Raw genomic sequence first — 57,671 nt, 5'->3', positions numbered from 1 at the left:
AAAAGAGGTTCATGTCGTCATCGCCGCGCCTCCGCTCGTCAACCCATGTTTTTACGGCGTAGATATTAGCACGGATTCTGAATTGATTGCGACAGGGCGTTCTGTAGATGAAGTACGGGAAATGATCGGCGCGGATTCATTGACATTCCTATCGGCGGAAGGGATGTTGAAAGCAATCGGGAGACCGTCTGATATGAAAAATTGCGGACAATGTCTCGCGTGCTTCACAGGTGAATATCCGACAGAAATCTATGCGGATACAGTATTGCCTCACGAAAAAGAAATTGGGCGATAAGGAGGACTTTCCATGTCAAAGGCGTATGAAAAAGCGGGAGTGAATATCGAGGCGGGCTATGAATCCGTCGAGCGAATGAAGTCTCATGTAGCTCGTACTGCACGTATTGGGGTTGCTGGCGCATTCGGAGGATTCGGAGGAATGTTCGATCTTTCAGAGCTTAATTATAAAGAGCCTGTGCTCATTTCGGGAACGGACGGCGTCGGCACGAAATTGAAATTGGCCTTTCTTGCAGATAAGCACGATACGATCGGCATTGACTGCGTCGCGATGTGTGTGAATGATATCGTTGCGCAAGGCGCAGAGCCTCTTTATTTCTTGGATTACATCGCACTCGGAAAAGCGGTCCCTGAAAAGGTTGAGGCGATCGTTAAAGGCATCGCGGATGGATGCGTTCAGTCGGGAGCAGCGTTGATCGGCGGAGAGACAGCTGAAATGCCTGGACTCTACGACGTTGAAGAATATGATTTGGCAGGGTTTGCGGTCGGTGCGTGCGAAAAGAGCAAAGTCATCACAGGGGAGAAAGTAGCTGAAGGGGATGTTCTCGTCGGCATCGCATCTAGCGGCATACACTCGAACGGTTTCTCACTCGTCCGTCAGATCGTTCTTGAAGAGCAAGGATATGGACTTGACGAGTATATTGCTGGATTCGAGGAACTCGGCAAGGTTGGATCGGCTTTGCTTGAGCCGACGAAGATCTACGCGAAGCCGGTCATGCAAATTCATGAGGAGCTCGATGTCCATTCCATGGGGCATATTACCGGCGGTGGATTTTATGAAAACCTTCCGAGGATGTTCGGAGAAGGATTCGGCGTCGAAATTGACCTTGGCTCATGGCCTGTACTGCCAGTATTCAAAATGCTGAAAGTGAAAGGCGAACTTCAAGATAAAGACATGTATAGCGTCTTTAATATGGGCATCGGCTTCGTTATTGCACTCCCTGCTGAGCAAGCGAAGCGAGCCATTCAAATTGCTGCTGAGCACGGCGAAGAAGCATATGAAATTGGTCGTGTTGTAAGTGGATCGGGAGTCGTTTTCAAAGGAAGCCATGATGGGAGCTTGGCAGAATGAAGGAAAAAGCAAAAATCGCGGTATTCGCTTCAGGCAGCGGCAGCAATTTTGCAGCACTTGAGACTGCGAGTCGCACAGGCGAGTTGGATGCGGAAATCGTCCTTGTGTTAACGGATAAACCCGCATCGTTCGTCGTGGAGCGCGCTAGGCAGACAGATATCCGAGTCGTTGGGTTGGAGCCGAAAGCTTTTTCTACTAAGCAAGCCTATGAGGAAGCGGTACTCGATATTTTACGCGAAGAAGGCGTTGAATGGATTGCGCTGGCAGGATATATGCGGCTAATTGGACCGACTTTATTAGCCGCCTATCCTTCACGCATCGTCAATATTCATCCATCCTTGCTACCTTCATTCCCTGGCAAGGATGCAATCGGACAGGCGATCGCTCACGGTGTGAAGCTGACGGGCGTCACTGTCCATCTTGTCGATGAAGGAATGGACACAGGGCCGATCCTCGCGCAAGTTGCGGTTCCTGTCGTTGAAGGTGACGAGAAATTGACAGCACAAGCGATTCATGCGGTGGAGCATGTCATTTATAAAGAAACATTGCAGAGATTGATTTTAACCAACGGAGGGGTTCATTCGTGAAAAAACGGGCATTGCTCAGTGTCTCAGACAAAAACGGGATTTTGGAATTTGCACAGGCGCTTGCAAAATTGGAATACGAAATTCTGTCAACAGGCGGGACAATGAAGCATTTGAAAGAAAACGGCGTCCCAGTGACGGCGGTTGACGAAGTGACGGGCTTCCCTGAAATTATGGAAGGACGGGTGAAAACGCTCAACCCGATGATTCATGGGGGACTTCTTGCAAAGCAGGATGATGCTGCACATCAAGCGCAAATGACAGAACATGGCATTCAGCCGATTCATATTGTCTGCGTGAATCTTTACCCATTCAAAGAGACAATTTTAAAACCAGACGTTTCTGTCGATGATGCCATTGAAAACATCGACATCGGCGGACCGGCAATGCTTCGCGCATCCGCGAAAAACCATGCCTATGTCACAGTTATCGTCGATGCAGCAGATTATCGTCAAGTGCTTGAAGAGTTGCAAACAGAAGGGCAAACGACTCTCGACACACGCAGACGTCTAGCAGCGAAGGTTTTCCGTCATACTGCAGCATACGATGCACTCATTTCCGGATATTTGACCGATCTAGCAGGTGAAGAATTCCCTGAGCAAGTAACGTTTACATACGAGTTGAAACAGCCGCTCCGCTACGGGGAAAACCCGCATCAGAAAGCGGCATTCTACAGCCGTCCACTCGGTTCGGACTTCTCTATCGCGAGCGCAGAGCAATTGCACGGCAAAGAGCTCTCTTATAATAATATCCAAGACGCGAACGCAGCGATCCAAATCGTCAAGGAATTCAACCAACCAGCTGCAGTGGCAGTAAAGCATATGAACCCTTGCGGTGTTGGTGTCGGTGAAACGGTCGCCGAGGCGTTCAATAAAGCTTATGAAGCTGACCCGGTTTCCATCTTTGGAGGCATCATTGCGCTGAACCGTGAAGTGGATGCGGAGACGGCGGAAAAGCTTTCAGGAATCTTCCTCGAAATCATCATCGCACCTTCATTCACGGTTGAAGCAATTGATTTATTGACAAAGAAGAAAAATATTCGTCTGTTGACGATTCCGTTCGAACAACATACAAAAGATGCTTGGAATACGGTATCGGTTGAAGGCGGACTTCTCATGCAACAGCCGGACACATTCGGATTCGCCGATGCAGACATTCGAATTGCAACGGACCGTGAGCCGACAGAGCCGGAATGGGAAGCACTCAAGCTCGGTTGGGCAGTCGTCAAGCATGTGAAATCGAATGCGATTGTCGTTTCGGATGCGCAAAGGACGCTAGGCATTGGAGCTGGCCAAATGAATCGGGTAGGTGCAGCGAATATCGCTTTGACACAAGCAGGGGACCGTGCGAACGGTGCAGCGCTTGCTTCTGACGCATTCTTCCCGATGGACGATACAGTGGGAGCAGCGGCGAAAGCGGGCATTACTGCCATCATCCAGCCTGGGGGATCTGTAAAAGATGAAGATTCCATTAAGAAGGCTAATGAATACGGCATTGCGATGGTGTTCACAGGCGTACGTCATTTCAAACATTGATCGAAGGAGAAGATACAGATGAAAGTACTCGTCATCGGCAGCGGCGGTCGGGAGCACGTGATTGCAAGGAAGTTCAACGATTCGCCGTCCGTTTCACAAGTATTTGTCGCACCTGGGAATGACGGCATGCGAAACGATGCAGAATGCATCGGAATCGATGCAACTGATTTCGAATCACTTGCTACATTCGCCATAGACCAAGGGGTGGACTTGACATTCGTAGGTCCAGAGCAGCCATTAGCCGAAGGGATTGTCGATTTCTTCTCCGATAAAGGATTGAGGATTTTCGGGCCGACGAAGGCTGCTGCTCAAATTGAAGGCAGCAAGTCTTTTGCGAAGGATTTGATGAAAAAGTACGGAATTCCTACAGCTGCATATGGGACGTTCACGGATGCAGAGGAAGCGAAGACGTTCATCCGTCAGCAAGGAGCGCCGATTGTCGTGAAAGCGGACGGTCTCGCGGCGGGGAAAGGCGTCGTTGTTGCAATGACATTGGAGGAAGCGCTTGAAGCGATTGACGATATGATTGGCAATCAACGGTTCGGAGAGTCCTCATCACGCGTCGTCATCGAAGAATTCCTGGATGGCGAAGAGTTCTCATACATGTCATTCGTCCATGACGGGCAGATCTACCCGATGGTCATCGCGCAAGATCATAAGCGTGCGTATGATGGCGATAGAGGGCCGAACACGGGCGGGATGGGCGCGTATTCCCCGGTTCCGCATATTCCGAAGCATGTCATTGAAGAAGCGTTCGAGAAAGTCGTCGTTCCGACAGTCCGCGCCATGACGGAAGAAGGGACGCCGTTCACAGGTATCCTATATGCGGGCCTCATTTTGACGGAAGAAGGACCGAAAGTCATCGAGTTCAATGCACGTTTCGGCGATCCGGAAACACAGGTAGTCTTGCCAAGAATGGCTTCCGATTTCGGGGAGTTCATGATGGCACTTATGAATAAAGAGCCGTTTGAATTGAAATGGCATGACGAAGCGATGTTCGGCGTCGTCATTGCGTCGGACGGCTATCCTGGCGATGTTGTAAAAGGTGCAAAACTGCCGGACTTCAACCAGCTTCACGGCGTCGAAATCTTCCATGCGGGAACGAAAGCCGAAGACGACCGTTTTGTCGGAAACGGCGGACGAGTTCTGCTAGCCGCTGCGAAGGCGAAAACATTGGAAGATGCACGTGACCAAGTTTACAATCAATTGAATCAAGTTGAATGGAATGGATTTTTCTACCGGACGGATATCGGCTGGCGTGCATTTCGAAGCAACTAAGAAAAGGGGTTGTCCAGAATAGTTTTCTGTGACACCCCTTTTTTACATATACCTCTAGTGATCTCCGCTTTAGGCGGTTCAACCGTGCTATCAGGCGGATTTTGTTTCTATTCAATCGCTCCAGTGCTCTTCAGTTCAATCTTCATATTGACAGTAAACTTGATTTCTGGATAGATGCGGTCCCATTCATCCATGATGTCTTTTCGTGATAGCCTTGTCGCCCGGTAGCGCAATCCGAACCCGATCGGATCAACATTATTTTCCTGGAGCTTTGTCAACAAACCCATCACTTCTTTTTTTAATTCCTCAGACGCGAACTTATTATACTTCTCTAATTGACTGACACTTAACCGATGACTGGATTCGCCGATGACGCCAACCTTCGTTACGTTCATCTCAATCCTCGGATCTCCATTGCCAACAAGCAGTTTATAGTTCATGTTCACTTTATCGAGATTCAGAACCATTGTCATATCATCATCTTGAATTTTATAGCTGAAACCTTGCGCCTTGTTTACAAGCGAGTTGAAATGTTTTGTTTCATTTGCGGATAGCTCCACCGGTTTTTCTCCCGGCTTCAACACAATCGATTTATTCACTTTAAATTCTTGATTGTCCTCATCTATATCGATAATCGGCATGATTGTATCAATTCCTTTGCCTAATACTTCCCGCCTGAACTCGAATAGGAAAGTTGTGACGACGAAAGGACTTTCCGTTCCGGTATTATCGAAATAGTTATATAAAGCAATTGATGTAGGTGTTTCAATTAACGGTTCAAAGGACACGACATCTTCGGCGGTTTTTTCAGCCACAGCTACATAGGAAATCATTTGTATATCGCCGCGCCTTGTGAAAAAATCCATGAATGTATCAATATCCCTCGCAATCAAATCTTTATGCATAACAATGATTTTACTATGGCCGAACTCCAATGTTTTATCAACACGGGTTTCTATTCCATGTATAGCTTCTGCCACGGATTCGGCATCATTCGATATATAGGCAAAAGAAGGGGATGGCGCAGCTTTAACGTCGCCTATTGGCTTTGCCAGTTTCAATGTCACCCTAAAGCCGTTCTTCACTTTATCGGAAGGATCGATGCCGATTGCGACAACGAATATTCTTTTATCGATATCTTTAAATGCACAGCCTGCCTGCAGCAGCAATGTGACCAAAATGGCAACAAGGCAAGCCTTCCTTACTTTTTGCTTTCCCGCCATTTGGAAGCAGCCCCTTTCCTCGCTAAAAGCAGACAGCTGACCAGCAAAAGCAGCATGAAGGGCAGGCCGAAGTTATCAAACGCTTCAACTGATTTAAAAAGCCCGTAAACTGTTACTGTTTTAGTCGATATGATTGCAATCCCCCAGAAGATGACGATGAAAAAAGGAAGAGTCAAATTGTACGATTTCCAATTAAACTTTTTGAAATAAACAACGCTTGATAGCAATTTGATTGAAACATGCCAATGGATAATCATACTGACGACGCCAAGTGCCAAAAAAGCACCAATGAAAATGAATACGACCCTTTCAATAATCCCAAATTTCATTCGCAATGAATCACTTGTCATAATCCATGGATATAGAGCGTTATCCAAGGAATCGAACCCTCCAATACCGATTGGAAGGAAATAAGTCGTCGCAAGGATGTATGCACAAATGAATGTCAGAAGGGCCATTCCTTTGCCACTCGGCTTTTTCAATTTCGTAAAAAAGCGATTGAATATTACCAAGTTTGCAGTCCCTATGACGATAAATAGAGAAGATGTAAAGGCGCTATAATCCGGAAGGTGATTTACTTCCATTAAAGCGACTCGAATATAATCCCAATTGAGCTCGGGAGTCATATATCCTTTTAGTTGAATAAAAAAAATGAGTGGAACGATAAGGATGAAAATGATTTCACCCATGTATAAGATATTTTTCGTGCCCATGCAGATGCCATAGGTGACGATAGCCACAAATGTCAATATAACTGTATACATTGACATCTCAGGTGTGAGAAAACGGTTAATGATAAATGTGTAAATGATGAGAGTGAACAATCCTGCGATATACCAAGCTACAGCAAAAAAAAGAAGAACGGGTGTTGCAAACCATTTAGGTGTGTATGCATTCAAAATTTCCGGCAAGCCTTGCCCAGGGAAACGACTGAAGAGAATGACAAGGATATATGTGAATATCATGCCTATTATGAGTGCGAGAACTAAGGAGAGGACAGTTCCCGTATTGCTTCCGACAATTAGAATCCGTGGTGTAATGGACACCATATTTGTAATCATATTGATCAAAATCAAATAGAAGAGGAAGCGGCTCATTTATTGTCCTGCCTCCAATTCTTCATTCTTGCTTTTCCAAGGGATCCGTAAATAAGGACAGCCTAAGCTTTCCTTGTTCACCATTAACATGATGATTCCCATGAAACCGAGCAGCAAGCCGACCATCCCGAACAAAGTGGTGTAAATAATTAAGAGAAATCTTACGACCCTCACAGCAAAACTCATTTCGTTTATCGGAATGACGAATGTGGAGATGGCGACTGCCGATACGATAATGACCATAATAGTCGAAGTGAGCGCAGCCTCCGTTGCCGCAGTCCCTAAAATCAGGCCGCCGACAGTTGTGGCGGTGCCGCTTACCGCTTTCGGCAATCGCATGCTTGCTTCCGTCAGCAGTTCCATGAAGACAAGCATGAAAATCACTTCAATGAACGAAGGATATGGCACGCCGATCCGACTGCCCGCAACTGTGAGGGCCAATTCAATTCTCAGGATATCCGGGTTGTAGGATGTCATCGCTATATATAAGCTTGGAAGCAAAATACAAGTGAACAAACCGAAATAGCGTAATAAAATCGTGAAACCCGATATGGCAGAAACGTGGTAATTGTCTTCCATGGAAGACATGAAGTCGAAAAAAATGACAGGGGCAACGATGACATTCGGGCTTCCGTCAATTGCGATGATGACTTTACCGGCGACCAAATTGTAGACGATTCTATCGGGGCGTTCCGTCACAAGCGTCGTCGGGAACAGTGTGAATTTACTTTTGTTCAGGAAGTGTTGGAGCTCTCCGCCGGATTGGAACAATGGCGTTTGGATTTCTTCAAGCCTCTCCCTTAGCTTCTTCAGCATTTGCGGATCGACACGATCACTGTCATACAATAGGGCGACAGCTGTATTGGACGTTTCCTTGACATGGATATCTTCAATTTTTAATGTGGCGCGATGATACCGTTGCCTAATGAGATTGATCGTCGTTTCAATATCTTCGCTTAAACCTTTTTGGGGCCCATGAATTGTCGGTTCCAATGTGGTGTCTTGTACTTCATTGTTCTTGATGAGGCGTAGTTCAAGTAGAAATAAGTTGTCGCCAACTGCAATGATCACACTTCCGGCACTGATCAATACGAGCAGCTTATCTATTTTTGGAAGATCGACTCGATTCGGCATCGATTGAATATACGATGCAAAGTCTTCCTCTGAAGCCATTTCAAAAAAAGGTTTGATGACCGTCTGTTGCAACTTATCGCCATCCACGACGGATTTTATATAGAAGAGAAACGCAGTTTGGCCTTTTATTTGTAAAGGCGTTTGAATGACATCGTCCGAAGGCTTGAATTTTTTAGCCAATTCAGTAAGTAAAGGAGGGGCTTGCTTTTCAGTCATTTCCAACACTCCTTTCATATGAGGCACATTAGATAGTTTGCCGTTAGCGTTCCCGAATGTCTGCAAATGATACATGTACTGGATGCGACTGAAATTTCATTCAAATGAACTAAAACATCTATATTTCAATTGGATGCTATGCTACGATAAAAATATAGAAAAATCTTCAAAAGGGGTTTATCCAAATGTGGGAGCAACATGAAATACAAAAGCAACTCGGAATTATCAATGGCAAAGAAGCGCCAGACCTAATTATTCAGCATGCAACATATCTTCATTCCATCTTTAAGAAATGGGTGACAGGGAATATTTGGATTCAAGGCGATCGGATCGTCTATGCGGGAGGCAGAATGCCGGCCATGACGGAAGGCGCGGAAATCATCGATGCAACCGGCAAAAAAATCGTTCCCGGCTATATCGAACCGCATGTCCACCCATTCCAGCTGTACAACCCGGAAACATTCGCGGACTATGCAGGAATACTCGGAACGACGACATTTTTGTCAGACAACTTGACGTTCTTCCTGCTGCTTGGAAATGAAAGGGCATTCAAGCTGATCTCCCAATTGAATGAGTTGCCATTTTCCTTTTATTGGTGGGCTAGGTTTGATTCCCAAACGGTTTTGCAAAATGAAAGGGAAGTGTTCAACCTGGAGGCGATCGCTGAATGGCTGAAGCGTGACGACGTGCTGATGGGCGGCGAGCTGACAGGATGGCCGCGTCTCATGAACGGCGATCCCGAAATGACGGCGTCTGTCAATGCCGCGAAAAAAGCGGGGAAAAAGATCGAAGGCCACTTCCCGGGTGCTTCCGAACGGACGCTTGCGAGAATGAAGCTGCTCGGGGCTGACGGCGATCATGAAGCGATGACAGCTGATGAAGTGGAGTCGCGCCTGTTGCAAGGATACGCGGCGACCTTGCGCCATTCATCGATCCGACCGGATTTGCCTGATTTATTGAAAGGAATCATCGACAAGGAGTTGGACGTCTTCGACCATCTCATGATGACGACGGACGGCTCGACGCCTTCCTTCCATATTGACGGCGTCATGGACAAGTGTATCCAAGTGGCGCTCGATGGAGGGGTGGAGCCGATTGATGCGTATTTAATGGCATCTTATAACGTAGCCCGCTATTACGGCGTCGATGATCTGCACGGCGTCATCGCGACGGGAAGATATGCGACACTCAACTTCCTCGAAGATGAGAGGAATCCAGTGCCGACAGACGTTTTGTCAAAAGGGAAATGGCTGAAGCGCGAAAACGCATCGACAGAACCGTTCAAACAAGTGGATTGGTCGCTCGTTTCGGAATTCGTCCCGGATTTCGATTTGGATGAAAAGGATTTTGACTTCAACGATGCAGTTGGCATTGAAATGGTGAATGACGTTATTACAAAGCCGTATGAAGTAAGCCTTGACTTGTCGGTGGAAGAGCTATCATCGGAACATGATGAAAGCTTCCTTATGCTCATTGATCGACATGGAAAGTGGCGGGTGAATACCGTCATTAAAGGCTTCGCCAATCACGTGCAAGGCCTTGCCTCCTCCTACTCCAACACTGGTGATATTATCCTGATTGGAAAGGACAAGAACGAAATGCTGCTTGCCTTCCGGGAAATGAAGCGGATGAAGGGCGGCATGGTGCTTGTGGAGGACGGCGAAATTGCTGCCTCAATACCGTTGCCAATCGGAGGAGGTCTATCAGCTGAGCGTATGGAAGTATTGATTGACCAGGAAGTTGCATTGAAACAGGCATTGGCGGATCGGGGATACAAGCATGGTGATGCGGTCTATACATTCCTGTTCCTGCAGTCGACCCACTTGCCGTACATACGGGCGACTCAAGTCGGACTCTATCACGTTATGAAAAATGAAGTAATCATTCCGGCAACGGAAAGATAGGAGGAACGGATGAAAGGGAAAAAGGGAGGATGGCTGCTAGCCTTAGCCATCATGTTGCTGTTGCTGTCTGCGTGTTCAAAAAAAGAGAAAGCCGGCGCGGAAGAGATTGTTCCGGAGCCGGAAGAGATAGAAGAAGTCGAAACTGAAGAAGAGCCGATCGAGGAGCCTGAGGAAGAGGGATCACTCCTTTACCAGGAGCCATTCACCGGCATGTTAAGCGAGGAAGAAAAATGGGCGAGACCAGTGCTTGCAACGATTAATAATCATCCCCATGCAAGACCGCAATCGGGCATAAGCCAGGCGGACATCATTTATGAGTTCATGGCGGAAGGGAATGTTACGAGGTTTTTAGCGTTGTTCCAAAGCGAATTGCCGGAAACGGTCGGTCCGATCCGAAGTGCGCGTGACTATTTCATTTATCTTGCAAAAGGGATGGATGCATTTTACGTTGCCCATGGCTATAGCCCCGATGCACAAAAGCTGCTAGCAAACAGGTATGTCGACAATGTAAATGGCATGCAATATGACGGAACTTTATTTAAAAGATCGAGTGAACGCAAAGCTCCTCATAACTCATATATAACCGGTGAAAACATAGTAGCTGCAATGGAAAAGGTCGGGGCATCAGATGAAATCGCAAAGACACCTCCATTTACTTTCCATGAATCGGTAGAGGATGCTAAAATAGGGGATAGTGCATCGATGATTGTTGTCCGCTTTAGCTCTAGTCAGGATTTCATCAATACGTTTTCATACGATCCGGGAACGGAAACGTACAACCGGACGGTGAATGGAATACTTACGTTGGATAAAGCGAACGGAGAACAAGTCGGACTTTCCAATATTATCGTCATGGAAGCGGACCACCGTACAATCGACAATGTCGGAAGACAATCTGTCGATATTGAAAGCGGCGGCAAAGCGCTCCTTTTTCAAGCTGGCAACGTGAAAGAGCTGGAATGGAGAAACGTCGAAGGCTTCCTTGTACCAATGGAAAATGGAGTTCCTGCAAAACTTGTTCCCGGCAAGACGTGGATCCATATTATCCCTACGTATACCGGAATTTCAAAATCTGTCACGTACACACCTTAAGCAGTGAAAGAGGGGGAAACTTATGCAAATTGATAAAATCCGGAGTGAACAAACGGATCAGTTATTCAAAGCCATCTTGGAATTGAAAGATCTTGAGGAATGTTACAAGTTCTTCGACGATCTTGCGACGATGAGCGAGCTGCAATCGTTGGCTCAGCGTTTGGAAGTTGCCCATGCTTTGAGGCAGAAAAAGACGTATGACCGGATTCAAAATGAAACGGGTGCAAGCACTGCGACGATCTCAAGGGTAAGGCGTTGCGTAGATTATGGATCCGGCGGCTATAACACAGTGTTGGACCGCCTCTATCCAGAGCTTGCGGAGAATGACGATAAGAAGTAGGCTGAAAATCCATGAATCAAAGTCAAAAACGACTTTGTCTATACTCGGGACGGGCGGAGAAATCCGTCCGTTTTTTTGGTATACTGTTGAATAGCAGACGCTCCATGAGAATGGGGTGCATCCAATATGCAATTGAAAAATTAGGTGGTAGACAAAATGGACTATAAAACATGGCGCCACGCCTTTAAAGTGGATCCCGCCAAACGATTGGCGGACGAAGAGCTTGAGCAGCTTGCGGAATCCGGAACGGATGGCATTATCATCGGCGGCACGGATGGCGTGACGCTCGAAAATGTCCTCGACTTGTTGGCACGCATCCGGCGCTTCTCAGTACCTGTCGCGCTTGAAGTGTCAACTGTCGATTCGGTGACGATGGGGTTCGATTATTATTTCATCCCGACAGTTCTGAACTCGACCGACACGAAGTGGGTAAACGGCATTCACCAAGAGGCCTTGAAAGAATATGGCCATATGATGAATTGGGATGAAGTCATTGCAGAAGGCTATGTAATTGTAAATACCGAATGCAAGGCAGCGAAACTTACAGGCGTTATAGAAGCTCCAGACGAAGAAGATGTCGTCGCCTATGCGCGGATGGCGGAGCATCTATTCAATCTACCTGTATTTTATGTGGAATATAGCGGAACGCTTGGAGATCCGGCAATTGTGAGAGCAGCCGCACGAGTCCTCGAAAAGACGCGGTTATTTTACGGCGGCGGAATCCGGAATGTGGAGGACGCGAAAATGATGGCTGAAATAGCTGATACGGTTATCGTCGGCAATATTATTTACGAAGACTTTAAGGCTGCCCTTTCGACTGTCGAAGCAGTAAAATCGGTATCCCATTGACATAATTTACGGTATAATAAGGAACAAATGTTCTTTGGAAGGCGGGATTACGTATGAAAGAAATCGCGGAAAATCTGCTTGTCGGCATGAACCCCGAACAAGCCCGCGCAGTAAAAAAGACGGAAGGACCGCTGCTCATCATGGCAGGCGCAGGCTCCGGGAAAACGAGGGTGCTGACACATCGGATTGCGTATTTGATCGTCGAAAAAGGCGTGTATCCTTCCAATGTTTTAGCGATCACATTTACGAACAAAGCAGCCCGAGAAATGCGGGAAAGGATCGATGGTTTGCTCGGCACCGGCTCTGGCGACAGGATGTGGGTGTCGACATTCCACTCGATGTGCGTCCGCATTTTACGGAGGGACATCGATCGTATAGGAATTTCGAAAAGCTTCACAATCCTCGACTCCTCCGACCAATTGACAGCCATTAAAAATGTATTGAAGGAGCGAAATATTGATCCGAAACAATACGATCCACGTGCAATGCTAGGTGCAATCAGCTCGGCGAAAAATGAATGCATCGATGCGGATACGTATAGCGGGCAAATCAATCCGCATAACCCTTATGAAAAGACGATTGCGACTGTTTACGAAGGCTATACGAAAAAGCTGAGACAAAACCAATCGCTCGATTTTGACGACCTCATTATGATGACTCTCAAGTTATTCGAACGCGTCCCTGAAGTCCTCGAATTTTATCAAAATAAATTCCAATATATCCATGTCGATGAATATCAGGATACGAACAATGCACAATACCGCCTAGTCAATATGCTAGCGGCGAAATTCCGGAATCTTTGCGTCGTCGGTGATTCCGATCAATCCATCTACAGATGGCGCGGTGCTGATATCGGCAATATCCTATCTTTCGAAAAGGATTATAAAGATGCAACGGTCATTTTACTTGAACAAAATTACCGTTCGACAAAAACGATCTTGCAGGCGGCGAACGATGTTATCCAGAACAACAGAAGCCGCTACGACAAAAAGCTGCGTACTGAGAATGCTGAGGGTGATTCGATCACGATCTATAAGGCATCTGATGAAAAAGACGAATCCCAGTTCATCGTTCAGCAGATTATCGAACTGAAAGAAAGCGAAAACTTAAGGCTTGATCAGTTCGCGATATTGTATAGAACGAACGCGCAATCACGTGTCATCGAGGAATATCTCGTGAAATCCAACTTGGATTACACAATCGTCGGCGGCACGAAGTTCTATGATCGAAAAGAGATTAAAGACTTACTCGCTTATTTGCGTTTGATTGCAAATAATGATGACGACTTGGCTTTGGCTCGTATTATCAACGAACCGAAAAGAAGCATCGGCGCGACTTCTTTTGAAAGAATGGCGCAATTTGCGATCGAAAACGATAGATCGGTATTTGACGCGTTGCAGGAAGTGCACTTCATGGGTCTGACAGCAAGAGCTGCGAACGAAGCTTCGAAGTTCAGAGATATGATAGCTGGATTTACGCAAATGCAGGAATACTTATCCGTATCAGAACTCGTGGAGCAAGTGTTGGAGAAAACGGGATATCGGGATATGCTCATTCGTGAGAAGACGATTGAATCAGAAAGTCGATTGGAAAATATCGAGGAATTTCTCTCTGTTACGGAAGCTTTCGAAAAGAGGGCAGAAGAAGAGGAAGGCGACCGCTCGCTCGTCGCATTCCTGACAGACCTTGCTTTAATTGCCGACATCGATTCTTTGGATAAAGAAGAGAACCAATCAACAGAAAAAATCGTCCTTATGACGATGCATGCAGCAAAAGGTCTCGAATTTCCGGTCGTCTTCGTCATCGGCATGGAAGAAAACATCTTCCCTCATGCAAGATCGATCGGTGACGACGAAGAAATGGAAGAAGAACGTCGGCTTGCCTACGTTGCAATCACCCGTGCGGAACGCCGGCTCTATTTAACTTGCGCTGCTTACCGGACATTGTTCGGCCGCTCGAGTTTCAATAATCCATCTCGTTTCCTGAACGAGATCTCAGATGAAATCATAGAAGTGACATCGAATAATAATCAAGGCTTTTCTTATGGCGGATATGCAAGACAGGAAGCACCGGTGCGACCTGCTGTAAAAAGGCCGATTTATAAATCAAGCGGCGGAGAAAAGATGGGCTGGAAAGCTGGCGACAAGGCGACCCATAAATCTTGGGGGACAGGCATGGTCGTCAGTGTAAAAGGGAAAGAAGACGATCTGGAGCTCGATATCGCATTCCCGGAACCGGTCGGCATCAAACGGCTCCTTGCCAAATTCGCACCGATAGAAAAAGCGTAAGGAGAGGAAAGAATGGATCTTAACATAGATCGAAAAGCTGCCGAGAAACGAGTACAGGAACTCAATGAACTGCTTAAAGAGTACGGACACGCCTATTACGTGCAAGACCGGCCGATTGTGCCGGACTCCGTCTACGATAGCCTTATGCAGGAATTGCTCTCCATTGAGGCGACGAATCCGGATCTGATCTTCCCTGATTCGCCTACACAGCGTGTTGGAGGGGAAGTTCTAGAAGGTTTCAGCAAAGTCGTCCATGAGTATCCGATGTTGAGCCTTTCGAATGTTTTTAACGAAGAGGATATCCGCGATTTTGATAGACGGGTACAAGCGGGGGCAGGTCAAGTCTCATATATTTGTGAATTGAAGATTGACGGCCTCGCCGTTTCATTGAAATATGAAAATGGCATGTTCGTTCAAGGTTCTACACGGGGAGATGGGACGGTTGGAGAGGACATAACTGCCAACTTGAAGACGATCCGGACTATTCCATTGAAGCTCACCGAACCGGTTACGATCGAAGTGCGCGGAGAAGCGTATATGCCGAAAAAATCATTTATGAAATTGAATGAGACACGGGATGAAAACGGAGAAGAGCCATTTGCGAATCCAAGGAATGCAGCGGCAGGCTCACTTCGCCAATTGGATCCGAAAATAGCCGCGAGCCGTAATCTTGCTGTATTCATATACGGTGTTGGCGGTGACGGTGCTGCTTACGGGCAGGATAGCCACTCCGATTCGCTCGATTATTTAGCGTCGATCGGATTCGAAACGAATAAGAAGAGCAAACGGTGCAAAACAATTGAAGACGTAATCGCATATATAGATTCTTGGCAGGATCAAAGGCAGGATCTTGATTATGAAATCGATGGCATCGTCATTAAAGTGGATAACTATGAAGACCAGGAACAATTGGGCTTTACGGCAAAAAGTCCACGTTGGGCGACCGCCTATAAATTCCCTGCGGAAGAAGTGCATACAAAGCTCCTTGATATCGAGTTAAGTGTCGGGAGGACGGGTGTTGTCACACCGACCGCCATTTTGGAGCCGGTCCGAGTAGCCGGAACGACTGTTGCTAGAGCATCCCTCCATAATGAAGATCTTATTCGTGAAAAGGATATACGTATCGGCGATGCGGTTGTCATCCGGAAAGCTGGGGATATTATTCCAGAAGTCGTCAGTGTATTGATCGAGCAGCGTTCAGGCCATGAAGAACCTTATCACATGCCCGACAATTGTCCTGTCTGCGATTCTGAACTTGTCAGGATAGAAGGGGAAGTGGCGCTCCGTTGCGTGAATCCACAATGTCCTGCGCAGATGAAGGAGGCGCTCATCCATTTCGTTTCACGCAATGCGATGAATATTGAAGGGATTGGCGAGCGGGTCGTCGATCAGTTGTATACGTCAGGTCTCGTTCATGACGTTGCAGACCTTTACGGTTTGACGAAAGAACAGCTGTTATCTCTTGAGCGGATGGGAGAGAAGTCAGCGACGAATTTATTGACAGCGATTGAAGCTTCGAAGTCCAACTCATTGGAGAAGCTGCTGTTCGGACTTGGAATTCGGCATGTCGGGGAAAAGGCGGCGCACATCTTATCTGAGGAATTCGGCACGATGGAGAAACTCGCGAAGGCGGATGCGGAACGGCTTACGTCAATCCATGAGATCGGCGACAAAGTAGCGGACGCGGTCATCCAATTTTTCAATAATGAAGATGTATTGGAAGTGCTTAGAAAGCTGGAATCGTATGGCGTGAATATGGACTATAAAGGCAGAACGCGCCAAGAGATTCCGACTGAAGGACCGTTCGCCGGAAAAACGGTAGTGTTGACGGGCAAGCTTTCGATACTGACGCGCAACGAAGCGAAAGAACGGATAGAAGCGCTCGGCGGGAAAGTAAGCGGGAGTGTCAGCAAAAAGACGGATCTCGTCATCGCGGGGGAAGAAGCCGGATCGAAGCTTGCGAAGGCGGAAGAACTCGGAATTACGGTGTGGAACGAAACAGAGTTGGTCGACGCGCTCGGCGAAAAGGAGTAATTTTGAATGAAAAGGCTATTTATACTACCCTCTATTGCTGCCGTCCTTTTGTTGGGCGGCTGTCTACCGTCAATCGGACCTAACAAAGAGGAAGTCATCCAGGAAAATGAGGAGCAAGTTGAAGAAACAGTCATGATTCCAAACGTCCAAGTGGATGATGAATATTACAAAGTGCTTACCCCTCTCAAGAAGAGCGCAAGCCGTGGCCTTGTCGTGAGCAATATTTATACGAAATACGATATTGGGGAAGCAGAGGAAGGGTTATTGCGATTATCCGCCCAGCACTTCGACACGAAAAATTATCTCTTCCAAGAAGGACAGTATATCGATGCAGCGACAGCACGGGCATGGCTTGCCAGAAGCTCGGTGAATGAACAAGGCTTGAACCCGCCCGAAGCAAAAGGCGAAGATGCTGAAGAGAAACCGATCTATTTGGCGCATATTATCGAACAAAACTATTTGACGATGACGGACGATAAGAAAGTACGTTTATCTGGCGTTTCGATTGGACTCGCTTTAAATTCCGTCCATTACGATAAAGGCGGGAACGAGACGACGATATCTGACGCGGAACTCGAAAAACAAGGCATTGCCATGGCTGACAAAATTGTCAGCAGGCTACGCGCAAAAGAGGGATTCCAGGATATTCCGATCGTCGTCGGCCTGTTCAAACAAGAAAAAAGAAATGCGATTGTTCCGGGAACTTATTTCGCAACTGCTTTTGCTGACAAAGGAAAATCATCAGCTTCTGGGTGGAAAAAAGTGAATGAGCGGTATGTCGTGCTTCCCGCTCCCGCGGATATCGACAATTATATTGAAATCAATAGATCGTTCAGCAACTTCAAACAAGATATCGATGAATATTTTTCTAGCTTTGTAAATGTAATTGGAAAAGCTTTTTTCAAAGAAAATCGTATGGAATCCATTTCTATTGATATACCAATTCAATTTTTTGGGAAGAGTGAAGTCATCGGTTTCACACAGTTTTTAGCAGATCACATTATCAAGTATTTTCCGAATATCGATATTGAGGTTAGTATCACTTCGGTAAATGGTCCGGAAGCGCTAATTGTCAAGGAGGCCGGGGATGATGAACCGTTCATCCACATTTACGATTATTGAATATAAGATGACAAATGGCGCCAGCACCGAGGTGCAATGGATGCGCAGTAGCTTTTCAACATACCGCTAAGGTGGTATGATAAGTCGTACAATTGCAATTGGGGAGGAAATCAAATGACGAAATTTACGCCAGAAGACGTACAATACTTCGCGAATTTTGCAAGAATCGCCTTTTCAGATCAAGAGGCGGAAGTGTTTTCTGAAATCATTTCCGATCTTGTGGAATTTGGAGATGTATTAAAAGAAGTTGATACAACTAATATAGAGCCGATGACTCATCCGTTGCAGCTATTCAACGTGCTTCGGGAAGACGTCCCACAAGATGTATTGGATCGGGACGAAATGTTAGCGGGCGTAAAAGAGCATGAAGACGGAATGATTAAAGTTCCGAATATCCTGTGATAACGGTTTTTAGGAGGAAGTAACATGACGTTAATGAAAAAGACGGCAGCAGAACTTCAAGCACTTTTACATAACCGGGAAGTCTCTGTCAAAGAAGTGACCGAAGATTCATTTAAGCAGATCGCTGCGTTGGATGGTCAAGTGAAAGCATTCCTGGCGTTGACGGAAGAAGAAGCTTTAGCAAAAGCGGAAATGTTGGACAACTCATCGCTTGAAGCACGAGGACCTCTTTTCGGATTGCCGATCGGAATTAAAGATAACATTATTACAAAAGGCACTACTACAACTTGTGCAAGCAAAATGCTAGAAAACTTCGTTCCTGTCTATGACGCAACAGTCGTTGAAAAAGTGAACGAAGCGGGTATGATCAGTGTCGGTAAATTGAATATGGACGAGTTTGCTATGGGTTCTACAACTGAGCGTTCGGCTTTCCAAACGACTCATAATCCATGGAATTTAGACTGTGTGCCGGGCGGTTCATCGGGCGGTTCTGCGGCTGCAGTTGCTGCAGGTGAAGTGCCATTCTCGCTCGGTACGGATACGGGCGGATCTGTGCGCCAACCTGCTGCACTTTGCGGAGTTGTCGGGATGAAACCGACATACGGAAGAGTATCCCGTAATGGCCTTGTCGCATTTGCATCCTCTTTGGATCAAATCGGCCCGATCACTCGGACTGTTGAGGACAATGCACTTTTATTAAATGCCATTTCAGGTGTTGACTATAGAGACTCCTCTTCTTCACCACAACAAGTTCCTAATTTCAAAGATGCTTTAACTGGTGATATTAAAGGCTTGCGTATCGCAGTTCCTAAGGAGTATCTCGGTGAAGGCATCGAAGAAGACGTAAAAGATAAAGTCCGTGCTTCTTTGAAAGTTCTTGAATCCCTTGGCGCAACTGTAGGAGAAGTAACGCTGCCACATTCTAAATATGCTTCACCGACATATTATGCGATTGCTACTGCTGAAGCGTCTTCCAATCTTGCAAGATTTGATGGTATCCGTTATGGCTATCGTTCAGAAGATGCGAAAAACTTGGAAGAGATTTATTTACGCTCACGTGCAGAAGGATTCGGCACGGAAGTGAAAAAACGGATTCTTTACGGCACATATGCACTAAGCGCAGACCATCACGAAGATTTGTATGTCAAGGCAATGAGAGTCCGTACGCTAATCTCACAAGATTTTGCGTCCGTTTTCGAAAACTATGATGTCATCGTTGGTCCAACGAGTGCGACTACGGCATATGAAATCGGCGGAGCTGTGAAGGACCAAGTGACATTGTATGCAAACGATGTTTTAACAGTGTCTGTCAACTTGGCTGGCGTGCCGGCAATTTCGATTCCATGCGGCTTTTCGAATGGATTGCCAGTCGGTCTCCAAATTATTGGAAAACATTTCGACGAAGCACTCATTTATAAAGTGGCGCACGCGTTTGAACAAGCGACCGATTTCCATAAACGCACTCCAACGCTTGGGGAGGGGAATGAATAATGAACTTTGAAACGATTGTCGGACTAGAAGTCCACGTTGAACTGAAAACTGACACAAAAATCTTCTCACCGGCTCCATCTCATTATGGTGCTGAACCGAATATGAACATCCATGTGAAAGACTTGGCATACCCAGGAACATTGCCGACGTTGAATAAACGCGCAGTCGACTTTGGAATGAAAGCTTCACTCGCATTGAACTGTGAAGTGGCAAGAGTTATGAACTTCGACCGGAAGCATTATTTCTATCCGGACAATCCTGCAGCATTTCAAATCTCTCAAGACGATCGTCCGGTCGGCAAAAATGGATGGATTGAAATCGAAGTCGAAGGCAAAAAGAAAAAAATCCGTATCGAACGTATCCATTTAGAAGAGGATGCCGGTAAATTGACGCATTCCGAGAATGGTTATTCTCTCGTCGACTTGAATCGACAAGGTACGCCACTAATTGAAATCGTTACTGAAGCGGATATTCGCTCACCGGAAGAGGCATACGCTTTCCTAGAGAAACTGAAAGCGATCATTCAATATACAGGCGTTTCTGATGTTCGTATGGAAGAAGGTTCATTGCGATGCGACGCTAATATTTCTTTGCGCCCATTTGGACAAGAGGAATTTGGAACGAAAACTGAATTGAAGAACTTGAACTCCTTCAACTTCGTTCGCAGAGGGATTGCAAATGAAGTGGAGCGTCAAGAAAAGATCCTTCTCTCTGGCGGTAAAATCCAGCAGGAAACGCGTCGGTATGACGAAGCAACAGGCCAAACTGTGCTTATGCGCATAAAAGGCAGCGCAAATGACTACCGTTTCATCAATGAACCGGACTTGCCTGAAATCCATATCGACCAAGAGTGGATCGATCGTGTCCGTGCTGAAATTCCGGAACTTCCGGACGCTCGTAAAGCTAGGTATGTCAATGAACTTGACTTGCCGGAATATGATGCTCACGTCTTGACGTTAACGAAAGAGATGTCCGATTTCTTCGACGCGACTGTAGCAGCGGGGGCTGATGCGAAACTCGCTTCTAACTGGTTGATGGGTGAAGTGTCTGCATACTTGAATGCCGAACAGAAGGAGCTTCATGACACAGCACTTACTCCTGACGGTCTATCTAGCATGATCAAATTGATTTCGGACGGTACAATTTCATCTAAAATTGCTAAAAAAGTCTTCAAAGAATTAATCGAAAACGGTGGAAACGCTGCTGACATCGTAAAAGAGAAAGGCCTCGTCCAAATTTCTGACGAAGGTACTCTCCGCACAATCGTAACAGAAATACTCGATGCGAACGAACAATCAATCGAGGACTTCAAAAACGGCAAGGATCGCGCAGTCGGCTTCCTTGTAGGACAAGTAATGAAAGCGACAAAAGGTCAAGCGAACCCGCCAATGGTTAATAAAATCCTACTTGAGGAAATTAATAAGCGATAATCTTTATCCTCAATCGTCCTATACGGGTCTTGCGAAAGTCTCCGTATAGGGCGTTTTTGCTTGTTTTCGAGTCTTGCTCCGGGCTTCATTCGCTTTTGTTTGGCATCCTATTTGATTCGCACAGCGAATAGCCTTACACTTAAGAAAAAGGAGCGTGTCAGCAATGAAAACTGAAAAGCAGTATTTTGACGAAGCAATCTCACTTGCAGACTATATGGACAAGATGGAGAAACATAAAGAAAACAGCTTTGGCATTTACGAAAAATTCGACGTGCCTCAAGATGATGCGTTTATCGAAATAGCAAAAAAGGAAAAGCCCAATATACTAGTCATAACGGAAGATTGGTGCGGAGATGCAATGATGAACAATCCGATCCTGCGCCGATTTGCAGAAGCCGCGGACTTGGACGTGAGGGCTGTCTATCGCGATGAAGATACTGATTTGATCGACAGGCACCTGACAAATGGCGGAAGATCGATTCCAATCTACCTCTTGCTCGACCAAGAAGGCGAAGTACTTGCAAAATGGGGTCCTCGTGCAGCGTCCATCCAAGAAGACGTATTGGAACGCCGCAAACAACTTCCTGCTAAAGATGCGCCTGATTTTGAGGAGAAGCAAAAGGAATTCATTGCAGAATTAATGAAAGAATATACGACACTGCCCGAATTATGGCTCACTGTTTATGAAGATATTCGAAATACGTTCATGCCAGTATTGCAACAGACGAGATGATGCTGTAATGGGAACTTTTTAGTAGGACGAATAGTCCAAATAAGCGACTAATGTTGGTTTATTAACATGTGCAAGCGTTGCAATTTGTAGGAATTGAGAGGGAACATGTATGAAGCGTGCAAGAATCATTTATAACCCGACAGCGGGACGTGAAATATTCCGGAGACATCTAGCTGAAGTTCTAGAAAAGTTGGAGAAGGCAGGCTATGAAACTTCCGTACATGCGACCACGGGGGAAGGCGATGCAACAGAAGCAGCGAAGAAAGCTGTGGAACGTGGCTTCGATATCATCATCGCGTCAGGCGGGGATGGAACGTTGAACGAAGTCGTCGCAGGAGTGTCCTCATTTGATAAGCGACCGACAATCGGGCTTATTCCGACCGGAACGACGAACGACTTTGCACGGGCTTTGCGGATTCCTAGAGATATTGACGAAGCAATCGACATTATTATCCGTGGTGAGACGATTCCAGTGGACGTCGGTTTGATGAACGACCGTCATTTTATCAATATTGCAGGCGGCGGAAGAATGACTGAGCTGACGTATGAGGTGCCAAGCAAGCTTAAGACTGTTCTTGGCCAGCTAGCTTATTATTTGAAAGGGATTGAAATGCTCCCATCCATCCACTCAAGTAACGTAAAAATTGAGTATGATGATGAAGTATTCGAAGGGGAGGTAATGCTCTTCCTCGTAGGCTTGACTAATTCCGTCGGCGGCCTTGAAAAATTGGCGCCGGACTCCAGCATCAATGACGGCAAATTTACATTGTTAGTTTTGAAAAAATGCAATATAGCGGAATTCATTAGAATCGTCACGTTAGCGTTGCGTGGGGAGCATTTGGATGATCCGCTCGTCATTTCCGCCAAACCTTCAAAAGTGACAATCACTTCATCTGAAGAAGTGTTGCTGAATTTGGACGGAGAGTATGGAGGCACCCTTCCTGCCACGTTCGAAAACAGATACCGCCATATCGAAATGTTCGCACCACTAGACCAATTGCGAGAGCAGGATCGAATTGATAATGACCTAGAAAACGAAAAAGCTGCATTGGATTAACATCCAAGCAGCTTTTTATATTTTATTCAATTAATAAAATCAATCGCTTCATCTTGTTTTGCAGCGAGTGCGGGCAAGTCGTTGACAGGAATCCAGCGACAGTGGAAAATCATTCCGTTGTCTTTGCCATTGCTGTTTACACAAGTATCCCATTCGTTTTCATCTTCACCGATATAAGTGAGGTGAAAAATGTTTCTCTCGTGTATAACATCCTTTCTGTTTTCGGGAAAGTAACTGTTCTTATTCACTTTACCATTCAACTTAAGCTGTTCCCGCCGAATGCCTGTTTCCTCTTCGATTTCCCGATAAAGTGCATCAATGAGAAGTTCGTCATCTTCAATTGTCCCGCCAGGCACTTGCAATCCTGCTTCTGGATGATCTTTATGCTCGAACACAAGGATTTTCTGTTCAGCATGTTCATCCTTCGTAATGTAGGCTAAAACTTTTCTTTTAATTTCCATTGTGCTCACCTCTCTTTATCCCTTTATTATACACAACATTCTAAATTCTCTCAAGAGCAATACTCTAGTCGAAAACTTTTCACAATAACTGTGACAATCCTGTTATATCACTCGTAAAAAGGGAAAAGTATAAAACAGTATCTTATGATAGGAAAGAGGAATTCGAAGGACGGAGGGATCCCGTGTATAAGAAACAAGAGAGATGGCTCATGTGGCTTGTCTTTATCGTGGCGGGAATCATGTTGCTTTCTATTGTTGGAAGAATATTTGGAGGGTAAGGAGGAAAAATAGATGGGGAATGAAGAAGCCGTTTTTTATTCGCGTGTCTTAACGGAACTGACTTTATCTTTCCATATCATTTACGCGACGATTGGAGTCGGTGTCCCGCTCATGATCATGATCGCTCAGTGGGTAGGGATCCGAAAAAATGACGAACATTATATTTTGCTTGCCAGAAGGTGGGCACGCGGCTTTGTCATTACAGTCGCCGTCGGAGTCGTTACTGGGACTGCGATCGGTTTGCAGCTGTCATTATTATGGCCGAATTTCATGGAGTTTGCGGGGAATGTTATCGCGTTGCCGCTTTTCATGGAAACATTTGCGTTCTTTTTTGAAGCTATTTTCCTTGGGATTTATTTATACACATGGGACCGTTTTGAAAATCAGAAAAAACATTTGCTGCTATTAGTACCGGTTGCGATCGGCGCTTCGTTTTCTGCGGTTTTCATTACGATGGTAAATGCGTTCATGAATGCTCCTCAAGGATTTGACATTGTGAATGGGGAACTCGTCAACATTAATCCGATCATTGCGATGTTCAACCCAGCGATGCCGACGAAGGTTGCACATGTCGTTATTACAGCGTATATGACTGCGGCATTTGTGCTTGCGGCAATTGCAGCATTCAGGCTATTGAAGGGCTCGAATCATATCTATCACAAAAAAGCACTTTTTCTAACAATGAAATTGGGATTTGTTTTCTCTATAGCAACGGCTCTGATTGGGGATTTCTCCGGAAAGTACTTGGCGGAATACCAACCTGAAAAACTTGCTGCGGCAGAATGGCATTTTGAAACGCAGGAAAACGCACCTCTCATCTTGTTCGGAGTCATGAGCGACGGAGAAGTGAAATATGCTATTGAAATTCCATTCGGGCTTTCAATGCTCGCACATAATAACCCGAAAGCGGAAGTGATCGGCCTCGATCAATTTCCTGAGGATGAAATTCCGCCGCTGTATATCCATTATTTATTTAATATAATGGTCTTCATTGGCATGTGGATGACAATCCTCTCCGCATTGTACTGGATTGGCGTCAATCGTGGTTGGAAACGTGTGTCAACAAAGTGGTTCCGTTGGCTCATCGTCCTCGGAGCACCGCTGACAATCATCGCCATTGAATCCGGTTGGTGGCTAGCGGAAGTCGGACGGCAGCCATGGATTCTCCGCAAAATAATGCGAGTCGAGGATGCTGCAACAACGAGCGGGCAAGTCGACTTGATGCTGATGATGTTCGCGTTGCTATATTTGATCCTCGGTATCGGAAGTATCGTCGTCTTAAGCCGGATGTTCCGTAAAAATCCGGTCGAACGTGAGCTAGAAGATCGGCATATGGAAAAGGGCGGTGATGTACAATGAACTTGGAGATTTTAGGGATAACGGTTCTTTGGACTTTCCTCTTCGGTTATATTGTCGTCGGTGCCATTGATTTTGGCGCGGGGTTCTTCAATGCATACAGCTTACTGACAGGGAAACAGCGGATTTTGACGAAAGTCATCCAGCGTTATTTATCGCCGGTCTGGGAAGTGACGAACGTCTTTCTTGTCTTTTTCTTCGTTGGCATTATCGGGTTCTTCCCGAAAACTGCCTTCTATTATGGGACGACGTTATTGGTGCCAGTCAGCATAGGCGTCATCCTGCTCGCAATTCGCGGTTCGTATTATGCTTTCGAAACGTATGGGGCTAGAGGACACAAAGGCTATTCATTCATGTATGGGCTTGCGGGACTGTTGATTCCCGCTTCACTCTCCATCGTCCTGACGATTTCGGAAGGCGGCTTCATCGAAATGGTTAATGGAGCTCCAGTGCTCGATTACTGGGATTTATTCACAAGTCCTTTGACTTGGTCGATCGTCGTTCTTAGTATTTCCGCGACGCTTTATATTTCGGCAGTCTTCCTGACATGGTATGCGAATAAAGCAAGGGACAAGGGAGCAACCGATCTGCTCCGAAAATATTCGCTCATCTGGTCATTGCCGACGATTGTAACAGCGGGGGGCATCATATTTGAACTTCGTAAACATAATTTTGAGCATTATACGAACATCCAGGCATTCTGGCCGATGTTTCTACTTTCGTTCTTGTTATTTGTCGGAACGGTTTGGCTTTTATGGAAACGTCGTAGTTACGGATGGGCATTCGGATTGCTGCTAGGCCAATTCGCATTCGCGTTTTTTGGATACGGAGCATCGCATTATCCGTATTTGCTCTACCCGCATTTGACGATATATGACAGCTTTACGAATCCAGCGATGGCAATCTCGCTCGTAGTCGCTTTCATTCTTGGACTGTGCCTGCTGATACCGTCGCTCGTCCTGCTCATGCGTTTGTTCTTGTTCAATAAAAACTATGTTAGCGGAAAAGAGGATTTCCATGCGTAAAGGAGGCTTGCGGCATGACTGATTTTATAATTTTCTACGCGCCTTTTATCATTTTGATTGCGGCCATTGTCGTTGCATTTTTAATCGCGCCGATGGATCGTTCGGTAAATAAGGATGATTAACACGGAAAACAGACGTCACGAGGCGTCTGTTTTTCCTCTTTCAAAAGTTATCGATCATTTCGAGGAAGTTATCGATCACTTTCACAATTTTATCGATCATTCCGAGGGACTTATCGGTCACTTTCACAATTATATCGGTCACTTCTCAAAAGTTATCGTCATTTCGGGACCTTTGGCTCGCCTTGGATAGGTGAAATACGTGCTGCTTTCCATGCCTGCCGACACCATCTTTTGTGATAGACTATGTACATACGAAATTTGGAGGAAATATCATGTCTTTTATAGTAAATCAAAATGACCGACTCACTGTCCATGTGGAGGATTTGACGCATGACGGCTCGGGCGTTGCAAAAGTGGAAGGCTACCCGTTATTCATCCCAGGAGCATTGCCTGGCGAAGAAGTCGAGGTTAAAGTCGGGAAGACGTTGAAGAATTACGGATTTGCCCGTCTATTGAATGTATCGAAGCCTTCACCGAATCGCATTGAACCGCCATGCCATGTGTTCTGGGAATGCGGCGGTTGCCAGCTGCAGCACTTATCATACGAAGCCCAGCTCATCCAAAAGCAAAAACAAGTCCGCGATGTCATCGACCGAATCGCGAAATTGCCGCACGTACCTGTCCATCCAGTCAAAGGGATGGAAGACCCGTGGCGCTATCGCAATAAATCCCAAATCCCCTTCGCTGAACGGGACGGTAAAGTCGTATCAGGTTTTTATAAATCACGGACCCATCATATCGTCGACACGGACGTCTGCATCATTCAAAGCGAAGAAGCGGATGAACTCATGTCTACGCTGAAACATGAAATGCATGCGCTTGGATTAGAGGCGTACAACGAAAAGACCCACCGTGGCATGCTTCGGCATCTGATCGTTCGGAAAGGGAAGGCAACAGGGGAAATCATGGTTGTCCTCGTGACGCTGAAGAAAAAATTTCCCCAGAAAGAAGCAGTCATCGAGCTTATTAAGCGGGTCGTGCCGGAAGTGACGTCAATCATGCAAAACGTCAATGGAGAGAAGACGAATGTTATCTTTGGGAATGAAACGATACCTCTATACGGCAAATCATTCATCATCGACACGATCGGCGACATCCAGTTTGAAATATCGGCGCGCTCCTTCTACCAAGTGAACCCGGCACAAACCGAAGTGCTTTACAAGCAAGCACTTGACTACGCCAATTTGACTGGTGGCGAAATGGTCATCGATGCATATTGCGGCATTGGTACGATTTCATTATTCCTTGCTCAAAAGGCGAAGGAAGTGTACGGCGTCGAAATTGTCCCTCAAGCCATCGAGGATGCGAAGCGCAATGCGGAATTGAATGGCATGATAAATGCCCATTTCGAAGCAGGGGCAGCTGAAGACGTCATCCCTAGATGGTACGCAGAAGGCAAACGGTTCGACGTATTAGTCGTAGACCCGCCGCGTAAAGGATGCGATGAGAAGCTATTGCAAACAATCTTGGAATATAAACCAAAAAGGGTCGTATACGTTTCATGCAACCCAGGGACATTAGCACGCGACTTGCGGATATTAGAGGACGGCGGTTACCGGGCCAAAGAGGTCCAGCCGGTAGATATGTTCCCGCAAAGCAGCCACGTTGAATCTGTCGCTTGGCTGGAAATATAATTGCAACCTATTAGTAAAACTCCCAACTCAATTGCAGTGCATATTCACATGTAACTTATTATGGGTATTAAAAGGAGTCGATTGTTAATGACAAAAGTTACACCCTTCTTAATGTTTCAAGGCGGTAAAGCAGAAGAGGCAATGAATTATTACACATCGCTTATCGAGGATTCGGAAATTACTACTGTTATTCGATATGGGTCGAATGAGCCTGGCGGGGATGAAGGAACAGTGATGAAGGCTACATTCACTTTAAAAGGGCAGGAGTTTATGTGTATAGACAGTAATATCAAACATCAGTTTACCTTTACACCATCTTTCTCCATCTATATTAGTTGTGAAACAGACAAAGAAATCGATTATCTGTATGAGCAACTAATTGAAGGTGGACAAGCACTCATGCCATTAGGAGATTATGGATTCAGTAAGAAGTTTGGCTGGCTGAATGATAAGTTCGGCGTCTCTTGGCAACTTGATCTGACTGAATAATGCTTTGTGGATTTTAGGTGAACCTCAATACTAGAAATGAAAAGCCGATTGGTTATAAAAAACCACTCGGCTTTTTTTGATTGATAACAATATTGGACCGTCCTTTTTATTTCCCCGCAGGAATTTCATTACGCTTGTCGAAATAATACATATATCCTTTTCAGAAAGATGTGATTAAATGAATCCTTTTGTGTATGCATGTATTGCGCCTCATGGCGGTGAAATAATTCCGTCGCTTGCAGGCAATCAGCCTGAACGTATGAAGAAAACGAGAGACAGTATGGAAAAGCTGGGTGAAAAAATGAAAGCGGCGCGTCCGGATACGATCATCATTCTGACTCCACATGGGACCAGAATCGACGGCATGTTTTCAATTACGAACAGCGAGAGAATGTACGGAACCCTTGAGGAGAACGGCTCTTCTTATGAACTTGAACGCTCGGTCGATCGGGAGTTGGCATTGGCAATCACAAAAACTGCACAACAAAAAGGCATACCTGCAGCTTCCATTAATTTTGGAACAGCTTTAGGGCCGGTTTCTTGTTTGCCGCTCGATTGGGGCGTCATCGTTCCTATGGCATTTATGCCAGACGTGGAAATCGTCGTCATCAATCCAACCCGTGATCTGCCTTTTGCGTTACATATCGAAATGGGAGAGGTCATTCGTCAAGTCGTTCAAAATAGTGAAAAGAGGGTTGCATTGATTGCAAGTTGTGATTGGTCACATGCGCATGATGGAAATGGCCCATATGGCTATGACCCTGCTGCAATGCAATTGGACGAAGAAGTTGTAGATCTTTTAAAGGCAAATGATATTGAGAAAATGGCTGATTTTGAGCCAGACTATATCGAAGCCGCCAAACCGGACGGCATATGGCAAGCATTGATCATGGCTGGAGCAATTCCAAAAGCCGACCGTAAAATGCATGTTCTTTCCTATGAAGCGCCTACCTATTTTGGTCTCATTTGCGCGGAAGTTGAATAATCTGTTTCAGGAGGTATTCATATGGTAGAAGGAAAAGTGTTATTTATAACAGGAGCTGCACAAGGGATTGGCTTTGAAATCGCGAAAGAATTTTCTGAGGCTGGCGCTAAGGTTGTACTTTCAGATATTCATGAGGAAAAAGTGAAAGCTGCTGCCCGAAACCTTAATGGGGACGCTATTGGAATTAAATGCGATGTCACTTCCGAAGCAGATTTAGAAAAGGCGATCAATGAAGCGATCACTCATTTTGGTAAAATTGATATTCTCATTAATAATGCAGGGATGCAGCATGTTGCGATGCTTGAGGATTTTCCGACGGAGCGGTTCGAATTGCTTATCAAAATTATGCTCACAGCTCCATTCATTGCAACTAAACTTGTTTTGCCACACATGAGAAAAAATGGTTTTGGACGAATCCTGAATATGGCTTCGATCAACGGACTTGTAGGATTCGCGGGGAAAGCCGCGTACAATTCAGCTAAGCATGGTGTAATCGGTTTAACGAAGGTAGCGGCATTAGAAACGGCAGCAGACGGAATAACGGTGAATGCAATTTGTCCTGGGTATGTTGACACGCCGCTAGTGCGGAATCAGCTGCAAGACTTAGCGGCAACACGTAATGTTCCGCTTGAATCGGTATTAGAAGAAGTCATTTATCCATTGGTTCCTCAGAAGCGACTTCTAGATGTTAAAGAAATTGCCGACTTGGCACTGTTCCTTGCAAGTGATGGAGCGAAAGGCATGACCGGACAAGCGGTAGTTCTTGATGGTGGATATACAGTGCAGTAATCAGATGCCGCTTGATTGGCAAAGAAAAAAGACGATAGGCAAACCCATAATTGTTGGAGTTTGCCTACAGTCTGCTGCCGTTTAACGTGGGGTTGAAACTTCTTCTACGCCAACACCAAGCCGATCAAGGATGAATGCATAGCATTCCGCAGCCTCTTTCAAGTGATTGAAGCGCCCTGATTTGCCGAAGTGGCCAGCACCCATATTCGTTTTCATTACAAGTGTGTTGTCATCGGTTTTCAACGCTCGAAGACGTGCAACCCACTTGGCAGGCTCCCAATAACCGACACGTGGATCGTTGAGGCCGGTTGTAATGTACAAATGCGGATAGTCTTTCGCTTCCACATTGTCATAAGGGCTATAGGACTTCATATAGAAATAGTCTTCTTTTTCTTGAGGATTGCCCCATTCATCCCACTCCAAAGTAGTCAAAGGAATCGTCGTGTCCAGCATCGTAGTGACGACATCGACGAACGGCACTGCTGGAACGATGACCTTGAACAGCTCTCCTGCCATATTGGCGACAGCTCCAACTAGTAACCCTCCTGCACTTCCTCCGCGGGCAGCCATTTGACTCGGTGTAGTGTAGCCTTCCTCAATTAGATGTTTCGCCGTTGCGATAAAATCGGTGAATGTGTTTCGTTTGTGCTGCATCTTGCCATCCTCATACCAGCTCCGTCCCATTTCGGAACCGCCTCGTACTTGTGCAGTGACAAAGACAATCCCTTTTTCCAATAACGGCAGTCGATACGGATCGAAACGCGGATCGCTGTTCGCCCCATACGATCCATAGGCATATAAAATTAGCGGGGCAGGCCCATTGTCTAGCGCGCCTTCCTGATAGACGACCGTCATCGGAATGTTAACGCCGTCCTCTGCAGTTGCCCATAATTGCTCCTGATGGAATCGGGAACGGTCATATTCGCCGCTTACCGGTGCAACTTGCAAGCATTGTTTCTCGCCAGTTCCGGGATTTAGCCCATATGTTGTTTTTGGTGTCAGCAACGATTCGTATTGTAGTAATACTTCAGTAGCTTCGTAGCTTTGATTGGATAAAACCGCAACATTGTAAATCGGCTCGTCCCAGCTGATTTGCTCCAGCTCACCGTCGCGGAGCACCCAAATTTGCGTCAACCCATTCTCCCGGCCAGCAATTAGAAGAGTGTCGCGGAACGGATACACTTCTTGAAGATAACGGTCTTCATTATACTCAATGAGGTTTGTACGTGCTTCAAGATTATCTAGCGGACAACGGAGCAGCTGGAAATTCAACGCATTCTCGTTTGTCAAAATGAGCAAGTCATCGCCCCAATGCTCGACATCATATAGAATTCCATCACGCCGCGCATCCACTAGTTGCATGGGAGATAACGGAGCATCCGCATCCAGCATACGAATTTCACTCGTCGTTTTCGATCCTGAATGTGCAAAGATGAATTTCCCGCTTTGCGATTTTGTTACGTAAAGCGTAAATGTCTCATCCTTTTCTTCATAGACAAGCTCATCATTTTCCACGTCACTTCCTAAACGATGTCTCCATAGCTTGCAAGGGCGTTGATTGTCATCAACGGTAATGTAAAAAATATAGTCGCCGCAGCGGCTCCATTCCATACTTCCATATAAAAACACATTCGGAATCCGGTCTGGCAGTAATTCGCCTGTATTCATGTCCTTGACATGAATGGTGTACCGATCTGTGCCATCCCGGTTCTCCAAATAAGCGAGACGGTTATGATCAGTGCTCATCCGCTGCACCGTCACGCTTAAATAGTCACTTTCCTCTGCCAATTCATTCAGATCAAGCACTACTTCTTCAGTCGTTTCAGCCAAAAGTTCACGGCTTGCCGATTGCTTGCGTGCATAGATTGGATATTGCTTGCTTTTATCCAAACGTGAATAATAGAAGTACTGTCCATGCTGCACAGGCACGTTCACTTCCGAATCGGGAACACGATCCACCATGCTTTGATAAATATGCTCGGTTTGTTCCTCGAGCGGGCGCATGATTTCATCGAAATACCGATTTTCTTCCTCTAAATACTTGATGACCTCAGGATTATTGCGATCCTTTAGCCAATAGTAGTCGTCTTCACGCACATCTCCATGTAATTCATGGGGATGGGGAATGCGTTTTGCAATTGGTTTTTTCATTTGGATTCTCCTTTCGATATAATAATAAATTCGAGAAAGGCACTGGAAACCCTTCTTTTCAATGAAAGGTTCCTTTTTCATCCGAATCGAATAGGATAGATAGGAATCAGGAATCGAGGGAGTGGAAGAATGTTTACCGATAAGCAAATTCCAGATAGAGGTATGAGTGTGGTTTCCAACAGTAATGCTAATTTCGGCAGATGGGACGTCCTTTCCGATATTGTAAGTCCAGTCGGGCCGGATTTTAGAATCCCTGGACAATATACGAGTGATCAAGATACAAATATAGACCTTGGCCGACAACAAGATACCCATCCTGCACTGTTTGAACAATATGAGCAGAATGGCGGCTTTGGCCCGGTATACGCAATTCCAACGTATCCGCCTCATTTCACTCAACGCCAGGTTTCGGATGCAAATCCATGGCAACATAATTACGGACAAGGAAATGGATGGGGACAGTGGGGAGGCCAGTTTCATACAACGATACCCTTTTGGTCGTTCAATCCCTGGTATATCCATCCTTTTTGCAGACACCGATAATAGATCAATATTTGTCAATAATAAGAAGCCCATTTCGGCGATCGAAATGGGCTTTCATCATAACGCACGTTATTAAGTTATTCTCTCTTCCTCTAAGTTCCTCCATAGATGATGAGCTTCTCTAGCGATATGCTCTAACAAATCTGGCGGCGACGTCGTAGCAACAGCACATTTTTTAATCAAATCATCCAATTCCAATTTAAAGGCCTCTAAACTTTTGGCTTCTTGAATAATTATATTCTTGAATTGAGTTAAAATTGGCAGCGTTTCATTCCGAGGAGTACGTATCATTGTTTGCAGCGCAGTTGCTTGCATTTGCAGACGCTCGAATTTTTGCATCATCTGAGTAACTTGGTAGTTAACTTCATAATTAGATACATCCGAATAATGCCGTATATAGCCTAGATGATCTGCCATTTGTCTTATCCAAAAGACGCATTCATGTATAATTGCATCAGAAGGTGAAATTCTAGCGCCGCTTTCGATTAATTTATATACCCGCTGCGATTCCTCAGACTCTCTCACCATGTGGTCTAGAAGTGACACCGGCGTTGAAATAATAACCTCACAATGTAAGGATTTATCCATCGTGTATGCAAGTAGACTGTGAAATTCGCTAGTAGCATGATGGGCTTCGTTCAGCAATGTGCCGATATCGCCCTGTTTCTTTTCAGCCTTTTCCCACACCTTCCCGAGACGCTCAATATTGTTCAGATTGGCTCGAGCCAGTTCCGTTTCATAATGACTTATCTCTCTGTCGAAAAACCGACCATGGTCGTAATCATTACGTAACCAAAAAGCGATAATCCCATAGGTATCCCTTTCATAGTTATCCGTATACGCCATCACTCCGACCCCTTCCTTTTGGTGAATGATATGCTCGTGTTGACTTTTATTGATAGCATCAATGCGAGCATTTCATTGCCTAAACGATTGTATTCATCCATAAGTTTGTCCTATGAGCGATATGCTTCGAATCGCTCTTCCTATTTCAAAATATAAAAAATGAGCGTGAAGGAGTATACTATGGACAGAAGTTTGGTTTAAAGAAGAAGTGATTGGGAATAAATAAAAAAGGTGGTTTCTACATTGACAAAGGAAAAAAATGAATTAACGACAGAACAACGGGAAGACCTACTTCAAATATTGAAAGCCCGCTTTGAGAACAACATGAACCGACACCAAGGTCTTGAATGGATGAAAATCGAGAAAAAGCTAGAAGCCCATCCAGAAAAGCTATGGTCACTCAATGAAATGGAGAATACCGGAGGCGAACCGGATGTTATCGGCTATAACGTAGAGAAGGATGAATACGTTTTCTTCGATTGTTCAGCGGAAAGTCCGAAAGGCCGTAGAAGTGTTTGTTATGACCGGGATGCTTTGGAATCAAGAAAAAAACATAAGCCGGAAAATAGTGCAATTGATATGGCAACCGATATGGGCATCGAGTTATTATCAGAAAATGAATATCGGATGCTGCAGACACTAGGGAATTTTGATATGAAAACGTCCAGCTGGGTGCAAACGCCAGCTAACATCCGTAAGCTTGGCGGTGCAATTTTTTGTGATCGTCGCTACGACACTGTCTTCATGTACCATAATGGGGCGGACTCCTACTATGCTGCCAGAGGATTCCGCGGTTCACTGAAAGTCTGAATTCAATATACGCAACCAAAAAGGAAGGACATGTTCCATTGAACTGACATCGTTCTTCCTTTTATTTTGCCTCACAAAGCATTAACCGCTTGAAATCAACGTTGTTGTCTATATTGTACAATCGATTGTATAGAATAGACGTTATTCAGAGTGAACAAACGGTTGTCCAATAGGGCTGTGCATGTGACAAATGTTATGCATTGTACATAGCAATCTTTTGTGCAATTTGTTTAATCGACATAAAGACCTAACAAGTAAAGCTATGTATAATAAAGATTATTCACGACAAAGCTTTTTAGAAAGTCATTAGAAAGAAGATCTAATGTTGTTCTACAGAAGAGAAAATCATTTGCACTGTCGTAATAAATAGAGCTTTAAATATAACGCCGAAAGGGGTAAGGCAAATGTCTGCAGTTAATGAAAATTTTGATACACAAGCTGCTCAGATTCAACAAGCTTCGAAATTGGACGAATCACTTCATCCAAAAGCCGATAGCGAAAGAACCGTCAAACCAAAGGACTATATTTTTATGTGGATTGGTGATGGGGTTAACTTAGGAAATATGACGCTAGGTGCCAGCGTAATTGTTGCGGGAATTGCAACATTGAACATCTGGCAGACGCTTATTGCAGCTTTATGTGCAATTGGAATCATTTCAACTGTTTTCGCGTTAAATGATCGCGCCGGCTATAGAGAAGGGATTCCATACGTTGTTCAGCTCAGAATGTCCTTCGGGATAAAAGGAACAGTAATTTCGTCATTGTTACGCGGAATACCTGCCATCGTCTGGTATGGGGTTCAAAGCTGGATTGGCGGAACTGCCTTGAACGAAATTGCGAAAATCGTTACGAATGGATCATTTAATAATGTCGTTATATGTTTCATAGCACTTCAGTTAGTTCAAATTGTACTTTCTCTATTCGGATTCCATGCGGTTAAATGGGTAGAAACGGTTGCATCTGTTGTATTCATGATCGCACTTGTTTATGTTTTCGGCCTTCTTATGACTTCACATACAGCTGAAATTTCCCAAAACTGGGTACAAGCTAAAGGATCATGGGGCTTACCGTTCTTCGGTCTCATCATGGTATTCTTAGGTAACTATGCAGGTATTTTCGTAAGTGCTGCGGATTATTCCAGAGAGCTTAAAACTGGTTTGAGCAATAAAAAGCGTGGAGCACTATACTTTGTTCCAATCACTATTTCCTATGGCTTTGTTATTGTAATTGGAGCAATGCTTGCAGCTGCGACGGGCGTAACAAACCCGGCACAGGCGCTTCCAATCATTCTAGATAATGACTATGTTTCAGTCTTTGTTTCTGTATTTATCGTCATTGCGGTAATTGCAACAAATATGGTGGCAAACATCATTCCTCCAGTATATGTCATTACAATGTTGACAAAGTTAAAGTACAAAACATCTGCAATCATTACAGGATTGCTTGCGCTATGTGCATTCCCTTGGTTGCTTGTACAAGAGTCATCGGCAACTGGTTTGAATATGTTCATTCTCATTTACTCTGCATTTTTAGGACCGGTTATTTCAATACTAATCGTCGAGTATTACATCTTAAGAAAACAAAGAGTGAATACTGCAGAATTGTACAATGAGGAAGGATCTTTTAAAGGATATAACCCTGCAGGGTTGCTTGCGATGTTTATCGGTGCAGCTGCAGCGTTTATCGAGGTTGAGCTAGCTTGGATCATCGGAGTAGTAGTGGCAGGTACAGCTTACTATCTTCTATCGAAGTATGCGTTTAAAGGATCAAGTTTCAAAAAAGGAACTATCTTCGAGAAATAACAACTTTTCGAACTACCTCTTGGAGAACATTTCTTCCAGAGGTAGTTTTGTTTATTTAAAATGCACAATCATTTATTTAAAGTGTATATAACTCATCTTTTCCTTATTCATTATACATAATACAATCCTACCCTTTTGGTCAAGTGGCCTAAAGAAGTACAGTTTTTTATTCTGTATAATGATGTTTCCACTACTACTACTATTACAGTTATAAAACGTACAGGTCTCAATAGTAAGTGGCAACAGGTAAGGAGGGATTCTTTTGAGTCTTTTTGATAGAGAGAAAGCGGTGTCTGCTGGAAATAGTGTGGATGTCTTGCCGACAAAAGACGAAGATCGAAAATGGAGCGTTGGGAACTTTTTCACTGTTTGGATGGGTTCTGTACATAATATTCCAAACTATATCGCCATTGGCGGCCTTTTTGCTTTAGGACTGTCAGTCGGACAGGTTTTTGCAGCAATAATGATTGCTTCCATCATCATCGCAACGATGTTAGTTCTGAATGGTCATGCAGGTTCAAAATATGGACTGCCATTTGCTATGCTTCTTCGTTTATCCTACGGGCCAAAAGGGGCAATGATTCCAGGCGTTTTGAGGGGAGTCATTTCGTCAATTATGTGGTTCGGGTTCCAAACGTATGCAGGAAGCCAAGCACTATCGATTTTAATCGGTAAGCTCTGGCCAGGATATTTAACATTAGGCGGAGATTGGAGCCTGTTGGGATTATCGTTGCCAGCTTTGATTTCGTTTTTAGTCTTTTGGTTGTTTAATGTAGCTTTAATATATGGAGGAATGGGCTTCTTAGGGAGTTTTACTAATATCCTCTCACCACTCGTTTACATTGTTTTTGGAGGAATGGCTATTTGGGCCATTAATTTGGCGGGGGGAATCGAGCCGATACTAGCGTATACTGGCTCAGGAGTTACGGGAAATCAAATCGTTATCTTCGTCGCCGCTATAACGGCAATTGTTTCAGCCTGGGCAGCACCGATCGTAAATGTTTCTGATTTCACGAAGCTTGCAAAATCGACGAAGACGCAAGCGGTTGGACAAACTGTCGGTCTAGTTGTCACATATTTATTGTTCGCAATTGCAAGCATCTCGATAATTGTTGGTTCAGAAATAGCTTTCGGGACACCGATCTGGAATGTGCTTGATGTTGTAGCTCGATTTGATGGAACATTCGCGATTGCGATTTCAGTTCTTACACTATGCTTAACAACCATATCTGTTAATGTGACAGGAAATATAGTGCCTGCTGGTTATCAATTAGTATCTCTGTTCCCCAAAAAAACTTACATTCAAATTAGGTGCAATCATTGCAGCGATCATTGGTATTCTCGTAATGCCATGGAAGCTGATGGAGAGTGCAACAAGTGTTTTCACTTTCTTAAATATTGTCGGTGGGATATTAGCTCCGGTTACCGGAATCATGCTATCCCAATATTTTCATCATATCTAAAAAGGATATTGATTTGAATGCATTATATGATGCGAAAAAGGGAAGATACCATTATCAAAAAGGATTCAATATCAATGCGATTGTTACGACAATCATTGCCGGTGTTATTTGTTTGATTGGTAATTTCATTCCCATGTTAAAACCGCTTTATGATATGTCCTGGTTTGTCGGGATCATAACAGCTTTTATTCTTTACACATTGCTTGAATTGCGGCAGAGCAAGCGAACTTTATTTGCAAAATCGCCAACATTGAACGAAGAGAATAGTTAACGTGAAAGTGGCGAAACTAATAGTTGGCGAAAAATTGGTACGTTAAAAATTGATCGTTGGAAGGGGAATTCAAATGACTTTAGATGTAGTTATTAAAGGTGGAAATGTTGTATTGCGTGACGGTGTTTACAAGGTTGATATTGGTATTAAAGATGAAAAGATTTCTTGCATCGCTGAAAATATTACAGAAGATGCAAAAGAGGTCATTGATGCAACAGGTCAATACGTTATGCCGGGAATGATTGATACACACGTACACATTAGTGAGCCAGGACGTACAGAGTGGGAAGGTTTCGAAACAGGGTCGAAATCATTAGCTGCTGGCGGGACAACGAGCTATGTTGAAATGCCGCTTAATGCCCTCCCTGCAACAACTAACAAAGCTGCATTGGACTTGAAATTGGAAGCTGCTGTTGACCAAAACTACGTAGACTACGCATTTTACGGCGGACTCGTCCCGGGGAATGTGGATAAGCTAAAGGAAATGTCTGACGCTGGCGTTCTCGCTTTCAAATGTTTCCTATCCGATATTACAAGTGATATTCCGGATGATTTTGTAAATGTGGACGATTTCACATTGTACAAAGGTATGCAAAGGCTAGCGGAATTGGATCAAATCTTATGCATCCATGCTGAAAACTCGGCAATCCCATCTGGCCTTGCCAAGGAATTTGCTAGAGAAGGCAAAAACTCCGGGGTGGAATATGCGGAATCACGTCCTATCTTCACAGAAGTGGAAGCTGTTCAACGTGCAATCCTTATTGCGAAAGAAACAGGCTGTAAATTGCATCTTGTTCATATAAGCACTTCAGAGGCAATCCAAGTGATCTTGAAAGCAAAAAGAGAAGGCGTTGATGTGACGGTTGAATCATGCCCGCATTATTTTGCTTTCACTGCTGACCAAGTTGACGAAATCGGCCCTCGTGCAAAATGCCAACCGCCGATCAGAAAAGCGGAAGACCAAGCAAGACTATGGGACGAGTTAATGGCTGGGAATATCGACTGGCTTACTTCTGACCATTCACCATGTACGGAAGATTTGAAGCAAGGAAATATTTGGGAAGCATGGGGCGGTATTAGCGGCGCGCAAAATAACGTTGATCTAATGTTTGATTTAGCTGTTAAACAACGGGGATTGCCAGTCCATAAATTCGTTGAATTGATCGCAACGCACCCATCTGAACGTTTCAATATTTCACATAAAGGTGAAATTGCCGTTTCAAAAGATGCGGATATCATTTTAGTGGATCCTAACCAATCCTATACGGTGAAAAGGGAAGACCTTTACTATAAAAACAAACATAGTGCATATGAAGGCCGTCAAATTGACTGCCGCGTGACAAAAACAATCGTCCGCGGACATGTTGTATTCGATTTGGAAAAAGGAATTGTCGGAGAACCAGTTGGAAAATTGATCTCTGCTAACCGTTAATTGAAAAGCGAATAGGATAGATAATCCCTTTGTCATTGTCTGAGACGACTATGGCAAAGGGAAAATTGTGATGGGGGAATAACAAATGACTACATACGATTTGATCATTAGAAACGGAAAGATCGTCACAGCAGATTCTATTGTCCAAGGAGACATTGCGATTACAGACGGCAAAATTCAAGAAGTTGGCCAATCGATTCAAGGTTCAGCAGATCGAGTTATCGACGCAGAAGGGCTTCACGTATTGCCTGGATTAATAGATACGCATGTTCACTTTAATGAACCAGGAAGAACGGAATGGGAAGGCATTGCAACTGGAAGCAGAAGCTTGGCTGCTGGCGGAGCAACTTCTTTCTTTGATATGCCGCTGAATAGCACGCCTCCGACAATCAATAAAGAAAACCTTGATTTGAAAAAAGCATGCGCTGACGAAAAATCAGTTGTCAATCCTTATTTCTGGGGCGGCCTCGTACCAGAAAATATTGCGGATCTAAAAGAACTTCATGAAAATGGCGTCATCGGTTTTAAAGCATTCATGTCTCCAAGTGGCATCGCTGATTTCAATCATGTTGATGATGAAACGATCTTCAAAGGCATGAAAGAAATCGCTTCTCTTGGCTCTCTACTTGCAGTTCACGCTGAAAGCACAGTAATTTGTGATCAGCTTGCTGCAGAAAAACAGAAACAAGGGAAAACAACTGCCAGAGATTTTGTTGAATCAAGACCTATCATTTCTGAAATTGAAGCTGTTAGAAGAATTATCTCTTATGCAGAAGCAACTGGCTGTAAAGTACACGTCGTCCATGCAAGCAGCAAGAAAGTTGTAGACGTCATTCAGGCGGCGAAAGAAAGAGGCGTCGATATTACAGTTGAAACGTGCGGGCATTATTTAGCGTTAACTGTAAAAGATCTTGAAGAAAAAGGCGGTTTGGCGAAGTGCTGCCCTCCATTGCGCGATGAAGATGAAGTCGAAGATCTATGGGCTGCCGTCGCAAATGGGGAAATTAACGTTATCGCATCCGACCATTCTCCAGCACCAGCATCTATGAAAACAATTACAGATAACTATTTTGAAGGTTGGGGCGGCATCTCAGGTGCTCAATCAACACTTAACATTATGTTGACGGAAGGTTATTTCAAACGGAATCTTCCTTTAGAGAAAATCGTTGCGCTAACTGCAACAAACCCAGCGAAATTATTCGGACTTGAAAACAAGGGAACAATTGCAGAAGGTTATGATGCTGATATTGCGATCGTAAACTTGGAAGAAAGCTTTGAACTGAAAAACGAAGATCTTTTCTATCGTCACCAGCATTCTCCATATGTTGGTATGACGTTCAACGGAAAAGTGAAAATGACTATCGTTAATGGGGAAGTTGTTTTTGAAAACGGTGTTATCACTGCTGAAAAAACAACAGTTGCTCAATAAGAATAAAAAACCAAAACCCGGCTTGTTCCGGGTTTTGGTTTTTTTATTCTTTTTCTTTAAGTATGGATCCGATCAATAATGCGACACGAATACGCAATGAATGGGCTGGGTCGCGGAATGAGCAATTCAGTATTTCTTCCGCTTTCTCGATACGGTATTTCACTGTGTTTCGATGGATGTACAAGCGGCGAGATGTTTCAGAGATTTCACATTGCGAATCCAAGTACACTTGAATTGTTTTGATCAATTCTTGATTTTCTTTTGTTTTCGGATAAGCGAGGGACTTCAATGTATTTTCGTACAATGCTTTTACATCTTTTTTCGGAATCGTATTTAATAAGTCTTCAAGTTCCTTCATTTTATAAAAGTTAATGAACCCGAGCAGATTCATATCGTAACCGCTCGTAATTGCTTCACAAGCTTCGGAATAAGCGGTTGTAATATCTTTAATGGAATGAACGGTATTGCTGACGCCGAAAGAAATTGAATAATCGCCTTGTAGGCTCTCTTGGCATTTATTGACGAATTCGGTTACTTCGTTTGGATCTGCTTCGTTGCCATCGGCAAATTGCAATATCATAACGAAGTATTTTTCCTTCGTGAATAAAATCCCTTCCATATCGTTATGAACCATTTCATCTTCAAGTTGATCATAAATACTATTGTACAATTCCCCTGCTTTTTTCTCGTATAATTGCAGATCTTCGTAGTTCTGTCCTTTTTGATCAACCGTACAAACGATACAAATATTATTCAAATCCTCTTTTAATCCATAATAATTGGCGCGGCTTAATATTTCTTCATCAGAGTGAATTCTGTTTTCGATTAAATCATCAAAGAAATTATTTTTTAACAGTCGAGAATTTTCCTCGATAGCCTGCTCTTTAATAATTGTAAATGTAATGACGTTTCCTGCCTGCTCAATTGCCATCTGTGAAGATGGATAAGGCAACGTCATAGAATCGACAATGACGAGCATGCTAGGATGCTGCCGTTTTGTTTGAACAGGAAATGTGGAAATCGACTGGTGCTCTCTAGATGGAATATTGAATGTTAAACCTTCTCTTGCTGCAGACAAATCATCTTTCACTGTTGCAACGATTTCCTGTTCGACTATTTTCATGGGATCCATTCGAAAATCATGGCTATGGGCAATTTTTTCTCCCCGATGATTGAGTAAGAGGGTTGGGCGCGATAGAAAATGGCCTAATTGCTCAATGAGCGCTGTTAAGCTATACCCTTTAATCATCATATTAGAGAACTCTTTTTGAACGTGCAACGCATAGTAAAGCTGCTCGGCTTCAGCATCATTTAAATAATTCAAGATGTGGCGAGAAACTTCACCCAATGTATGTTTTGTCGGCAAGTCGATAATCGGAAATGCAAGATCATCCGCTAATAATTTAACTTCTGGCGGCAATTCCTTGAAGAAACGATTAATTTTAATGACAAGGCCCGAACAATTTAAATCATGCATTTGTCTAATTAACTCGCAGAACATTTGCGGGTCATCTTTAAACGCATAACCAGTTGAAAGAAGCAGGTGGTTCTCGGATAAAAAATTGATGACATCAGGCGTATCGGATATATTTACGAACTGTACGTTTCTTGTCAGACCGCGATGGCCTGCAAGCACGATGCTATCTTTAATACCTTCCAGTATGAATAAATCGTTAATTGTTTTCATAAGAATAACCTCATTTATTAAATCCCTATAGGAAATTTATATTCCTTCATTTTTTATTTTACGTGAAAAGTATACAAAAATCAAGCATCAATTTGTTCATAGTAAACAATGAAATTTTTGATTGATAGCTGTAGAATAGAGTAGATATGAGTAGAAAAGGGAATGCTATTTTTGTGGATATAATCTTGATTCGGGGTGGAAAAATGTTTTATTCAACGGATATGAAGTCAGATCGTTACAATGGGGCGTTTATATTGAATGCTCTTTCAGCGAGCGATGAAGTGGCCCGTATTGTTAAAACAAACCCCAAAGGTCATGTTCATAGTGTTTTTAATACTAGTTTCAATTTAGCTTTTGGCGGACAACTTGTCCATATTGGCGCATTGGAAAATGGACTCGCTCCATTCGGAATTGGAATGGAACAAGCAAATGCGCATTTACTTACGAAGCTCCTTGCAAGTAACTTGGACGTTTCTTGGGATGAAACATCGTCGTCCCTACTATTTCCGAAAGGGATCGTTCTTTCGTTAGGAAAAGTAAATTGGAAGAATCACGAACTGCGCCCATATAAATATCAAATAGATAGCCTTCAAGATAATTTTGAATTTATAGCATCCAAGCTTCTTCAACCTAATTGGCAAACGGGGCTGGCGGAGACGGAGGAAGGAAAAAAGCAAATCATTCAATATATACTAGATCCTTCATCGGCCACTAACGATATTGCCGTCTTAGAACGATTAGATAGTTTGAAGAATCTTGTCTATGATCATGAGTCTAATCCGCAAACTGTCTTTGATTATTGGATCGGTAGAGGGCTCGGGCTTACGCCTAGCGGGGACGATTGTATAACTGGTATTTGTGCGGTTCTATCAGCTTTGGAAGGGGCAGATCAAACTTTTCTGCAAAAGCTAAAACATTATTTAGTTGAACACGGCCAAAAACGAACGACACATATCGCTTTGGAATATCTTCTCTATGCGACCGAAAACAAATTCCATTCCCATCTTCTAAAGTTATGTTATGTTTTAGATAAACCGCATGGGCCTGAATTTTTGAAGGCTGTCGAAGAGATGAAGGAAATTGGGCATACGTCTGGCACAGATACATTAATAGGTGTCTTAATCGGTATGAAAGCTGCCGTTATGCATAAAAGGAAAGGTGATTGTTATTAACGGGTTATTAAAATCAAGTAACTGGATCTCGGGCTTACAGTGGCTCTTTTTTATTTTCACGAATATTGTTGTCATCCCGATCACAGTTGGAGCGGCTTTTGATCTTTCTCCGGAAACGATTGTCAATATGCTTCAACTATCATTTATCGTGACAGGGCTGGCATGTATTGTTCAAGCGTTTTTAGGACATAAGCGGGCCATTATGGAAGGGCAGTCCGGACTTTGGTGGGGAGTTATTTTAACGCTTTGCACTACAGCCGCAGCTCAAGGGATGCCTTTGCCTGTCCTAGGGGGCAGCTTGACAGTCGGTATTATCATTACTGCGGTTATTACGTTTTTAATCGGTGTAACTGGAGTTGGGCCTCATCTTGCCAAGTTGTTCACGCCAGCGGTAATGGGTGTATTTATGTTCTTGTTCGGATGTCAATTGATCGGTATCTTCCTAAAAGGGATGCTCGGTATTCCTTTTGGCAACAAGACTGAAGGTGCACATATTGATCTATCCATTTCATTATTGTCGATCATCATTGCAATTCTAGTTATCGTTATTAGCGTAAAAGCTCCTTCAAGCGTTCGCCGTTATGGCTTGCTCATCGGGATTATCGTCGGTTGGATCGTGTATGCGCTTATCTTTAAACCAGAAAGCCCGATAGGCGAAAATACGAAATTTGCTCTTGAATTATTCCCATTAGGAAAGCCGGCATGGGATATGGGTATTATAATTACGACTATTTTAGCGGGACTGTTAAATACAGCGAACACGTTTGGCGCATTAAAAGGAACGGAAAGCATGTATGAAGTGGAAACGACAAAGTCTGAGTATAGAGCTTCGTTTACGATTACAGGTATTTTCACGTTGATTGCAGGTATTTTTGGCCTCGTTCCAAATTCACCTTATGTTTCATCAATCGGTTTCTTAAGCCAGACAGGTATTATTAAAAGACTTCCGTTCATTCTCGGTGGGTTCATGTTCCTCATCATGGGACTCATTCCACCGCTTGGCCACTTTTTCTCACAGCTGCCGTTAAGCATCGGTAGTGCAGCATTATTTGTTTCTTATTTGCTTCTTTTGAATTCTTCGTTGAATTTCCTTAAGCAAGTTCGATTCAATACAGTCAATGTGTATCGTTCTGCAGTTCCATTGTTTGTTGGAATTATCATCATGACTCTTCCTGCTTCTTATTTCATTACGATTCCAAGCGTTATCCGCCCGTTGCTTAGCAGTGGATTGCTAGTAGGGATCATTTTAGCCCTACTACTTGAAAACCTATTCAACTGGGATAAATATGGAGTGGAAGAAAGCGCTCAGCAAAAGGAAAAAGAAAGCCCGCTTTCAGATGAGACTGTTATGAAAACAAAATGATTAGAACAAAAGCGCAGGGACCTGTCGCTTCTGACGTAAATGAAAAAAGGGCTTGAGAATTTTCTCAAAGCCCTTTTCTCAAAGTGTAGACAAAGTCGTTTTATGACTTTGTCTACACTCTTTTTCAGGAAAGTGGCAATGGGCAGGAATTTCCTCAAAGCCCTTTTGACTTACTGTAAATTGTTCGTTAGGAAGGCGATGACTTCTTTAAAAGCATCTTGGACGATTGGACTTTCCCAATCTTCATCGAATTGATGCTTGCCTTCTGGGATTGTTATGAGTTTATTATCAACGCCGTTTTCCGTTAGCTTTTCTGCCATTAAGACGGATTGCTCATATGGGACATCTTCATCTTTCGTACCGTGAAGCAGAAGTGTAGGCGGATAATCAGCTTCGACATGGAATAGTGGGCAGTATTTCGATATTTCATCTCTCCATACTACGGGAATCAGTCCAGTCAATTCTTCAATCCAAACGCCACTCTGTCTTGCATACATGTAAAGGGCATACCGCTTTTCAATCGGGCCGACTGAAATGATATCATTCGTGATAAGCGATTTGGCAAGTTCCCTTGGCACTGCTGTCATATTAGAATAATGAGGGCTCGGCTTTACTGCCCAATCACCTATAATATCGCCATACCCGTAGAAAGAGACGATCGCTTTCGGCTTATTCCTGAATGTTCCTGTTAACAAAGCAAGGTACCCACCTGCGGAACTTCCGATGACAGCTACTTTTTCTGGATCATAATCAAACTGTTTAGTGCCTTCGTTTTCAACCCAATGAAGGGCGTCGATAAGATCCTGTTGAATGGCAGGCAGTTTAGTTTCCGGCGCCAAACGATAGTCAATCGAAAAGACATTAAAGCCGGCTTGCGTAAATAAATCAATCTGTTCAGGTTTCATATCTTCACGCGATCCCCATAGAAGGCCGCCGCCGTGGATAAAGACAATCAATGGACGAGATTTGTCAGAGGCAGGGTAAAAATCCCCTTTCAGCTCGAAATTAGATTCCTGTTTATAGATGATCGTTGTTTTTGACAATGATGTCACACTTCTTTCTTCGTTTAGATATGCTTTATTTTTATATTGTATAATAAGATGGATATGATTTCGAGAAATGGACTTTGTAGTTACACGGAAAGGACTGGGCAAATGGAGTTTAAAGTTAAAGACTTACTAGCGATGGAGCCCATGAAGAATGCTGAAGTTTTAGGCGGACAAAACTATATTCATAATGTAATTGAAGGTGTAACCATTATGGAGGGACCTGATATTGCAAAATGGCTTAAAGGCGGGGAAGTGATCTTAACTAGCCTCTATTCGATTCGCAATTTTAATGATACAGAAATAAAAGATTTTATTTCCGAATTAGCGGAAAAGCGAGTAAGTGCACTTATTATTAAAAATTTTGGTGAGGCAATTTCCGAGCGGCTGCTTGAAGCGGGCAAAGTGTATAAAATGCCGATCATCAAACTTCCGCAAGAGGTTCCATTTGTCGATGTCATGTATCCGATCATGGGGGAGCTTTTCAATAATCAAGTTACAAAGCTGCAATATTACAAAGAGATTCATGACCGGTTTACAGCGTTATCTCTTGCTGATAAAGGCCTTGAGAAAATTATTCATACACTTGAAGAACTTATCGGCAATCCAGTTGCTCTATTTGATCGTAACTTTACTTGTATCGTTTCAACATATCCTGAGCTGGAAAACTTCGAAATGGTCGAGAAAGTTCACTTTTACGAACAAACATCAGGTATAAAATTTCCTCATTACCGACAAATAGTAAAATACCCGGAAATGGATAATATAAAAGGGCATCAAATTGTTGTCCCGATTGAGACGTTAAATCATAACAAAATGTATTTGTTGATTGGTGAAATTAATAAATCATTAGGAGAACTGGATTTAATAGCTGTTGAAAACGCAGCGACTTCATTATCTCTGGAACTCGTGAAACAGTTTGCGGTTGCTGAAGTTGAAAAGAAATATAAAAATGATTTAATTGAAGAGCTCATTAGCGGGAAAATCCAATCGGTCGATGCTGTATACGAAAAAGCTAACGTCATCGGTTGGGATTTCACGGGGGCTTTTGCGGCGGTACTCTTTAAAATCAATCGATATCCGGAAAATATGCTGAATCAAAATAGCGGACTTTCGGATCGAAGCCATTTTCTAGTCCATGAGGCGATACATCATTATTTGCCGAACGGTATCATTTCAAATAAAAGCAATCTGTTCATCGTCCTTTGGAAAGTTGAGAAGTCTAGCAAATCCGAGTCTTCGTGGATGAACGAGATTAAGAAAACTTCTAGTGCGATTCAAACAGTCATTAACGAACAAGTGAAAGATATTGGCGTTCAAGTTGGAATAGGTAGTGCAGTAAGTGATATTACTGAAATTCCTAAAAGTTACAGAGAAGCACATGACGCACTCGATTTAGGCGAAACGTTGAATGGCTTAGCATCGATTACCGCTTTCTCTGAGTTGGGGATTTTTAGATTGCTTCGCTATGTTAAAGATTCCACTGCATTAACTCAATTCATTCCACATTCTTTGAAAGAATTACTTGATTACCAACAGGCGAATCAAGCAGATTTGCTGGAAACATTGCAGACATTTTTGGAATGCAATCAAAATGCAGCCCAAACTGCCAAGCATCTCTTCGTTCACTACAAGACGGTTGTTTATCGGTTAGATAGAATCAAAGAAATAACAGGAATGAATTTTGATGATGCAGAAGAAATGCTGTCAGTAAGAGTTGGACTTAAGATTTACGAACTTCTTCAACGTGAAAACCAAGAATATTAAAAGAGGCGGCCAAATGTGCAGCCTCTTTTCATTTTCATTATCCATTTTAGATAATTATAAGATGAATCTTTATCTAACTATGCTAAAGACTATTTTGATTAGAACGTTTACAATGAGTGGTGGAGCTAATAGGTCATCTATAGTTGATAAATAATTCATTGCATACTATCGGCATGAATTACAAACAATAAGTTGCGTTTATAAAGAATTTACATAGCTTGGAAAAGGGTGGTGAAATAGGTGAACGATATTAAAACTACTATACAAAAGCTTGAACGTCTTGACGAAGAAACAGCCGGCAAGCTGGAATGGCTAGCTGAATTCGGAAAAGATCCTGAAGGTGGAGTTTCTCGTTTACTCTATACAAAAGAGTGGGTTGAAGGTCAACACGCGCTAAAAGAATGGATGGAAAACGAAGGCCTGGAAGCTCGATTTGATGAAATCGGCAACTTATACGGAACATTAAAAGGGACAAAGACAGATGAAACAATCTTGACGGGGTCCCATGTCGATACTGTGAAAAACGGCGGCCGTTTTGACGGAGCATATGGAATTGTAGCCGGAATCATAGCGTTGAAATATTTGAAAAAACATTTCGGTCAACCTTTACGCAACATTGAAGTCGTTTCGATGGCTGAAGAAGAAGGAAGCCGTTTCCCATACTCATTCTGGGGATCTAAAAACATTGTTGGATTAGCGAAACGTGAAGACGTTGAAGCGATAAAAGACTTTGAAGGTGTTCCTTTTGTAGAAGCAATGACAAAGGCTGGTTTCGCTTTCAGAGACGCTTCAAATGGTCCGCGTGAAGATTTAAAAGCGTTTGTTGAAGTGCACGTAGAACAAGGAAGCGTTTTAGAAATAGAAAAAACGGATATTGGTGTAGTGAATAATATTGTGGGGCAAAGACGGTATACGGTTGAAATAACAGGTCAAGCTAATCATGCTGGAACAACACCAATGGGTTATCGGAAAGATGCTGTTTTTGCGGCAAGCCATATGATCCATGAAATCATTTCCATGGCTAGAAAAATCGGTGATCCACTCGTAACGACAGTTGGAAAAATCGAAGCTTATCCAAACATCGTAAACGTTGTCCCTGGAAAAGCGATTTTCACAATCGATGTCCGTCACACTGATAAAGAAGCGATTATTTCATTCACAGAGCAAATGACGGCTAGGATGCAGGAAATTTCAACTGAACACGAAGTTGAAATGAATATCGATCTGTGGATGGATGAAGATCCAGTTCCGATGGATGAAAGAATCGTCGAACTTATTGAGAAGCAATGTAAAGCAAACGGTTTGAATTACAAAGTAATGCACAGTGGCGCGGGACATGATTCACAAATCTTTGCGCCTGTCATACCGACGGCTATGCTGTTTGTACCTAGTTTAAAAGGAATCAGCCATAATCCTGCTGAATTTACAGAGCCTGCAGATTTGGCGGAAGGCGTCAAAGCACTTATCGGCGCTCTTTACGAATTAGGCTATAAAGAATAACAAATTATTTCGATCGTCAGGTGTATGCCTGAAATTATATACAAATAGAGGAGAATGTAACGATGGGTTATCCAAAAGACTTACTTTCAAGCAGATCTATTATTAAGCCTGGTCAATATGCTTTAATCGCACCAGAGGGATTAGTAAATAATGTGATTCCTGGGTTTGAAAATTGCAGAATCTCCATCCTAGGTTCACCAAAACTTGGTGCAAGCTTTGTCGACTATATCGTCACAATGCACGAAGGCGGAAAGAACAGCAAGGGTTACTGCGGTGAAGAAGATGTACAAAGCTTTGTTTACGTTATTAGCGGTAAAGTGAAAGCGAAAGCGGACGACGAAGAATTCATTTTAGAGGAAAGCGGCTACCTATACTGCCCTCCAGGCGTAACAATGTATTTGGAGAACTTGGAAGCTGGAGATTCACGTCTATTCCTTTACAAGCAAAAGCATAATCCGCTAGAAGGGAAAAAGCCTTGGGTTGTTTCCGGTCATGCGAATGACATCGAATATATGGACTACGATGATATGACAAACGTACACCTTAAAGATCTATTGCCATTAGATCTTGCATTTGATATGAACTTCCATATTCTTTCATTTGACCCTGCAGCAAGTCATCCATTCGTTGAAACACATTATCAAGGTCACGGTGCGTACTTGCTATCAGGCGAGGGTATGTACAATCTAGATAATGAATGGATTCCAGTTAAAAAAGGCGATTACATTTTCATGGCGCCATATGTGCATCAAGCAGCTTATGCAGTTGGTAGAGAGCCATTGACATATGTTTATTCTAAAGATTGTAATCGGGATGCATCACTATAATAATCCCTAAAAAGAGGTGTCATGATGAGAGTAAGTAGAGAAGACTTACAAGGTCTAATCAAGACGAAGCTTCATAAAGCGGGTCTTAAAGAAGAACATGCTGACATCGCGGCAGACGTACTAACGTTTGCCGACGAAAGAGGCATTCACTCCCACGGCGCAATGCGTGTGGAATATTATGCTGAACGTATCGCCAAAGGTGGAATGAATACAAACCCGGACTTTAAATTCGAAAAAACAGGCCCGGCGACAGGAGTATTCCACGGAGACGGCGGAAATGGCCATACAGCGGCGAAATTAGCTATGGACGAAGCCATTAAAATGGCTAAAGAGAGTGGAGTTGCCATTATTGGCGTTCGAGACATCTCTCACAGCGGAGCAATTTCTTACTTTACAAATCAAGCGGCAAATGCTGATTTGATTGGCTTCTCCGTTTGTCAATCTGACCCGATGGTCGTTCCATTTGGCGGTGCTGAACCTTATTATGGTACAAATCCGATCGCTTTTGCTGCACCTAGCAGCGACGGCAGAATGATTACATTGGATATGGCAACGACTGTACAAGCTTGGGGTAAAATCCTTCATGCTCGTTCCAAAAACGAATCCATTCCTGAGACATGGGCAGTTGATAGCGATGGACAACCAACGACAGATCCGATGAAAGTAAATGCGTTACTACCGATTTCAGGTCCTAAAGGTTATGGACTTGCGATGATGGTTGATGTTCTTTCAGGGATTCTTCTTGGACTTCCGTTCGGTAACAAAGTTTCCTCCATGTATGAAGACTTATCTGAGTACCGAAAATTAGGTCAACTCCATATTGTCATCAACCCAGCATTCTTTACAGGATTAGCTGATTTCAAAAATAATATTACTCAAACAATGAGCGATCTAAACGGAATCAAGCCTGCACCTGGCTTCTCAAAAGTCCTTTATCCTGGACAAAACAACGACGTTGTCATTGAGGAGTATAAGGAAAACGGCATCGAGATTGTCGATGACATTTACGAGTATTTAAAATCAGATGTCATCCATAATAATCAATATGATCATAAGAACCCATTCGCTGAGTAATATTCATTATTCGAATATAGATATATCGGTTAAAAAACTTAATAGGGGTGTGTGGAATGCGACTAAGTAGTGAGCAATTGAATGAGTTAATTACAACAAAACTGCATAAAGCAGGATTAACTGAAGATCATGCACGTGGCGTTGCGGACGTACTTGTTCATGCGGATGCCAGGGGAGTTCACTCTCATGGAGCAATGAGAGTTGAATATTATGCAGAGCGAATCGCTAAAGGCGGACTTAATGCAAACCCTAATTTCACATTTGAAAAAACGGGTCCTGCCACTGCTGTTTTTGATGGCGACAACGGAGTAGGGCATGTTGCTGCAAAGTTAGCGATGGACGAAGCGATTCAAATGGCAAAAGAAAATGGAGTAGCAGTCGTTGGCGTAAAAAGGATCGGACATAGTGGTGCTCTTTCTTACTTCGTACAACAAGCTGCAAATGAAAACTTGGTTGGTATTTCAGTATGTCAATCGGACCCTATGGTTGTTCCGTTCGGCGGTTCAGAGCCCTATTACGGAACGAATCCAATTGCTTTTGCAGCACCAGGCAAAGACGGTAAACATATTACATTTGATATGGCGACGACTGTTCAAGCTTGGGGTAAAATACTCCATGCTCGATCAAAAAATGAAACCATTCCAGACACATGGGCAGTTGATAGCGAAGGACATCCTACAACCGATCCATTCAAAGTAAACGCGCTCGTTCCGATAGCAGGTCCTAAAGGTTATGGACTTATGATGATGGTTGACGTTCTATCTGGAATTCTGCTAGGACTTCCTTTTGGAAACAAAGTTTCTTCCATGTACCATGATTTAACCGAATATCGAAATCTAGGACAGCTTCACATCGTTATTAATCCAGAATTCTTCGCTGGGTTAACTACATTCCAAGAAAGCATTGCAACAACAATGCAAGATCTCAATAACATTAAACCGGCTCCTGGTTTTGATCATGTTTCTTATCCTGGGCAAAGAAGTGCCGAAAGGGAAAAGCAATACGAGGAGAACGGAATTGAAATTGTAGATCATATTTATGAATATTTAATTTCAGACGTAGTGCATAACAATGCGTATGATAATAAAAGCCCTTTTGCTAAGTAAGATTTTTTAAAGGAGAAAGGGTGGTCATCCTGAGTGGCCACCCCCTTTTCTGTGCCGATTTTCCATTGGCGTCTTTGATTTTACGTAATGAATGTATTGAAAAAATAACAATAAGAGGTGCGTGAAAACATGCTTTATACGATTGTAAAACAGAATTCATATCAGGATTCAGTTAACCTAATGCTTCTCACGAATAAAATTTCTACAATGGAAGGCGTAAACAAAGTTCAAATTATGATGGGAACGCCTGCTAACAAAGATATCTTCAAAACTGCTGGCCTATTTACAGACGAGCTTGAAGGTGCTGCTTCAAACGATATGTGTATCGTTGTCGACACAGAAAATGAAGAGAAAATCCAAGAAGTTCTTGATGAAGTAGACAATTACTTAAGCAACCAAGCAATTAGCGCTGGTAAAGAAGCTTTTGAAACTGTTAACTCATGGGACAAAGCTGTAAATGCACTTCCGGATGCCAATATTGCGATCATCTCTACACCAGGTCAATATGCTGCAGAAGAAGCAGAAAAAGCGCTTGACCGAGATATGCACGTTATGATCTTCAGTGACAACGTAACAATTGAAGATGAGCGCCGCATTAAAGAAAAAGCACATGAAAAAGGTCTTCTTGTCATGGGACCTGATGCTGGTACAGTAATCGTTTCTGGTGTTCCTCTTGCATTCGCAAACGTTGTAAAAACAGGAAAAATTGGCGTTATCGGTGCTTCAGGAACAGGAATCCAAGAAGTAACGACTGAAATCGACCGTCTTGGTGCAGGTGTAAGCCATGCAATCGGTACTGGTGGACGTGACCTTTCTGATAAAATCGGTGCAATCACAATGTTAGACGGCCTCAGAGCGTTGGCGCAACATAACCAAACAGAAGTGATCACACTTATTTCTAAGCCACCTGCAAAAGAAGTTCGTGACGAAGTTGTACAATTGCTACACAGCATCTCTAAACCGGTTGTTGCCATCTTCCTTGGAGAAGAGCCTCATAACCATGAAGGAAATGTATACTATGCAAACACACTTGAAGAAACAGCAGCAATCGCTGTCGATCTTGTAAAAGGCAACCCGATCAAATCAAATTATAATCATCTTGAAGACGAAGTACCTTCAGTTGAGTTGAAACCTGAACAAAAAACAATCAAAGGTCTTTATTCCGGCGGTACGCTTGGATATGAAGCAGCTACATTGATCAGCAGAGGCTTGAACCTTGGAGAAACTGACCATCACCAAGCTGGCTACCTTCTAAATGCGGACGGCTTTGAAGTAATTGACCTTGGTGACGATATTTACACACAAGGAAAACCGCATCCAATGATCGATCCGGATACAAGAATTCAATTCTTCCAAAAAGCTGCTCAAGACGAGTCAACAGCAATCATCCTATTTGACGTAGTTCTTGGATATGGTTCACACGATGATATGGCTGGCGCATTGCTTCCAGGCATCGAAAAAATCCAACAAGAAACTAAAGCAAATGGAAGAAACGTTTACTTCGTAGCAACTGTTTGTGGTACAGATCAAGATCCACAAGGAATCGACGAGCAAAAAGCGAAACTAGAAAAAGCTGGCGTTATCCTACGTGATAGCAACAACCAAGCTACTTTAACAGCATTAGCAATGCTCGGCATTCAAGTTGAAGAGGTTGAAAAAGAAGTAGTTCCTGCAAAAGCAGAAGCTGCAAACGTTGACTTTTCAGTTTCCGAAGCAATCGAGAGACTATTGAATGAAAAACCAAGCGTCGTTAACGTTGGTTTGAAGAAATTCACTGAATCGATTACTGCTACCGGTGGCAGAGTTGTTCAATATGACTGGCGTCCAGTTGCTGGCGGAAACCCAAGACTTCGCAAAATCTTGAGCCTTCTTAAGTAATATCAAAAGCGGAAGCGCCTGGCCAGGGGCGACAGGCATAAGACGAATTGGCGAAGAGGCGTTTTTTGCCTCACAGCCAAGTTGGCTTATGACCCGAGCCCCTAGGCGCTGGAGCTAGACGTATCAAAAGCGGAAGCGCCTATTAGGGGCTTAAATATGGACCCGTTGGCGCTGTAGCTGAAGGCACTGGATTTGGAAGCAGCATTTTATGAGAAATATTGAATTTTCAGGAGGAAACCACTATGTACGGACAATTTAAAACAATTGATGAAGCAAACCGAGCGGTTATCGATAAAGTTGTATCAGGCGCACCATTTTTATTGGATGTTGTTGCAGCGAAATCCGTAATTGAAGAGCTCAATGGAAAAGTGTTGCTTCATGCTGGCCCACCAATTAAATGGGAAAACATGACAAGCCCGATGCAAGGATCTTGTATTGGTGCTACACTATTCGAAGGCTGGGCGACAAACGCTGACGATGCACGCAAGATGCTTGAAAACGGAGAAATCGAATTCATTCCATGCCACCATGTGAACGCTGTTGGTCCAATGGGCGGTATCACTTCTGGTAATATGCCTGTTCTTGTCGTTGAAAACCAAGATGGCGGAAATCGTGCTTACTGCACAATGAACGAAGGAATCGGTGCTGTACTTCGTTTCGGTGCATACTCAAAAGAAGTTATTAACCGTCTTAACTGGTTCAGAGATATTCTTGGACCAACACTATCTAAAGCTCTTAAAATTAAAGGTGACGGCCTAAACGTTAACGTTATGATGGCGAAAGCAATTACAATGGGTGACGAATTCCACCAACGTAATATTGCTGGATCACTTATCTTCTTGAAAGAAATCGTTCCTTACATCCTACAAACTGATGTAAACGAAAATGACAAGCAAGATGTAATTCAATTCCTTGCAGACACAGATCAATACTTCTTGAACATCGCAATGGCTTCTACAAAGGCTGTAATGGACTCTGCAAGACAAATCCAACAAGGTACAGTTGTAACAGCAATGTGCCGTAACGGATATGAATTCGGTATCCGTATCGCAGGTATGGGTGACCAATGGTTCACAGCACCAGTTAACACGCCGCAAGGTCTATTCTTCACAGGATACGATCAAGATATGGCTTGTAAAGACATGGGTGACAGTGCAATCACTGAAACATTCGGTGTCGGCGGTATGGCTATGATCGCTGCTCCTGGTGTTACACGTTTCGTAGGTGCCGGCGGTATGGACGACGCTGTTACGACAAGTAATGACATGATGGATATTTGTATCGATCACAACCCGAACTTCTCTATTCCTACTTGGGACTTCAAAGGTTCTTGCCTAGGAATCGACGCTAGAAAAGTTGTTGAAACTGGAATCGAGCCGGTTATCAACACTGGTATCGCTCACAAAGAAGCTGGCGTTGGACAAATCGGTGCAGGTACAGTTCGTGCTCCATTAGCTTGCTTTGAAAAAGCAATCGATGCTTACGCAGTGAAGCTTGGTTTAATCGAAGCGGAATAATGGATTCATGTGGAGAGGAATAGTCATTAGCTAGTTCCTCTCCATTTTTCTGTTAGGAATTCAGTGGTTTCAAATGAAGAATATTTTTTCTTACTTAAAGGAGAGTTAGCGATGAGCAAAAAAATCGTTTTAGCGATTGGCGGAAATGCGATTATTAAAGAAGGTCAAAAAGGAACACTTGAAGAGCAAGTCCAAAACATTAACGAAAGTGTTGAGCCTGTCATCGATTTAATCGAACAAGGAAACACTGTCGTTATCACACACGGAAACGGTCCACAAGTTGGTAATACATTGATTAAAAACCAAGTTGCAGAATCTGTAGTCCCAGCATTTCCTCTTGATGTATTAGATGCTGAAACTCAAGGGAACTTAGGATACCTCATTCAACAAGCATTTAGAAATAAAATGGTCGAGCGTAAAATAAACAGACCGGTTGCGACAATTATTACTCAATCTGTCGTTTCTAAAGACGATGCTGCTTTCTCGAACCCAACAAAACCAATCGGTCCATTCTACACGCAAGAAGAGTTGGACAAAATTCTTGAGACTGAAGAAATTTCTTACGTTGAGGACAGCGGCCGTGGATACAGACGCGTTGTAGCTTCTCCAAAACCGGTTACTATCGTTGAGAAAGAAGCGATCCAAGCACTTCTTGACAAAGAAATCACAGTCATCACTGCTGGTGGCGGCGGAATCCCTGTAGTTGAAGAGAACGGCATGCTGAAAGGTACGGATGCTGTTATTGATAAAGACTTTGCAAGCGCATTGTTAGCTGCGGAAATCAATGCAGATTACCTCTTCATCTTAACAGGTGTTGAACAGGTAGCGATCCACTTCGGTACTCCACAACAACAGAACTTGTTTGAAATGACAGTTGAAGAAGCACTTCGCTACATGGATGAAGGTCACTTCCCGAAAGGAAGCATGGGTCCAAAAATCGAAGCAGCGATTATGTTCTTGGAAAAAGGCGGCAAAAACGTCGTCATCACATCAATGGACAAACTTCAAGATGCACTCGAAGGAAAAACAGGTACTCGCGTAACTCTATAATATAAACAGAATGGCAGCTCTCGTAGCTGTCTTTTTGTGCATTTTTATATGACAGGGACATTCAAAAAAGGGCGTGTTTCAATGTCTGATAATATTGATGACTATATTCAACAAGGAATGTTTGGTACTAAACAAACAAAGCCGGACGAACGCCGGAAATTCCTCGGAACAATTCGCGAACGGATCGTCATTGCACTTACACAAGAACAAGTGAAAGAGCAAGGCATTTATAAACAAGTCGAAGATGCCATAAAAGAAAATAAAAAAGCTCGTCTATATTTAAACGGAAATATAAATTATGGCGTGCTGTCAAAATATACGAAAATTGCATCCAAACATGGTGTGAATTACACATTTGTCACTAACAAAAAACATAATTCCGAAATTGGACTCCTCCTTGCATATGACCATGCCATTAACAAAGAGGAGATTTACGTCAAAAAAGAAATTCCCACACCGACGCCTCAACAAATCAAAAACGAAAAGAAAGGCCTCCTCTCCATCCTCTCAAAACTCTTCAAGCAGCAAAATTAGAGTTGGCAGTGTCCATTAGCGTTGCAGGTCAAGGAATATCTGGAAAATGGTCCACTTTAATGAATACTATTGCTTGAATAAACACAAA

General features: G+C 43.6%; 50 protein-coding genes (1 of these 50 running past the window's edge). 42 read left to right on the top strand and 8 right to left on the bottom strand.

Annotated features, from left to right (window positions below):
- The 5 genes in view from purF to purD are tightly spaced (at most 18 nt apart) and all read left to right on the top strand, a layout consistent with a single transcriptional unit that may run on beyond the window.
- Positions 1-295 carry the 3' portion of an amidophosphoribosyltransferase gene (gene purF, locus ACR65H_RS17525; protein ID WP_440502117.1) on the top strand. It extends 1,133 nt beyond the left edge of the window, so only the last 295 of its 1,428 coding nucleotides appear in the window; the start codon falls outside the window, past its left edge; its stop codon occupies positions 293-295.
- Between the two features lie 12 nt (positions 296-307).
- On the top strand, positions 308-1,366 hold the full coding sequence (purM, locus tag ACR65H_RS17520) for a phosphoribosylformylglycinamidine cyclo-ligase (protein WP_440502116.1): 1,059 nt from the start codon (positions 308-310) through the stop codon (positions 1,364-1,366).
- Positions 1,363-1,953, top strand: a complete 591-nt coding sequence (gene purN / locus ACR65H_RS17515) for a phosphoribosylglycinamide formyltransferase (protein WP_440502114.1) — start codon at positions 1,363-1,365, stop codon at positions 1,951-1,953. Before purM ends, purN begins: the two co-directional genes overlap by 4 nt.
- Entirely contained in the window at positions 1,950-3,485 is a 1,536-nt protein-coding gene (gene purH / locus ACR65H_RS17510; protein WP_440502112.1) for a bifunctional phosphoribosylaminoimidazolecarboxamide formyltransferase/IMP cyclohydrolase, read from the top strand. The genes purN and purH overlap by 4 nt, the downstream gene beginning before the upstream one ends.
- A gap of 18 nt (positions 3,486-3,503) precedes the next feature.
- Entirely contained in the window at positions 3,504-4,763 is a 1,260-nt protein-coding gene (gene purD, locus ACR65H_RS17505; protein WP_440502110.1) for a phosphoribosylamine--glycine ligase, read from the top strand.
- A 107-nt stretch (positions 4,764-4,870) separates the two neighbouring features.
- Here the strand turns inward: purD and ACR65H_RS17500 are convergent, their stop codons facing one another.
- The 3 genes from ACR65H_RS17500 to ACR65H_RS17490 are packed head-to-tail and all read right to left on the bottom strand — an operon-like array spanning position 4,871 to position 8,433.
- Positions 4,871-5,986 carry a Ger(x)C family spore germination protein gene (locus ACR65H_RS17500; RefSeq protein ID WP_440502109.1) on the bottom strand — a complete coding sequence of 372 codons (1,116 nt, stop codon included), beginning with the start codon at positions 5,984-5,986 and terminating at the stop codon, positions 4,871-4,873.
- Entirely contained in the window at positions 5,965-7,083 is a 1,119-nt protein-coding gene (locus ACR65H_RS17495) for a GerAB/ArcD/ProY family transporter (protein WP_440502107.1), read from the bottom strand. Before ACR65H_RS17495 ends, ACR65H_RS17500 begins: the two co-directional genes overlap by 22 nt.
- Positions 7,084-8,433, bottom strand: a complete 1,350-nt coding sequence (locus ACR65H_RS17490; RefSeq protein ID WP_440502105.1) for a spore germination protein — start codon at positions 8,431-8,433, stop codon at positions 7,084-7,086. It abuts the gene before it with no gap.
- Between the two features lie 185 nt (positions 8,434-8,618).
- Between ACR65H_RS17490 and ACR65H_RS17485 the strand changes: the two genes are divergently transcribed.
- The 12 genes from ACR65H_RS17485 (at position 8,619) to ACR65H_RS17430 (ending at position 23,175) form a co-directional block, all read left to right on the top strand.
- Entirely contained in the window at positions 8,619-10,337 is a 1,719-nt protein-coding gene (locus ACR65H_RS17485; RefSeq protein WP_440502103.1) for an adenine deaminase C-terminal domain-containing protein, read from the top strand.
- A 9-nt stretch (positions 10,338-10,346) separates the two neighbouring features.
- Positions 10,347-11,429 (top strand): DUF3048 domain-containing protein, encoded by a 1,083-nt coding sequence (locus tag ACR65H_RS17480; RefSeq protein ID WP_440502101.1) that lies wholly within the window; start codon positions 10,347-10,349, stop codon positions 11,427-11,429.
- A gap of 22 nt (positions 11,430-11,451) precedes the next feature.
- Positions 11,452-11,769 carry a YerC/YecD family TrpR-related protein gene (locus ACR65H_RS17475; RefSeq protein ID WP_440502099.1) on the top strand — a complete coding sequence of 106 codons (318 nt, stop codon included), beginning with the start codon at positions 11,452-11,454 and terminating at the stop codon, positions 11,767-11,769.
- A 156-nt stretch (positions 11,770-11,925) separates the two neighbouring features.
- Positions 11,926-12,618, top strand: a complete 693-nt coding sequence (gene pcrB, locus ACR65H_RS17470; RefSeq protein ID WP_440502097.1) for a heptaprenylglyceryl phosphate synthase — start codon at positions 11,926-11,928, stop codon at positions 12,616-12,618.
- 53 nt (positions 12,619-12,671) lie between these two features.
- On the top strand, positions 12,672-14,906 hold the full coding sequence (pcrA, locus tag ACR65H_RS17465; protein ID WP_440502095.1) for a DNA helicase PcrA: 2,235 nt from the start codon (positions 12,672-12,674) through the stop codon (positions 14,904-14,906).
- A 12-nt stretch (positions 14,907-14,918) separates the two neighbouring features.
- Positions 14,919-16,940 (top strand): NAD-dependent DNA ligase LigA, encoded by a 2,022-nt coding sequence (gene ligA / locus ACR65H_RS17460; RefSeq protein WP_440502093.1) that lies wholly within the window; start codon positions 14,919-14,921, stop codon positions 16,938-16,940.
- Positions 16,941-16,946: 6 nt separating this feature from the next.
- Positions 16,947-18,062: a CamS family sex pheromone protein gene (locus tag ACR65H_RS17455; RefSeq protein WP_440502091.1), complete on the top strand. Its 1,116-nt coding sequence runs from the start codon at positions 16,947-16,949 to the stop codon at positions 18,060-18,062.
- Positions 18,063-18,176: 114 nt separating this feature from the next.
- A complete protein-coding gene (gatC, locus tag ACR65H_RS17450) occupies positions 18,177-18,464 on the top strand; it encodes an Asp-tRNA(Asn)/Glu-tRNA(Gln) amidotransferase subunit GatC (RefSeq protein WP_440502089.1) in 288 nt (95 codons plus the stop codon).
- Positions 18,465-18,488: 24 nt separating this feature from the next.
- Positions 18,489-19,955: an Asp-tRNA(Asn)/Glu-tRNA(Gln) amidotransferase subunit GatA gene (gene gatA / locus ACR65H_RS17445; RefSeq protein WP_440502087.1), complete on the top strand. Its 1,467-nt coding sequence runs from the start codon at positions 18,489-18,491 to the stop codon at positions 19,953-19,955.
- Positions 19,955-21,385, top strand: a complete 1,431-nt coding sequence (gene gatB, locus ACR65H_RS17440) for an Asp-tRNA(Asn)/Glu-tRNA(Gln) amidotransferase subunit GatB (protein ID WP_440502086.1) — start codon at positions 19,955-19,957, stop codon at positions 21,383-21,385. Before gatA ends, gatB begins: the two co-directional genes overlap by 1 nt.
- A 163-nt stretch (positions 21,386-21,548) precedes the next feature.
- Positions 21,549-22,118: a thioredoxin family protein gene (locus ACR65H_RS17435; protein ID WP_440502084.1), complete on the top strand. Its 570-nt coding sequence runs from the start codon at positions 21,549-21,551 to the stop codon at positions 22,116-22,118.
- A gap of 109 nt (positions 22,119-22,227) precedes the next feature.
- Positions 22,228-23,175, top strand: a complete 948-nt coding sequence (locus tag ACR65H_RS17430) for a diacylglycerol kinase (RefSeq protein ID WP_440502083.1) — start codon at positions 22,228-22,230, stop codon at positions 23,173-23,175.
- Positions 23,176-23,201: 26 nt separating this feature from the next.
- Here the strand turns inward: ACR65H_RS17430 and ACR65H_RS17425 are convergent, their stop codons facing one another.
- On the bottom strand, positions 23,202-23,636 hold the full coding sequence (locus ACR65H_RS17425) for an NUDIX hydrolase (protein ID WP_440502081.1): 435 nt from the start codon (positions 23,634-23,636) through the stop codon (positions 23,202-23,204).
- 291 nt (positions 23,637-23,927) lie between these two features.
- On the opposite strand from ACR65H_RS17425, the gene ACR65H_RS17420 reads away from it, so the two are divergent.
- From ACR65H_RS17420 to ACR65H_RS17390, 7 genes are all read left to right on the top strand, one after another.
- On the top strand, positions 23,928-25,274 hold the full coding sequence (locus ACR65H_RS17420; protein WP_440502079.1) for a cytochrome ubiquinol oxidase subunit I: 1,347 nt from the start codon (positions 23,928-23,930) through the stop codon (positions 25,272-25,274).
- Entirely contained in the window at positions 25,271-26,296 is a 1,026-nt protein-coding gene (locus tag ACR65H_RS17415; protein ID WP_440502077.1) for a cytochrome d ubiquinol oxidase subunit II, read from the top strand. Before ACR65H_RS17420 ends, ACR65H_RS17415 begins: the two co-directional genes overlap by 4 nt.
- Positions 26,297-26,310: 14 nt before the next feature.
- Positions 26,311-26,418, top strand: coding sequence for a cytochrome bd oxidase small subunit CydS family protein (gene cydS, locus ACR65H_RS17410; protein ID WP_440502076.1), 108 nt, complete (start codon positions 26,311-26,313; stop codon positions 26,416-26,418).
- A gap of 272 nt (positions 26,419-26,690) precedes the next feature.
- On the top strand, positions 26,691-28,052 hold the full coding sequence (gene rlmD / locus ACR65H_RS17405; RefSeq protein ID WP_440502075.1) for a 23S rRNA (uracil(1939)-C(5))-methyltransferase RlmD: 1,362 nt from the start codon (positions 26,691-26,693) through the stop codon (positions 28,050-28,052).
- A gap of 87 nt (positions 28,053-28,139) precedes the next feature.
- Positions 28,140-28,541: a VOC family protein gene (locus ACR65H_RS17400; RefSeq protein WP_440502074.1), complete on the top strand. Its 402-nt coding sequence runs from the start codon at positions 28,140-28,142 to the stop codon at positions 28,539-28,541.
- 178 nt (positions 28,542-28,719) lie between these two features.
- The gene (locus ACR65H_RS17395) at positions 28,720-29,526 is read left to right on the top strand and encodes a DODA-type extradiol aromatic ring-opening family dioxygenase (protein WP_440502072.1); all 807 of its coding nucleotides are present in this window, start codon (positions 28,720-28,722) and stop codon (positions 29,524-29,526) included.
- Positions 29,527-29,547: 21 nt separating this feature from the next.
- Positions 29,548-30,315 (top strand): 3-hydroxybutyrate dehydrogenase, encoded by a 768-nt coding sequence (locus ACR65H_RS17390; protein ID WP_440502071.1) that lies wholly within the window; start codon positions 29,548-29,550, stop codon positions 30,313-30,315.
- Between the two features lie 81 nt (positions 30,316-30,396).
- Here ACR65H_RS17390 and ACR65H_RS17385 read toward each other — a convergent pair whose 3' ends face one another.
- Positions 30,397-32,466, bottom strand: a complete 2,070-nt coding sequence (locus tag ACR65H_RS17385) for a S9 family peptidase (protein WP_440502069.1) — start codon at positions 32,464-32,466, stop codon at positions 30,397-30,399.
- Between the two features lie 129 nt (positions 32,467-32,595).
- Between ACR65H_RS17385 and ACR65H_RS17380 the strand changes: the two genes are divergently transcribed.
- A complete protein-coding gene (locus ACR65H_RS17380; RefSeq protein WP_440502067.1) occupies positions 32,596-33,009 on the top strand; it encodes a hypothetical protein in 414 nt (137 codons plus the stop codon).
- Between the two features lie 72 nt (positions 33,010-33,081).
- Here ACR65H_RS17380 and ACR65H_RS17375 read toward each other — a convergent pair whose 3' ends face one another.
- Positions 33,082-33,855, bottom strand: a complete 774-nt coding sequence (locus tag ACR65H_RS17375) for a DUF2935 domain-containing protein (RefSeq protein ID WP_440502065.1) — start codon at positions 33,853-33,855, stop codon at positions 33,082-33,084.
- A 243-nt stretch (positions 33,856-34,098) separates the two neighbouring features.
- Between ACR65H_RS17375 and ACR65H_RS17370 the strand changes: the two genes are divergently transcribed.
- The 6 genes from ACR65H_RS17370 to ACR65H_RS17345 all read left to right on the top strand — a co-directional run bounded on the left by ACR65H_RS17370 (position 34,099) and on the right by ACR65H_RS17345 (position 41,062).
- Positions 34,099-34,665, top strand: coding sequence for a DUF4256 domain-containing protein (locus ACR65H_RS17370; protein WP_440502063.1), 567 nt, complete (start codon positions 34,099-34,101; stop codon positions 34,663-34,665).
- 404 nt (positions 34,666-35,069) lie between these two features.
- Complete coding sequence (locus ACR65H_RS17365) at positions 35,070-36,467, top strand: NCS1 family transporter (RefSeq protein WP_440502062.1); 1,398 nt, start codon at positions 35,070-35,072, stop codon at positions 36,465-36,467.
- 262 nt (positions 36,468-36,729) lie between these two features.
- Complete coding sequence (locus ACR65H_RS17360) at positions 36,730-37,947, top strand: cytosine permease (RefSeq protein ID WP_440502060.1); 1,218 nt, start codon at positions 36,730-36,732, stop codon at positions 37,945-37,947.
- Positions 37,944-38,201: a cytosine permease gene (locus tag ACR65H_RS17355; protein WP_440502058.1), complete on the top strand. Its 258-nt coding sequence runs from the start codon at positions 37,944-37,946 to the stop codon at positions 38,199-38,201. The genes ACR65H_RS17360 and ACR65H_RS17355 overlap by 4 nt, the downstream gene beginning before the upstream one ends.
- 73 nt (positions 38,202-38,274) lie before the next feature.
- Complete coding sequence (gene allB / locus ACR65H_RS17350; RefSeq protein ID WP_440502056.1) at positions 38,275-39,633, top strand: allantoinase AllB; 1,359 nt, start codon at positions 38,275-38,277, stop codon at positions 39,631-39,633.
- An 85-nt stretch (positions 39,634-39,718) separates the two neighbouring features.
- Positions 39,719-41,062: an allantoinase gene (locus tag ACR65H_RS17345; protein ID WP_440502054.1), complete on the top strand. Its 1,344-nt coding sequence runs from the start codon at positions 39,719-39,721 to the stop codon at positions 41,060-41,062.
- 43 nt (positions 41,063-41,105) lie between these two features.
- On the opposite strand, the gene ACR65H_RS17340 is transcribed toward ACR65H_RS17345, so the two are convergent.
- Positions 41,106-42,749 (bottom strand): PucR family transcriptional regulator, encoded by a 1,644-nt coding sequence (locus ACR65H_RS17340; RefSeq protein ID WP_440502052.1) that lies wholly within the window; start codon positions 42,747-42,749, stop codon positions 41,106-41,108.
- A gap of 203 nt (positions 42,750-42,952) precedes the next feature.
- Between ACR65H_RS17340 and ACR65H_RS17335 the strand changes: the two genes are divergently transcribed.
- Positions 42,953-43,921, top strand: coding sequence for an oxamate carbamoyltransferase subunit AllH family protein (locus ACR65H_RS17335; RefSeq protein ID WP_440502050.1), 969 nt, complete (start codon positions 42,953-42,955; stop codon positions 43,919-43,921).
- Positions 43,908-45,284, top strand: a complete 1,377-nt coding sequence (locus ACR65H_RS17330; protein WP_440502049.1) for a uracil/xanthine transporter — start codon at positions 43,908-43,910, stop codon at positions 45,282-45,284. Before ACR65H_RS17335 ends, ACR65H_RS17330 begins: the two co-directional genes overlap by 14 nt.
- 170 nt (positions 45,285-45,454) lie before the next feature.
- Here the strand turns inward: ACR65H_RS17330 and ACR65H_RS17325 are convergent, their stop codons facing one another.
- A complete protein-coding gene (locus ACR65H_RS17325; RefSeq protein ID WP_440502047.1) occupies positions 45,455-46,327 on the bottom strand; it encodes an alpha/beta hydrolase in 873 nt (290 codons plus the stop codon).
- A gap of 111 nt (positions 46,328-46,438) precedes the next feature.
- Between ACR65H_RS17325 and ACR65H_RS17320 the strand changes: the two genes are divergently transcribed.
- The 9 genes from ACR65H_RS17320 to ACR65H_RS17280 all read left to right on the top strand — a co-directional run bounded on the left by ACR65H_RS17320 (position 46,439) and on the right by ACR65H_RS17280 (position 57,583).
- The gene (locus ACR65H_RS17320) at positions 46,439-48,097 is read left to right on the top strand and encodes a PucR family transcriptional regulator (RefSeq protein ID WP_440502046.1); all 1,659 of its coding nucleotides are present in this window, start codon (positions 46,439-46,441) and stop codon (positions 48,095-48,097) included.
- Between the two features lie 240 nt (positions 48,098-48,337).
- The gene (gene allC / locus ACR65H_RS17315) at positions 48,338-49,597 is read left to right on the top strand and encodes an allantoate deiminase (protein WP_495164288.1); all 1,260 of its coding nucleotides are present in this window, start codon (positions 48,338-48,340) and stop codon (positions 49,595-49,597) included.
- Between the two features lie 62 nt (positions 49,598-49,659).
- Positions 49,660-50,424, top strand: a complete 765-nt coding sequence (gene allE / locus ACR65H_RS17310; protein ID WP_440502044.1) for a (S)-ureidoglycine aminohydrolase — start codon at positions 49,660-49,662, stop codon at positions 50,422-50,424.
- Positions 50,425-50,448: 24 nt separating this feature from the next.
- Positions 50,449-51,498 (top strand): ureidoglycolate dehydrogenase, encoded by a 1,050-nt coding sequence (gene allD / locus ACR65H_RS17305; protein ID WP_440502042.1) that lies wholly within the window; start codon positions 50,449-50,451, stop codon positions 51,496-51,498.
- 56 nt (positions 51,499-51,554) lie between these two features.
- Entirely contained in the window at positions 51,555-52,604 is a 1,050-nt protein-coding gene (allD, locus tag ACR65H_RS17300; protein WP_440502040.1) for an ureidoglycolate dehydrogenase, read from the top strand.
- A 129-nt stretch (positions 52,605-52,733) separates the two neighbouring features.
- On the top strand, positions 52,734-54,482 hold the full coding sequence (gene fdrA, locus ACR65H_RS17295; RefSeq protein WP_440502038.1) for an acyl-CoA synthetase FdrA: 1,749 nt from the start codon (positions 52,734-52,736) through the stop codon (positions 54,480-54,482).
- 242 nt (positions 54,483-54,724) lie between these two features.
- Positions 54,725-55,999 (top strand): YlbE family protein, encoded by a 1,275-nt coding sequence (locus ACR65H_RS17290; RefSeq protein WP_440502036.1) that lies wholly within the window; start codon positions 54,725-54,727, stop codon positions 55,997-55,999.
- 111 nt (positions 56,000-56,110) lie between these two features.
- Positions 56,111-57,049, top strand: coding sequence for a carbamate kinase (arcC, locus tag ACR65H_RS17285; protein ID WP_440502034.1), 939 nt, complete (start codon positions 56,111-56,113; stop codon positions 57,047-57,049).
- 81 nt (positions 57,050-57,130) lie between these two features.
- Positions 57,131-57,583, top strand: coding sequence for a YueI family protein (locus tag ACR65H_RS17280; RefSeq protein ID WP_440502032.1), 453 nt, complete (start codon positions 57,131-57,133; stop codon positions 57,581-57,583).
- The last annotated feature ends 88 nt before the right edge of the window (positions 57,584-57,671 follow it).

The sequence above is a fragment of the Sporosarcina sp. SAFN-015 genome (assembly GCF_059415085.1).
The sequence above is the reverse complement of the archived record's forward strand: the minus strand, read 5'-3'. Positions and strand labels throughout refer to the sequence as shown.

Excerpts from the sequence above, each read along its gene's own strand:
- purM (WP_440502116.1), top strand. The coding sequence starts at position 308 with ATGTCAAAGGCGTATGAAAAAGCGGGAGTGAATATCGAGGCGGGCTAT.
- purN (WP_440502114.1), top strand. The coding sequence starts at position 1,363 with ATGAAGGAAAAAGCAAAAATCGCGGTATTCGCTTCAGGCAGCGGCAGC.
- purD (WP_440502110.1), top strand. The coding sequence starts at position 3,504 with ATGAAAGTACTCGTCATCGGCAGCGGCGGTCGGGAGCACGTGATTGCA.
- ACR65H_RS17500 (WP_440502109.1), bottom strand. The coding sequence starts at position 5,986 with ATGGCGGGAAAGCAAAAAGTAAGGAAGGCTTGCCTTGTTGCCATTTTG.
- ACR65H_RS17495 (WP_440502107.1), bottom strand. The coding sequence starts at position 7,083 with ATGAGCCGCTTCCTCTTCTATTTGATTTTGATCAATATGATTACAAAT.
- ACR65H_RS17490 (WP_440502105.1), bottom strand. The coding sequence starts at position 8,433 with ATGACTGAAAAGCAAGCCCCTCCTTTACTTACTGAATTGGCTAAAAAA.
- ACR65H_RS17485 (WP_440502103.1), top strand. The coding sequence starts at position 8,619 with ATGTGGGAGCAACATGAAATACAAAAGCAACTCGGAATTATCAATGGC.
- ACR65H_RS17480 (WP_440502101.1), top strand. The coding sequence starts at position 10,347 with ATGAAAGGGAAAAAGGGAGGATGGCTGCTAGCCTTAGCCATCATGTTG.
- ACR65H_RS17475 (WP_440502099.1), top strand. The coding sequence starts at position 11,452 with ATGCAAATTGATAAAATCCGGAGTGAACAAACGGATCAGTTATTCAAA.
- pcrB (WP_440502097.1), top strand. The coding sequence starts at position 11,926 with ATGGACTATAAAACATGGCGCCACGCCTTTAAAGTGGATCCCGCCAAA.
- pcrA (WP_440502095.1), top strand. The coding sequence starts at position 12,672 with ATGAAAGAAATCGCGGAAAATCTGCTTGTCGGCATGAACCCCGAACAA.
- ligA (WP_440502093.1), top strand. The coding sequence starts at position 14,919 with ATGGATCTTAACATAGATCGAAAAGCTGCCGAGAAACGAGTACAGGAA.
- ACR65H_RS17455 (WP_440502091.1), top strand. The coding sequence starts at position 16,947 with ATGAAAAGGCTATTTATACTACCCTCTATTGCTGCCGTCCTTTTGTTG.
- gatC (WP_440502089.1), top strand. The coding sequence starts at position 18,177 with ATGACGAAATTTACGCCAGAAGACGTACAATACTTCGCGAATTTTGCA.
- gatA (WP_440502087.1), top strand. The coding sequence starts at position 18,489 with ATGACGTTAATGAAAAAGACGGCAGCAGAACTTCAAGCACTTTTACAT.
- gatB (WP_440502086.1), top strand. The coding sequence starts at position 19,955 with ATGAACTTTGAAACGATTGTCGGACTAGAAGTCCACGTTGAACTGAAA.
- ACR65H_RS17435 (WP_440502084.1), top strand. The coding sequence starts at position 21,549 with ATGAAAACTGAAAAGCAGTATTTTGACGAAGCAATCTCACTTGCAGAC.
- ACR65H_RS17430 (WP_440502083.1), top strand. The coding sequence starts at position 22,228 with ATGAAGCGTGCAAGAATCATTTATAACCCGACAGCGGGACGTGAAATA.
- ACR65H_RS17425 (WP_440502081.1), bottom strand. The coding sequence starts at position 23,636 with ATGGAAATTAAAAGAAAAGTTTTAGCCTACATTACGAAGGATGAACAT.
- ACR65H_RS17420 (WP_440502079.1), top strand. The coding sequence starts at position 23,928 with ATGGGGAATGAAGAAGCCGTTTTTTATTCGCGTGTCTTAACGGAACTG.
- ACR65H_RS17415 (WP_440502077.1), top strand. The coding sequence starts at position 25,271 with ATGAACTTGGAGATTTTAGGGATAACGGTTCTTTGGACTTTCCTCTTC.
- cydS (WP_440502076.1), top strand. The coding sequence starts at position 26,311 with ATGACTGATTTTATAATTTTCTACGCGCCTTTTATCATTTTGATTGCG.
- rlmD (WP_440502075.1), top strand. The coding sequence starts at position 26,691 with ATGTCTTTTATAGTAAATCAAAATGACCGACTCACTGTCCATGTGGAG.
- ACR65H_RS17400 (WP_440502074.1), top strand. The coding sequence starts at position 28,140 with ATGACAAAAGTTACACCCTTCTTAATGTTTCAAGGCGGTAAAGCAGAA.
- ACR65H_RS17395 (WP_440502072.1), top strand. The coding sequence starts at position 28,720 with ATGAATCCTTTTGTGTATGCATGTATTGCGCCTCATGGCGGTGAAATA.
- ACR65H_RS17390 (WP_440502071.1), top strand. The coding sequence starts at position 29,548 with ATGGTAGAAGGAAAAGTGTTATTTATAACAGGAGCTGCACAAGGGATT.
- ACR65H_RS17385 (WP_440502069.1), bottom strand. The coding sequence starts at position 32,466 with ATGAAAAAACCAATTGCAAAACGCATTCCCCATCCCCATGAATTACAT.
- ACR65H_RS17380 (WP_440502067.1), top strand. The coding sequence starts at position 32,596 with ATGTTTACCGATAAGCAAATTCCAGATAGAGGTATGAGTGTGGTTTCC.
- ACR65H_RS17375 (WP_440502065.1), bottom strand. The coding sequence starts at position 33,855 with ATGGCGTATACGGATAACTATGAAAGGGATACCTATGGGATTATCGCT.
- ACR65H_RS17365 (WP_440502062.1), top strand. The coding sequence starts at position 35,070 with ATGTCTGCAGTTAATGAAAATTTTGATACACAAGCTGCTCAGATTCAA.
- allB (WP_440502056.1), top strand. The coding sequence starts at position 38,275 with ATGACTTTAGATGTAGTTATTAAAGGTGGAAATGTTGTATTGCGTGAC.
- ACR65H_RS17345 (WP_440502054.1), top strand. The coding sequence starts at position 39,719 with ATGACTACATACGATTTGATCATTAGAAACGGAAAGATCGTCACAGCA.
- ACR65H_RS17340 (WP_440502052.1), bottom strand. The coding sequence starts at position 42,749 with ATGAAAACAATTAACGATTTATTCATACTGGAAGGTATTAAAGATAGC.
- ACR65H_RS17335 (WP_440502050.1), top strand. The coding sequence starts at position 42,953 with ATGTTTTATTCAACGGATATGAAGTCAGATCGTTACAATGGGGCGTTT.
- ACR65H_RS17320 (WP_440502046.1), top strand. The coding sequence starts at position 46,439 with ATGGAGTTTAAAGTTAAAGACTTACTAGCGATGGAGCCCATGAAGAAT.
- allE (WP_440502044.1), top strand. The coding sequence starts at position 49,660 with ATGGGTTATCCAAAAGACTTACTTTCAAGCAGATCTATTATTAAGCCT.
- allD (WP_440502042.1), top strand. The coding sequence starts at position 50,449 with ATGAGAGTAAGTAGAGAAGACTTACAAGGTCTAATCAAGACGAAGCTT.
- allD (WP_440502040.1), top strand. The coding sequence starts at position 51,555 with ATGCGACTAAGTAGTGAGCAATTGAATGAGTTAATTACAACAAAACTG.
- fdrA (WP_440502038.1), top strand. The coding sequence starts at position 52,734 with ATGCTTTATACGATTGTAAAACAGAATTCATATCAGGATTCAGTTAAC.
- ACR65H_RS17290 (WP_440502036.1), top strand. The coding sequence starts at position 54,725 with ATGTACGGACAATTTAAAACAATTGATGAAGCAAACCGAGCGGTTATC.
- arcC (WP_440502034.1), top strand. The coding sequence starts at position 56,111 with ATGAGCAAAAAAATCGTTTTAGCGATTGGCGGAAATGCGATTATTAAA.
- ACR65H_RS17280 (WP_440502032.1), top strand. The coding sequence starts at position 57,131 with ATGTCTGATAATATTGATGACTATATTCAACAAGGAATGTTTGGTACT.